Source organism: Glutamicibacter nicotianae (assembly GCF_016907615.1).
GTDB lineage: Bacteria > Actinomycetota > Actinomycetes > Actinomycetales > Micrococcaceae > Glutamicibacter > Glutamicibacter nicotianae.
Genome location: NZ_JAFBCH010000001.1, coordinates 1708685 through 1766355 on the forward strand (window position 1 = coordinate 1708685; position 57671 = coordinate 1766355).

General features: G+C 54.3%; 37 protein-coding genes, 2 tRNA genes and 7 pseudogenes (2 of these 46 running past the window's edge). 33 read left to right on the plus strand and 13 right to left on the minus strand.

Features of this window, described 5'->3' with window-relative positions; genetic code table 11:
- Together JOE62_RS08255 and JOE62_RS08260 are read right to left on the minus strand one after the other, a co-directional pair.
- Positions 1-1079: the 5' portion of a SpaH/EbpB family LPXTG-anchored major pilin gene (locus JOE62_RS08255; RefSeq protein ID WP_204721781.1), read on the minus strand. 313 nt of this gene lie to the left of the window's left edge; the window shows 1079 of its 1392 coding nt (coding positions 1-1079); it begins with the start codon at positions 1077-1079; the stop codon falls past the left edge of the window.
- Between the two features lie 91 nt (positions 1080-1170).
- Positions 1171-3558 carry a SpaA isopeptide-forming pilin-related protein gene (locus tag JOE62_RS08260; protein ID WP_204721783.1) on the minus strand — a complete coding sequence of 796 codons (2388 nt, stop codon included), beginning with the start codon at positions 3556-3558 and terminating at the stop codon, positions 1171-1173.
- 352 nt (positions 3559-3910) lie between these two features.
- Between JOE62_RS08260 and JOE62_RS08265 the strand changes: the two genes are divergently transcribed.
- The 3 genes from JOE62_RS08265 to JOE62_RS08270 all read left to right on the plus strand — a co-directional run bounded on the left by JOE62_RS08265 (position 3911) and on the right by JOE62_RS08270 (position 5225).
- Positions 3911-4108, plus strand: a complete 198-nt coding sequence (locus JOE62_RS08265) for a hypothetical protein (protein WP_121866651.1) — start codon at positions 3911-3913, stop codon at positions 4106-4108.
- Positions 4109-4519: 411 nt separating this feature from the next.
- Entirely contained in the window at positions 4520-4834 is a 315-nt protein-coding gene (locus JOE62_RS16640) for a methyltransferase domain-containing protein (protein ID WP_338085764.1), read from the plus strand.
- Positions 4788-5225: a class I SAM-dependent methyltransferase gene (locus tag JOE62_RS08270; RefSeq protein ID WP_338085765.1), complete on the plus strand. Its 438-nt coding sequence runs from the start codon at positions 4788-4790 to the stop codon at positions 5223-5225. Before JOE62_RS16640 ends, JOE62_RS08270 begins: the two co-directional genes overlap by 47 nt.
- Here JOE62_RS08270 and JOE62_RS16760 read toward each other — a convergent pair.
- A complete protein-coding gene (locus JOE62_RS16760; protein WP_204721785.1) occupies positions 5126-5536 on the minus strand; it encodes an FAD-dependent oxidoreductase in 411 nt (136 codons plus the stop codon). The genes JOE62_RS08270 and JOE62_RS16760 overlap by 100 nt on opposite strands.
- A gap of 804 nt (positions 5537-6340) precedes the next feature.
- Here JOE62_RS16760 and JOE62_RS08280 point away from each other — a divergent pair.
- The 11 genes from JOE62_RS08280 to JOE62_RS08330 all read left to right on the plus strand — a co-directional run bounded on the left by JOE62_RS08280 (position 6341) and on the right by JOE62_RS08330 (position 25411).
- Complete coding sequence (locus JOE62_RS08280) at positions 6341-9229, plus strand: heparinase II/III domain-containing protein (RefSeq protein WP_204721787.1); 2889 nt, start codon at positions 6341-6343, stop codon at positions 9227-9229.
- A 55-nt stretch (positions 9230-9284) separates the two neighbouring features.
- Entirely contained in the window at positions 9285-9641 is a 357-nt protein-coding gene (locus JOE62_RS08285; protein ID WP_204721789.1) for a hypothetical protein, read from the plus strand.
- A 3-nt stretch (positions 9642-9644) separates the two neighbouring features.
- Positions 9645-12329, plus strand: coding sequence for a glycosyltransferase (locus JOE62_RS08290; protein WP_204721791.1), 2685 nt, complete (start codon positions 9645-9647; stop codon positions 12327-12329).
- A gap of 6 nt (positions 12330-12335) precedes the next feature.
- Entirely contained in the window at positions 12336-14243 is a 1908-nt protein-coding gene (locus tag JOE62_RS08295) for a glycosyltransferase family protein (RefSeq protein ID WP_204721793.1), read from the plus strand.
- Entirely contained in the window at positions 14221-15411 is a 1191-nt protein-coding gene (locus JOE62_RS08300; protein WP_204721795.1) for a glycosyltransferase family 4 protein, read from the plus strand. Before JOE62_RS08295 ends, JOE62_RS08300 begins: the two co-directional genes overlap by 23 nt.
- Complete coding sequence (locus JOE62_RS08305; RefSeq protein WP_204721797.1) at positions 15408-17159, plus strand: glycosyltransferase family 4 protein; 1752 nt, start codon at positions 15408-15410, stop codon at positions 17157-17159. Before JOE62_RS08300 ends, JOE62_RS08305 begins: the two co-directional genes overlap by 4 nt.
- A gap of 151 nt (positions 17160-17310) precedes the next feature.
- The gene (gene wecC / locus JOE62_RS08310) at positions 17311-18594 is read left to right on the plus strand and encodes a UDP-N-acetyl-D-mannosamine dehydrogenase (RefSeq protein ID WP_204721799.1); all 1284 of its coding nucleotides are present in this window, start codon (positions 17311-17313) and stop codon (positions 18592-18594) included.
- On the plus strand, positions 18587-19786 hold the full coding sequence (wecB, locus tag JOE62_RS08315; RefSeq protein WP_204721801.1) for a non-hydrolyzing UDP-N-acetylglucosamine 2-epimerase: 1200 nt from the start codon (positions 18587-18589) through the stop codon (positions 19784-19786). The genes wecC and wecB overlap by 8 nt, the downstream gene beginning before the upstream one ends.
- 480 nt (positions 19787-20266) lie before the next feature.
- Positions 20267-21862: a phosphoglycerate dehydrogenase gene (gene serA, locus JOE62_RS08320; protein ID WP_204721803.1), complete on the plus strand. Its 1596-nt coding sequence runs from the start codon at positions 20267-20269 to the stop codon at positions 21860-21862.
- A gap of 238 nt (positions 21863-22100) precedes the next feature.
- Entirely contained in the window at positions 22101-23762 is a 1662-nt protein-coding gene (locus JOE62_RS08325) for a hypothetical protein (RefSeq protein ID WP_204721805.1), read from the plus strand.
- Between the two features lie 2 nt (positions 23763-23764).
- Complete coding sequence (locus tag JOE62_RS08330; protein ID WP_204721807.1) at positions 23765-25411, plus strand: stealth family protein; 1647 nt, start codon at positions 23765-23767, stop codon at positions 25409-25411.
- Between the two features lie 185 nt (positions 25412-25596).
- Here JOE62_RS08330 and JOE62_RS08335 read toward each other — a convergent pair.
- A pseudogene (locus tag JOE62_RS08335) lies at positions 25597-25854 on the minus strand (ATP-binding protein); the annotation flags it as partial.
- 161 nt (positions 25855-26015) lie between these two features.
- Between JOE62_RS08335 and JOE62_RS08340 the strand changes: the two are divergent.
- Positions 26016-26498, plus strand: a pseudogene (locus JOE62_RS08340) (IS21 family transposase); the annotation flags it as partial.
- 201 nt (positions 26499-26699) lie between these two features.
- Here JOE62_RS08340 and JOE62_RS08345 read toward each other — a convergent pair.
- Entirely contained in the window at positions 26700-27467 is a 768-nt protein-coding gene (locus JOE62_RS08345) for an ATP-binding protein (RefSeq protein WP_204721809.1), read from the minus strand.
- A 173-nt stretch (positions 27468-27640) separates the two neighbouring features.
- Positions 27641-29071, minus strand: a complete 1431-nt coding sequence (gene istA, locus JOE62_RS08350; RefSeq protein WP_204721811.1) for an IS21 family transposase — start codon at positions 29069-29071, stop codon at positions 27641-27643.
- A 587-nt stretch (positions 29072-29658) separates the two neighbouring features.
- On the opposite strand from istA, the gene JOE62_RS16255 reads away from it, so the two are divergent.
- Positions 29659-30129: a hypothetical protein gene (locus tag JOE62_RS16255; RefSeq protein ID WP_239543278.1), complete on the plus strand. Its 471-nt coding sequence runs from the start codon at positions 29659-29661 to the stop codon at positions 30127-30129.
- Between the two features lie 62 nt (positions 30130-30191).
- Here JOE62_RS16255 and JOE62_RS08360 read toward each other — a convergent pair whose 3' ends face one another.
- The 3 genes and pseudogenes from JOE62_RS08360 to JOE62_RS08370 all read right to left on the minus strand — a co-directional run bounded on the left by JOE62_RS08360 (position 30192) and on the right by JOE62_RS08370 (position 35327).
- Complete coding sequence (locus JOE62_RS08360; RefSeq protein WP_204721813.1) at positions 30192-32876, minus strand: stealth family protein; 2685 nt, start codon at positions 32874-32876, stop codon at positions 30192-30194.
- 14 nt (positions 32877-32890) lie between these two features.
- Positions 32891-33670 carry a hypothetical protein gene (locus JOE62_RS08365; RefSeq protein WP_204721815.1) on the minus strand — a complete coding sequence of 260 codons (780 nt, stop codon included), beginning with the start codon at positions 33668-33670 and terminating at the stop codon, positions 32891-32893.
- 189 nt (positions 33671-33859) lie between these two features.
- A pseudogene (locus JOE62_RS08370) lies at positions 33860-35327 on the minus strand (transposase).
- Between the two features lie 568 nt (positions 35328-35895).
- Here JOE62_RS08370 and JOE62_RS08375 point away from each other — a divergent pair.
- The 5 genes and pseudogenes from JOE62_RS08375 to JOE62_RS08395 all read left to right on the plus strand — a co-directional run bounded on the left by JOE62_RS08375 (position 35896) and on the right by JOE62_RS08395 (position 39099).
- Complete coding sequence (locus tag JOE62_RS08375; RefSeq protein WP_204721817.1) at positions 35896-36183, plus strand: transposase; 288 nt, start codon at positions 35896-35898, stop codon at positions 36181-36183.
- A 341-nt stretch (positions 36184-36524) separates the two neighbouring features.
- Positions 36525-36806, plus strand: a pseudogene (locus JOE62_RS16765) (DDE-type integrase/transposase/recombinase); the annotation flags it as partial.
- Positions 36807-36916: 110 nt separating this feature from the next.
- Positions 36917-38355, plus strand: a pseudogene (locus tag JOE62_RS08385) (IS30 family transposase).
- Positions 38356-38428: 73 nt separating this feature from the next.
- A pseudogene (locus JOE62_RS08390) lies at positions 38429-38698 on the plus strand (integrase core domain-containing protein); the annotation flags it as partial.
- Between the two features lie 113 nt (positions 38699-38811).
- Positions 38812-39099: an integrase core domain-containing protein gene (locus JOE62_RS08395; RefSeq protein ID WP_204721822.1), complete on the plus strand. Its 288-nt coding sequence runs from the start codon at positions 38812-38814 to the stop codon at positions 39097-39099.
- 295 nt (positions 39100-39394) lie between these two features.
- Here the strand turns inward: JOE62_RS08395 and JOE62_RS08400 are convergent, their stop codons facing one another.
- Together JOE62_RS08400 and JOE62_RS08405 are read right to left on the minus strand one after the other, a co-directional pair.
- Positions 39395-40630 carry an IS110 family RNA-guided transposase gene (locus tag JOE62_RS08400; protein ID WP_204721824.1) on the minus strand — a complete coding sequence of 412 codons (1236 nt, stop codon included), beginning with the start codon at positions 40628-40630 and terminating at the stop codon, positions 39395-39397.
- Between the two features lie 313 nt (positions 40631-40943).
- Complete coding sequence (locus JOE62_RS08405) at positions 40944-42011, minus strand: IS110 family RNA-guided transposase (protein ID WP_204721826.1); 1068 nt, start codon at positions 42009-42011, stop codon at positions 40944-40946.
- A gap of 379 nt (positions 42012-42390) precedes the next feature.
- On the opposite strand from JOE62_RS08405, the pseudogene JOE62_RS08410 reads away from it, so the two are divergent.
- The 3 genes and pseudogenes from JOE62_RS08410 (at position 42391) to metG (ending at position 46591) form a co-directional block, all read left to right on the plus strand.
- Positions 42391-43858 (plus strand): annotated as a pseudogene (locus tag JOE62_RS08410) (transposase).
- Between the two features lie 117 nt (positions 43859-43975).
- Positions 43976-44983: an NYN domain-containing protein gene (locus tag JOE62_RS08415; protein ID WP_204721827.1), complete on the plus strand. Its 1008-nt coding sequence runs from the start codon at positions 43976-43978 to the stop codon at positions 44981-44983.
- A gap of 57 nt (positions 44984-45040) precedes the next feature.
- Positions 45041-46591: a methionine--tRNA ligase gene (gene metG / locus JOE62_RS08420; RefSeq protein WP_204721829.1), complete on the plus strand. Its 1551-nt coding sequence runs from the start codon at positions 45041-45043 to the stop codon at positions 46589-46591.
- Positions 46592-46666: 75 nt separating this feature from the next.
- Here metG and JOE62_RS08425 read toward each other — a convergent pair whose 3' ends face one another.
- Complete coding sequence (locus JOE62_RS08425; RefSeq protein WP_204721831.1) at positions 46667-47359, minus strand: response regulator; 693 nt, start codon at positions 47357-47359, stop codon at positions 46667-46669.
- 7 nt (positions 47360-47366) lie between these two features.
- Positions 47367-48602: a sensor histidine kinase gene (locus tag JOE62_RS08430; protein WP_204721833.1), complete on the minus strand. Its 1236-nt coding sequence runs from the start codon at positions 48600-48602 to the stop codon at positions 47367-47369.
- A 183-nt stretch (positions 48603-48785) separates the two neighbouring features.
- Here JOE62_RS08430 and JOE62_RS08435 point away from each other — a divergent pair, with 183 nt between their 5' ends.
- From JOE62_RS08435 to JOE62_RS08475, 9 genes are all read left to right on the plus strand, one after another.
- Complete coding sequence (locus tag JOE62_RS08435; RefSeq protein ID WP_204721834.1) at positions 48786-49844, plus strand: 3-isopropylmalate dehydrogenase; 1059 nt, start codon at positions 48786-48788, stop codon at positions 49842-49844.
- Positions 49845-49958: 114 nt separating this feature from the next.
- Entirely contained in the window at positions 49959-51053 is a 1095-nt protein-coding gene (locus JOE62_RS08440; RefSeq protein WP_204721836.1) for a branched-chain amino acid aminotransferase, read from the plus strand.
- 94 nt (positions 51054-51147) lie between these two features.
- Positions 51148-51912 (plus strand): fumarylacetoacetate hydrolase family protein, encoded by a 765-nt coding sequence (locus JOE62_RS08445; protein ID WP_204721838.1) that lies wholly within the window; start codon positions 51148-51150, stop codon positions 51910-51912.
- A gap of 160 nt (positions 51913-52072) precedes the next feature.
- Entirely contained in the window at positions 52073-53578 is a 1506-nt protein-coding gene (gene gltX, locus JOE62_RS08450) for a glutamate--tRNA ligase (protein WP_204721840.1), read from the plus strand.
- 30 nt (positions 53579-53608) lie between these two features.
- The gene (locus tag JOE62_RS08455; protein ID WP_204721843.1) at positions 53609-54301 is read left to right on the plus strand and encodes an HAD-IA family hydrolase; all 693 of its coding nucleotides are present in this window, start codon (positions 53609-53611) and stop codon (positions 54299-54301) included.
- Between the two features lie 180 nt (positions 54302-54481).
- Positions 54482-54553 (plus strand) — tRNA-Gln (locus tag JOE62_RS08460).
- Positions 54554-54601: 48 nt separating this feature from the next.
- Positions 54602-54677, plus strand: a tRNA-Glu gene (locus JOE62_RS08465).
- 174 nt (positions 54678-54851) lie between these two features.
- On the plus strand, positions 54852-56543 hold the full coding sequence (locus tag JOE62_RS08470; RefSeq protein WP_338085767.1) for a dynamin family protein: 1692 nt from the start codon (positions 54852-54854) through the stop codon (positions 56541-56543).
- On the plus strand, positions 56543-57671 hold the 5' portion of the coding sequence (locus JOE62_RS08475) for a GTPase (RefSeq protein WP_204721846.1). Its footprint extends 515 nt past the window's final position; only the first 1129 of its 1644 coding nucleotides appear in the window; its start codon is at positions 56543-56545; its stop codon lies off the right edge, out of view. Before JOE62_RS08470 ends, JOE62_RS08475 begins: the two co-directional genes overlap by 1 nt.

The window sequence follows — 57671 nt, forward strand, 5'->3', positions numbered from 1 at the left end:
GATACGCCCGTGGCCAGTGGTTCGCCAGTTGGCTGGCCATCAACTGGAGCCTCTGCGTACAGCTCGAACTCGGCGCCCGGCAGGATCTTCTGGTCTTCATCCATCTTGATCAGCTTCAGGGTACCCAGGTTGGTGGTGGCCGGGTCGTTGTCGCTGGTACCGTTGATGGTCACAGTGGCATCGTTGGTGATCTTGCCATCCTCTGGAATGGCGGTGACCTTGGTTTTCAGCACTGCGGTTACGGTGGTGGCCCCGGCACCATCCAGCTTCAGCAAGCCGGCTGCGGTGAGGGTGATCTCCGTGTTGTCATCCGAGATGGTGTAGTCGCCAGCTACTAGTGGCGTACCACCGATGGAGACGGACTCCCATGCAATGAATTCGAGCCCGGTGGGCAGAACATCGGTCAGCTTGAAGGACTTGTACGGCAGCGGGGAAGCCGGAACTTCGGTTTCCAGGGTCCAGGTGACGGGAGCACCCATGAGCAGCGCTTCATCATCCACGGTCTTCACGATGTTGATCTCGTTCAGCGTGTTCTTCGGGTAGACATGCACGTCGTAGTTCCACGCGCCATTCTCTTGCGGATTAGGCACGGAAACATAGAACGGTGCGCTCTTGTCCTTGATCAGGTTGTTGCCCGAATCGGTCTCGGTGACCAGGTACAGGCCGAGCTTCAGACCCGACAGGGTGGCGACGCCGTTGACATTGGTGGTCACTGCCTGGCCAACGCCAAGATCGTAACCGTCGGCCAGCGGAAGGCTAGGGGTCGTCCCCAGCGCCTCGGCGAGCTTCCAGCCTTGGGCGGTGCTCAGATCCAGCTCGACCCCGTCATGCAAGACCGGCTGGATAGTGAAGGTGACACCCTCCAAGATCGGCTGAGGATCCTCCGGCAGCGCGGTGCCGTCGCCAGCCTCTCCTGGGGCAGCAGCGGACTTGTGGATGGTGATCGACCCCAGCTTGCTGCCGTCGATGTTTCCGGTTTCAGCGGCGTTTGCGGCGGTGGCCCCCAAGAATCCAACGCCTGCCAGCGCCAATGCGCTGGCTCCGGCAAGAAGCTTGCCGATTTTCTGTTCGGTGAACACGTTCTCTCCCTAGTGAAGTGTTTGCGAATGGTGCGCTGCCGGCCCCCCAAAATGAATCCGGCAGCGCGTGGTGATGTGGTGGTTCGAGGACCTAGCGAATCGTGCGATTACGCCGGGTAGTCCAGAACCGGGTCCCTAGCGCGCCAAGCCCCAGCGTGAGGAGCGTGCCGCCTAGAAGATATACGTGGTCCCGTCCGATGCCGCCGGTCAGCGGCAGGGCCGGTCCCTCCTGTTGCTCGTTGACGACTGCAGCAAGTTCAACCTGCAGTTCATCACCGGCCACAGTGAAATCGATGCTTGGATTTTCTCCGAGCTTGTAGCCCGGAGGTGCCAAGGTTTCGGTCAAGGTGTAGTTGCCCCACTTAAGGTCTTCCAGCATGAAGTGGCCAGCTCGTGGATCCAGATCCGGCCCGGCGCATCCCTCCTCGGTGCAGTCGGTGATGGCTACGGCTGTGCCGGCATCAGGTCCGGTCAGTTCCCATTCGGATCCTGCCAGGAACCCGGACTGCGCATCGGTCTTGGTCCAGGTGACTGCGCCCGGATTCGCGGTGTTCACGATGGTGCAGGTGGCTTCCTGGCCGAGTTCCAATTTGAGCTTGCCGTCCGCGTAGCTGCCGGTGCCCTCGCAAGTCCATGCGCCGGCCGCATAGCCTGCCGGACCGTTCTCCGACAAGGTGTAGTTTCCGACCGGCACCTCGGCCTTTGTCACCGCAGCATCGCCGGTCTTGCCGGTTGACACGGACTCGTGGTCGATGCCCGTTGCAGTCAGGGTCCAGTCGTCGCGAGTGCTGGTGCCTGCAAACTCCTCGTTGTCGACCTTCTTGATGAGGGTCAATTGCTGGACGCAGCCAACCGTGTTGACAACCTTGACGACGTTTGGATCGGGATCACCGGTCATGGCATGGGCAGCTGTCTTGCCCTCGACGCCGTCGATGGTGGTGCTGGTCAGCGTGCACAGTGCCGGCAGGTCTTCGACAGTTTCAGCGATCGCGACCTCATCGCCGATCACGTAGCCGGTGATGGTGTCGCCGAATGCGGCCTCCTCGCCGTCCACGGTGAGCTTGGCGGTACCAACAGGCTGCTCGCCGTCCGGGTATTCAACCTCGTTGACAATCCACGTCTTGGTGACAGTTAATGCCACCTCGGCGGTATTTGTCAGCGTGCAGGTGACCTTGTCGCCAGCTGCAATGCTTACCGTCTTCTCGTCCAGCGACACCGGGTGGTTCTCGCCGCAGCTGATGCTGGTCAGGCGGTAGCCCTCGATACCCGAAGTCTCGCCCAGAGTGTAGGTGCCTGGCTTGACGCCCGCATCGGTGACAGCAGTCGAGCCGGTGGCACCGCTGAGCGGGGTAGGGCCCGTCGCGGTGAGCGTCCAGCTGTCCGCGGAGGCGTCGCCAACGACCTTCTTGACCAGGGTCAACTCAGTACAGGTCACCTTGTTGGTGATGGTGAAGCTATTGTGTCCGGCACCAAGCGTGTGCGATCCGATATCTCCGGAAGCGACGTTGGTGCAGCCTGCGGGCAAGGTGCCGACGGTTTCATCGATGGTGACAGTCTGTCCCTGCTCGTAGCTGGAGCCGTTGCTCCGGGTGGCGTAGCTGGTGCCGAAGACCGCATCGTCTCGGCCACCGAGCTTCAGTGCGGCGGTGAATCCGGCTGGCTGCTGCCCGTGGCTGTAGCTCTGGCCGTCAATCTCCCATATCTTATCGACCTGGACGCTTGAGCAGGTGCTCGGAATGCTCAATGCAATCGGCTTCACCCAGTCCTTCAGGGAAGAGGTATCACCCGAAGCGCTGGAACGGACATTGAGAGTTCCGTAGTTGCCGCTGCAATCCGCATTGCCGAACAGGGCCGTCAGGTTGAGGCTCATCTCGGCGAAGGCACCCTTGACCAGATTTCCGGTACGGTCGAAGTTTCCGATGGCCTTGTCATTCGCGATGCCGGTGAAGCCGGCGGTGCTGGACAGCCGGGTCCACGAACCAGTAGTGGCACCGGTTGAGTTCCACTCGTCGGCCCGAGTCAGGGTCAAGGTGTTGTTTCCGCCCTGCTCGATGAGCAGGCGCAAATCGCCGGTGCTGCGATTCGGAGACGGGGAATTAGGCGAGGAGTTCGGTTCGGCATTCAGCTCAATGACGAATTGAGTAGTGCCGTTCGCCGTAGCACGCTCGAAGCCGAAGAAGGCGTAGACGTTTCCGTCGACAGAACGCTGCGTGGCGTAGATTTTGGTGATGTCGGATTTGTCACCGGCGGTGTTGACGCCCTCGATCTCTTGTCCGGTCCAAGGCCAGTTGGTTTCGGAAGCGCCCTCTGTGAACTGCGTGCTGTCGTTGCTGCCGCTGCCGTCATTTGCGACAGGACCATTCAGTATCGTGGTCCAGTCCTCTGCGCCATTGGAGCAGAGGTTGCCGTCGATTTCGACGCCAGCAATGACTTCGGTAAGGAACTGCGTGTCAGTGCAGGTCGTAGTGCTTGCATTCATGAGCTGGTTTTGCTCCTGAAGCTTCATGTCGGGGCTCGCTGAAGCGGATTCTTTCGGCTTGGTACCGGGGCTCGGCGAAGAATCAGTGTTCTTTGGAGCCTTCGTAGCTTCTGGAATCAAAATTGGCGAAGGAGCAAGAGGCGGGACTGGAGCTGGCGAAGCGGATTGGCTCGGAGCGCTGGATGACTTCGGGCTCGGTGAGCTCGTCGGTTCCGGGCTCGCAGGGCTTTGAGCGGTTGGAGCTGCCGCCGTTTCAGATGGCGATGGAAGCTCCGGTTCTTCGGTCTTCAGAACTTCCTCTGCACTGGCGGATGCCGATGCGCCGGCCGAGCTTTCGCCAGCCGGGCCGCTTGTGCGCGAAATCTTGGTTCCCGAGTCCTGGGTCGGTTCGACGGTAGCGGTTAACTCCGTGTCAGCCTGGGCTGCGGCGGCCGCGGTAAGGGTCTGCGGTACCGCAGGCAAGGCAACTGACGCTGATAGCGCCAAGGCCAAGGAGGCACCGGAAATCGTCTTGAACGAAGATGTTCGCCAGAAAAACGGCGTGGATTGATGGCGGCGGTTCAATTTCCGACGCGCAACTCTGTCCCCAACAGGATTGCCAAACAAAAGAATTCCCCAATATCCGAGGACACTGGGGGTGCTAGACCTGGAGAACGCAGACTGGTGCGTAGAATTTGGCGCTCGTTTCCCAAAACGAGTGCCAAAATTGCAACCACTTGATCCCCACGATCAACTGGCTTTCCCCAAGTTTTGCCGGACCCCCAACATCCGTGCGAGTGATATGGCGACAGCGTATCGGATGAAATTCAATTTCGTCAACAACGAAGATTAATAAAACGATGCGGACGCTAAAATTGTTGGCTGGCAAGGCCGGGAAAACGCGATTTTTCTTGAAAACGGATATTGTGGGTTCTTAAAGAATCTAAGAAGTAACAAAAATGAACTTGAGTGGAGCTGAGCTGTGGCTGCTGGAACCAACTACGATGACTTCGCCCAGGCCTATGCGGATGAGAACGAGTCGAGCTTGCTCAATGCCTTTTACGAGCGTCCGGCCATGCTGCAGATGGCCGGCGAGGTCGCCGGGCGCAGGATCCTCGATATCGGGTGCGGGTCGGGACCGCTCGCGCATGAGCTCATGGCGCGCGGCGCATTAGTGAGCGGGTTCGATGCGAGCCAAGGGATGATCGACTTGGCGCGTGCGCGGCTCGGGGAGGGGGCCGATCTTCAGGTTGCCAATCTGGGGGGAGCAGCTGCCCTACGGTGCGGACTCCTTTGATGATGCCATCGCCTCGCTGGTCCTGCACTACCTGGAGGACTGGACGCGGGCACTGGCAGAAATCAGGCGTGTGCTCAAGCCTGGCGGCAGGCTCTTGCTCTCGCTGAACCATCCGATCTTGTACCCGTGGAATCACCCGGGTGAAGACTATTTCCAGCGGGTCCAGTACACCGATGAACTGTCCTTCGCCGGCCAGGCCGCGTCGCTGACCTATTGGCATCGGCCGCTGCATGAGACCATGACCGCCTTCCTGGAAGCAGGTTTCAGCATCGAGAAAGTCTGGGAGCCGCCTTATTCCAAGGACGCGCCCGAGCAGATCGTGCCCGAGAGGATACGCGAGCGGGATGCTTTCCTGAGCTTCATCTTCTTCGAGTTGCGGTCGGCCAAGTAGGCTTTGCTCCTCTTGGCGCCGGCAGATTCCGTGCCAGGAGGTGGACATCTGCCGGACCGGATGCCCGGCAGACGATTGATGGATTGGCGGATGAGGGAACTGCTGGGGAGCTTAGGGCGCTGGGCCTTGAGCGAGCCAGGCTGGTAGTACAACCCAGCATGGACTACGCCGGAGTCGCGTCCGGTCTGGTGGCTGGCCAGGGTTGCTTCCTTTTCCAACACCGTGACGTGATGGCCCGCGGTGGTGGACAGGGTGCGGGCTTTGGCAATGCCGAGGATCCCGCCGCCAATGATCCCGATACGTGTTTCCATGGCTCCCCAAGAAGTAAGTCCGCAACTCCTGGTGTAGCGGAGGATTCAGATGCTCACTGATGGTATCCGGACTGCATGAACACATACACGGGTGTGCATATTCGATACTTCAGGTAACGGCAGATCGGTGAATCTGGGGCAGCATGAGTGATGGCGCGACCCGCGTATATTTACCTGCAAATCCTATTGCTCAACTACAAGTTTTGAGTACAAGGAAATTTTCGGAAATCCACGAACAAAGCAGTCAGTGAAATTCCAAAAATCTGAAATGGTGGGCTTAGCTGTTAGCACCTGTCCACGTTTCTGGAGTACTCTAACGCAACACGCATTGCACGAGGCAGGGATTCCTGAGCAGTCGTCTTGGTACGAGAGGAACACTTTAGCGGATTCGACGGGGCTTTCGACAAAATATCGACAATGAAAGCCGGCCGCGAACCCCTAGCGATTCGGGAATTTGGCTGCCTATTACTTTCGTTTGTTTCATGTGGAAGATGATGGCTAGCGCTTTTTGTCGGTTAACGTGATGATCGCGGGCAAGCGATGCCACTTGCTATTCGATGCGTGGATCCGTTCCTGCCGACTCCAGATGCGTGCTGACTTCGGCCAAGCCAAAAATTGCAACTTTGCAGCTGACTGACTTTAGTTCTGCCTTCCGGAATGGGCGTGCTCACGTCTCCAATTGGGGTCACATAACTTTCTGTCAACCAAGCCGATATGGCCAAGAGTGAACCGCGGGTGAACAACGTGAGAACATCCGGTTGACTAGCCTGTTTATGGGCATTTTGGCTAATTAAAGCAAATAGCATGGATCCAGAAAAGTGCGATGCGAGCGATGCTCGTTCAGCAATAACTGGAGGAAAATCCATGAATCTTGAGTGCGCAAAGCGCCAAAGCTTCGGTGCTCGTTACGAGCGGACTACTAAGGATAAAATCCTTGCCAAGCGAGTACTGGACGGCCGGCTAGCGATGTCGCCGCACCCAGAGTGGACGTTGCCTGAAGATCCATCGTGGCTCGAAAATCCCTTGAAGGATGATAACTGGCAGTTCCAGTACCACTCCTTGCGTTGGCTCGATCCCTTGCGCCGTGAAGCCGAGTCTGGTGATGACAAGTCACGCCAAGTTTGGGAGCGTTACGTTCAATCTTGGATTGCCACAAATCCTCCAGGGACCAGCCGGACTAAATGGGCGTGGATCGACATGGGTGATGCTTTGCGTACCTACGTCTTGTCCTTTGGCTTGAACATGTACGTCGACCCTCCGCAATGGCTTACTGACTCGCTGGAGCAGCACATGCACTGGCTAGCGGACGAGAACAATCTCGGGCACGGCAACCATGCATTGCACCAGCACCAGGCACTTTTCGTTGCCGCGAGCATTCTTGAAGAACGCACTTTGGTAGACCTTGCTATTCAACGCATGGGAGAACTTGTTTCCGGATCCTACGACGCCCAAGGCGTAAACGAAGAAGGCAGCATCTCTTACCAGGAAGCAAATTATCGTTGGTGGCATGAAGCGCTTCGCCGTCTGGACCTCGAAGGGATTGCTAGGCCATCATGGGCGTCAGTCCTCGATGCGGCACCTGAATCGCTTGCTCACGCCACGCAGCCCAACGGCAACTACGTCCGCATCGGCGACATGGACAGTGGTGGACCTTCGAAGGTCAAATCGCCATATACGCAGTACGTCAGCACGGGCGGATCAAAGGGGAGCGCGCCACGAGATCTGATCAAGGTCTACGAGGCTGGTTATGTGTATGGGAGAAGCGGCTGGGGAGAAACTGAACGGGACTTCGCGCAGGAAACGTTCTTTTCGCTTTGCTTCGGCCCACAGCGCAAAATTCACGGGCAGGCTGACGGCGGCTCCATTACCTTCTTCTCCAACGGATACCCATGGCTCATTGATACGGGAAAGTACTTGTATGGGCGCCATCCGATGCGAACTTACGTAGTCAACCGTCCCGGACATAATCTGCTTGTTGCTAATGGCCACACGTACGACCGCGCGACAAACGTAACCCTTTTCCGCACGGACGAAACGACACGACACTTCGAGGCCGTGACTCGGGATGCTGGCTACGAGGACATTTTGATGACCCGCCGTGTCATCTTCTCAAAGCATGGCGAGTACTTGCTGATCATCGATGCGGTATCAGCGAAGGAAGAAGTAGAAATTGAGCAACGGTGGCACGCTCATGAATCCGCTACTGCGACCTTGAAGAAAGCGTCCGCCGTTCTCAGTAACGGTAATGCCGAGTGCCTATTGCAGTGGGTAGGACGTAACGGGAGGCTTACCACTGCCAGGGGTGAAACAAAGCCATACAACGGGTGGACCAGCACTGGGTGGCGTAAGAACAAAGAAACTACGGTCATCAGCGCTGTGCAAAAGGGTACTCAATTAACTTTCCGCACAGTAATTGGCGCGAGCGCCGCAGCGGACGGTTCGTTGAGTACCATGCGCCGTATAGCTCCGGGATACCAAGAATTTACCGTTAATGGGCGAGTCGGCACTGAATACGTCCTTGTCGGGAAAAAAGGCGCCGTCATTTCTGATCATCCTTTTCGTGAAAAAAGGATTAATGACTACTTTTCGACTGCTGCTGAAACAGTGGCCAAATCCACGCTTTTCGCCGAAGACCTTTTCGACTCTCTGATTCCAGGCATCAGCACAGTGGCCGAACGCCAAACTGCGCTGAACTCTGCCTATGAAGAAATCAAACGTGTCGGCATCAAAGCTGGCTACCGGGCAGGGCTGGTCACGGGAGTCATTGATCTGGCCGGAACGGACTTGACGCTGCCTGAAGAACTTAATGATGCGGCCAAGTTGCGTGCCCCGCTGATTTCTTGGAACCAGAAGAAGCCGATTTCGAACAGAAACGGGAAGATCCGGAGCTATGCGTCGAGGAGCGCCGTTGCTCAAGATTCAGACTATCGGGGCATCCAAAGCTACCGTTATGGCCGGCTGACCTTGCCCATAGCCACCATCCCAGGCCAAGGGGAAACTTTGCACGTGTCATTCCACGGTGCGTTGGATCGCGGCAAATACTCTCTCCCTCGCTTTGAAAGGGGTCAAAGCTTATCGGGACTAGGAATCAACCAGATGGTATTTGCCGACCCAACTCTGGATCTTGACCCCAGCGTCAGCTTGGCATGGTTCCTCGGCACTGAAACGCAGGACCTGCATAGCGAGATGGCTTTGCTGATCAAGGAACGAATGAGGTCTCTCGGAATAGAACGAGTGGTGCTCTCTGGAAGCTCTGGCGGTGGTTTCGCTGCGCTCCAAGTCGCTGCCTTTCTTCCAGAAAGCAAGGTTATCGCGTTTAATCCTCAGACCTGCGTTACCGCCTACCATGCGCGATTGGCTCAAAAGGCTACGGATGTGGTCTTCCCGGACGGTGTTGTCAACGACCACGGAATTCGCCAGCGACTGGACGTTGCAGAACGGTACAAGGAACTTAAACCAAAAGTTGACGTGCTCTTCATCCGTAACGACGGAGATTCACATCATTCGAGCCAACATCGCCAGCCTTTCTTGGAGAAGGTTGAGGATCTTGCGGGCATTTCGGCACGGACGATCACTGAATCATGGGGAAGCGGACATCGAAGCCCGAATGCCGAAGTGTATCTGCGTCTATTGGGCGAAGCGGGCCTGCATCCGGTTGAAAAGAAACTAGCCCAAGGTGGCGCTGAGCATTGAGCACTCCATCAACCCTGGCCATGCGAAGTGAAGAACTTGAAGGGAAACTAACTAAATGATCCATCAGGATGCGGAAGATCTGAGAGCGCTGGGCGAACGCGCAAGTTTTCTCCCTTTGAAGTATCAAGCCGAGAACGCACAGCTCAAGCAGGAGCTCGTTGATCTCTATAAGCGAGAAATGAAGCTCCTCAAGATCATTGATAAACGCGACGAGCAGCTTGCACAGGTAACTTCCGGCAAGTCAATCAAGTTGCCCATCAAGAAGAAACAGGTGTCGCGTCCAGCGGATCGCAAGGAAATTGCCAGGCTCAATTCTGACCTGGAATACCTACAAAAACGTTATGAGGCCTTGAAAAATTCCAAACTCGGAAGGCTTCAACTTTGGTACTGGCGCAAGAAAGCAGGAAACTAAACCATGGATGCAGCAAGTCTGAAAAAGAGGCTCAATACCATTGAAGGACGCATAGAGACGCTCGAAGCGCCCCTTGGGTATCCTATGGGTTTCGATATTGCGAAGCACCTGGATTCAGCCTATTTCCGTGATTCTCTGCTGGGGGATCACCCATTTTTGGAACCCGCAAGAAACGCTGAAGACTATTTTAAACGCCGAGCCCACTTTGACTCTCGGCGCGCTGGACTCGCTGAGCAGTACAAGGGAATCATCAATCGAGAAGAATCCAACGGCCAGCGCTGGTACGTGCCCTTCAACACCAGAATTGGAATTATTGCCGATGAGTTCCTCTACAAATCTTTCGTATCGACTGCCAATTTCGTCCCGCTGACCCCAAAAAACTTCCGTGACTATGTCGGCCATTTGGATCTGGTCTTGGTTACCACGAGCTGGCGAGGACTTTCCGGCGAATGGGTTGGTGCGTCGCAGCAACGAAGCCGAATTCGGAAACTTATTGAAAATGAACTAATACCGCTGTACCAGGATGCAGGTACTCCAGTGGCCTTTTACTCGAAAGAAGACCCACCAAACTTCGAAGTGTTCCTTTCGACAGCCAAGAAGTGCGATTTCGTATTTACCAGCGCGGTGGAAAAGATCCCGGATTATGAAAAGGCATGTCCACGCGCCCAAGCAATTGATGTATTGTCTTTCAGCGTTGACTACCGACACCACAACCCCATCGGAAGCCGAAAGAATCGAATTGATGATGTTGTATTCGCCGGTTCGTGGCACAACCACAAATATCACGAGCGTCGACGCTCGGCTTTGCAGATCTTCGACGGGGTCATTGATTCAGGACGGAACCTCCGCATTATTGACCGGAACTGGTCTCTGGATAACGAAAAGTATCTGTTCCCGGAGCGCTACCTTCCGTACGTAGAGCCTGCGATCAGGCATGATGAACTGTTGCAGATTCATCGCACGAGCGATCTGGTAATTAACCTCAACTCCGTTGTTGGTAGCCCCACCATGTATGCGAATCGCGTCGTTGAGCTTCAGGCAATGGGCTGTACCGTACTTTCCAACTACAGTGCCGGTGTGAACGATCAATTTCCGAACGTTTTCATGCCAGACAGTGCACAGGAAACCCGGAGCATCATCGAATCGCTGATTCCCGAACATCAGTACCGTAATCAGATGGCTGGCCTGCGCAACGTGTTCACCAATCATGTGAACTTTGATCGAATTCGTCAGCTTCTAAGCGTATGCGGTCTGGCAGAAGCAGTCTCGCCGCAACCAAAACTGGCGGTGGTTGGAGCGCTCTCGACAGCTCAAGAATTCGTGGACGGCCAGTCGTACCAAGATGATCTACCAGTTTTTAACTCGGTAGAAGCAGCACGTGAAGCTGGCTTCGATTTGGCTTGCACGGTCGCAGGTGGATTCGATTATGGTCAGCACTATCTGCAGGACTTGTTGAATGCGACGAAGTACGTTGCCAGCGACGTCGTGTTCAAAGCGGGAGAAACCGACGATTACAAGTCGCACCACGCGTTCACCGAGGATGCTGAACCCAACCATGGGGCGTTGCGTTGGCTTACCCCAAGCAGTGCAGCCGTTGCGACTTACGGGCAAAGTTACCGTCTAGATGGTTTCGAAGTTGGGGAGCGCGGCCGGGAAACTCTTCGCGTTGTCCACGAGCCGGCAATGATCAGCGTCGTGATTCCGATCTATAACAATGGCGAACATCTGGAATTCAAGTGCTTCGAGTCCTTGCGAAGGAGCTCGTTATTCGCCCAGATGGAAATCTTGCTTATTGATGACGGATCGACTGATCCGAACACCATTCGAACAGTCAAGAACCTTGCTGAACGCTTCTCGAACGTAAGGACTCACTTCTTCGAAACTGGTGGTTCCGGAAGTGCTTCTCGTCCGCGCAATCATGGCCTGGCTATGGCGACGGCGGACTGGATTACCTACCTTGATCCAGACAATGAAGCCCTCAACGATGGTTACGCCAAGCTGCTGAAGCTGGCTCGGGATAATGGATCAGACTTTGCAATTGGCAACATGGCACGTAACGCCGTTGGCCGCAAGCTGGTTAACTATGTTCGTATCCTGCGCAAGCAGATCATCCAAGATGAAGTAGCAGAAGACACCTACAAGGTAGATGAATCGGTTTTGCGGAAGATTAATTTCACGCCGATGAGCATTCAGGCACTTGTCGCCAACACGCAGTGGTTGCGATCCTTGGGAATTGAACAGCCGGTCGGCGCGGTAGGCCAGGATTCCTACTTCTTCCAGCAAATGCTCTATTACGCTAAGCAGATTTCACTGCTGAATGAACCGATCCATATGTACTTCGCGGCAGTATCCAACTCCACGGTGAACAGCCTTGGTCCGAAGTTCTACCGAAAATACATTCCGTTGGAAAGCGCGCGTGCTGAATGGTTGGACAGCATCGGATTGCTTAGCGAATATCGCAAACGCCGCATGGAGAAGTTCACCAAGGGCTGGTATATCGACAAATTGAACCGTGTGGCACCTGAAGAACTGGAAGAATCCAAGCAATTGGTTGTCCAATTGGCTGAGTTCTATGGTGCCCACCAATGGGAAGATCCAGAACTCAAGGAGTTTTTCGCGGCAAACAAGGCGCCAGCAGGCGATATTTCGCGGTATGCAGACGAACGAGTCGGGCAAGAGAGAGTTTAGGAATAGATGGACATCGATTCACTGCGCAGAGGCATATGGCATCTGCGCAGGGGCGGGCTGCCGCAATTCAGGACGTGGCAGCGCCGCCAAGCATTGGGGCTCAATTCGCCTGCACTTCCGAAGAGCAAAAGGGGCCAGACCTATGTCGGCAGCGGACGTGCCGGTCAGGCTGCAAACAAGGGGCGTTCCCGGACGCCTATACGTGTAGCTGCAATTCTCGATGATTTCAGCCAGGCCGCGTGGGGAGCTGAATGGAACCTTTCCTTGGTTACTCCCGAGGACTGGCAACAAAAAAATCGAACTGAGAATTTCGAATTGTTGTTCGTGGAGTCGGCCTGGAATGGAAACAACGGAGCATGGCAATACCATCTCACTGGACCGTCAGCACCACGAGAAGCCTTGGCACAGATGATCCAGTCATTCAAGGACATGGGAATCCCAACAGTATTTTGGAATAAGGAAGACCCCCCGCACTATGCCGACTTCTTGGAGACTGCGAAGCTATTCGACTCGGTTCTGACTTCTGATTCGCAGAAGATTGAGAATTACCGTGACGATCTTGGACATGACCGTGTCGCAGTACTGCCCTTTGCCGCCCAGCCTGAGATCCACAACCCTGTTCGGGCACGGTCTGTAGACCCTAAAGGCTTTGCCTTCGCCGGGATGTACTTCGCCCACAAGTATCCAGAACGTCGTGAGCAATTGCACCTTCTGCTTGATGGTGCATGCGATGCCGCTCAACGCGGGGGAGAGCCAGTAGCCATTTTCTCCCGCCAGCTGGGCAAGGACCCGAACTACCAGTTCCCGGAGCCGTACAAGCAGCTCGTTATTGGCTCCTTGCCCTATGATCAGATGGTTCCCGCCTACCAGGATTTCGTTGCTTTCCTGAATGCCAACTCGGTCATTGATTCGCCAAGCATGTGTGCCCGGAGAATTTTCGAGATCTCGGCGTGCGGCACGCCAGTGGTATCTGCTCCAAGTGAAGCGTTGTCCTCATATTTTTCAGCTGACGAAGTCTTTGAGGTAGCCAGCGTGGAACAGGCTTCTCAAACCCTGAAGATGCTTGCGAGGAGCGGAGAACAACGTGACAGAAGCGTACACTTGGCCCAACGTCGAATATGGGCAAACCATACGTACGCCCACCGTAGCCAGAGCGTTCTAAAGCTTGCAGGCTTAGATGCCTCGTCCTCGAATGCATCGGCAAACAAATTCTCTATGGCAGCGAAACGAAATGTGAGCGTCATTGCAGCTACACGACGACCCGAACAGCTTGCCCATATGCTCTCAGCGATCGGTGGACAGGTTGGCGTGGAACTGCAATTGATACTCGTGTCCCACGGATTCGAGCCGTCTCGGAAAACGATTAGTGAAGCGCTGGAAAATGGAAGCTTTGAAGATATCGTAACAGTTAGCGCAGATAGCAATTTAAGCCTAGGCGAGTGCCTGAATTTAGGTATTGATCGCAGCACTGGCGACTTCGTTGCCAAAATGGATGATGATGACCTTTATGGTTGCCATTACCTGGCTGATCAAATCAATGCTTTGCGGTATAGCGGTGCAGACCTTGTGGGCAAACAAGCACACTATATGTACCTCGAAGGAAGCAACCGGACGCTTCTTCGTATGGCAGACCGGGAACATCGCTTTACAGATATTGTCATGGGGCCCACTTTATTAGGGACCCGTACTTTGTTTGAGGAGCATCGCTTTGCAAATCGGAGTCGAGGGGAAGACACCGATTTCCTTAACCGTGTAGGCCAAGCGGGCGCGCGGATCTACTCGGCGGATCGGTTCAATTTCGTGCAGATGCGCTCTGCAGGGGCCGGCCACACTTGGAAGGCGAATGATCTCGAGCTCGCTGCAAGCGGCACCGTCCAATGGTTTGGCAGAAATGATCATCATGTCTTCTTCTGATTCAAAGAGCTTAAAAGTTCTGCTCATTACCCATTCATTTTCCCCTGAACTTACACCCCCTCAACGGCGCTGGAAGGCCTTCACCGAGGTCTTTGTTAATCGGGGGAATTCGGTCAGCGTCGTTGCGCCCAACACCGGGGGAAAGCCTTTTCAAATTACAGATGCCGGCATCCGAATTGTTCGATATCCAACGTTTGGCAGGCCAAAGCGATTGGTGTTTAAAGCCCTGCGCAGCGCACTTCAGGCGCTGGCATCAATTCCTGCCTGCTTATTCGCAGGCCGGCCTGACGTCCTGATTGCAACTGTACCGGCGCTGAGCACATTGCTTAGCGGATACATCGTTAGCCGGCTATTTCGCTCCAAACTCGTCGTGGATCTCCGAGATTCTTGGCCTAACCTTCTCAGCGAGTCCAATATCCTGCGGTCAACCAAATTGGAACCTATCGCCACTAAGTTAATCCTTCGCGTCTTGAGCCGAGCCGATTTGGTCGTGACTGTAACCCCCGGTTTGGGCGAAGTCGCGCGACTGCAGGGTGCTCATCGAGTTTCCGTCGTTTCAAATGGAGTGGACCTATCGAATTACACGTCGTCTCTTCCACGAGTCAGTCATGACGACCCTCGCCTGCACGTTCTCTATTTGGGGAACCTGGGACTGAGCCAAGGCTTGGATCTGGTGATTCAGGCTGCGGCTAAGCTACGATCTGCTGTGCGGGTCCGTTTCGTTGGAGATGGAACGGAACGGGAGAGACTGCAACAGCTGGCGGCCAACCTCGACGCGCCTGTTGAATTCCTGCACCCCGTACGGGGCGAGAAGGTCCTGGAACAGTACGCATGGGCCGATACGTGCCTTGTCAGCCTGCGTTCGGACTGGCCGAGCTTTGAACACACGATTCCTTCGAAACTCTATGAACTTCTTTACTTCAATCGGCATATTACTGGTTTGGTCCGGGGCGAAGCAGCGAGAATTATCCAGGAATCGAATTCGGGCGACATCGTGCCGCAAAACGTGCAAAGCTTAGTCGATCATTTGAAGACCATGGGAGCATCCACGGCGTCACGAAATCGAAAAGGCATTGGGCCGCAATGGGTACTTGAAAACGCTTCGCTGGATCAACTTGGGGACAGATACTTGAGCGAGCTGACCGCCCTAGCGGAAGGCAAAAGATGAATCCAAAGATGGGGTATTTCACTGGAAACAAAGCACAGAATGTGCGCAACGTATTACGGCTCATCGGTGAGAACCTCTTTGATGATCCGCAGTATTTCTGTCTTCAAGCGGTGCGGAAATTCGCGAAAAGTCAGCAGTTGAAGTGTTTGGAAAAACTTAGAAGTGCACCTCTAATCTCAGGTAAATTTGACGGACTGGTTGCGCTCTTGAGTGAAGATCGAACAGCAGTGGCGCAATACTTAGCGTCGCAGAAGAAACAATGGAATCGGCCTTCTAAGGCGGCACGGTTGGCGGACACCGCTATCGCAGCGCAACTATGGGACTTGGCCGCGGAGATTCTCGATAGCTCACCGGTAACGAAAGCGACTGCCAAATCGAAGGCACGTCTAGAATTCTCCCTGGGCAACCTGGATGAAGCGATCAATCTACTCTCTAGCATGGGCAACTCCAAGTCGCGGCAACTGAAACACTACCGCAGTGAGTTCCGGGTACTTGAGTCCTGGAATCCAGTCGCTAATTCAAAGAAACGCGACTGGGAATTAAACGGAACGACGCGCGTTCTATATATAGCGACCAACTCTCTCCCGTTTACTGCAAGCGGTTATACCCAGCGAACCCATTCTCTGCTTCTGGCACTACAGGACGAAGATGTCGAAGTCCATGCAGTAACGCGAGTTGGATATCCCATGTCGATTGGTCACGCCTTGGCAGAAAGCACTTCAATCGTGGACGGAATTTCCTATCACCGTCTACTTCCGGCGCATTTGCAATTCGACACTGCGGGAAGAATCCAGCAGCAGACGCAGATGCTGTCAGCCTTGGTAGAGCAACTGAAGCCAACCGTTTTGCATACCACAACTGACTTCACTAATGCCCTTGCCGTCCGTGCTGTTGCGAGATCCTATAATCTTCCTTGGGTCTACGAGGTACGTGGGCAACTGGCCGATACCTGGGCATCGACTCGGCCAGCTGCTGCAAGCGGTTCACAGCGATATCGACTCTTCCAAGCGCGCGAAGCAGAACTGGCCGCGAGTGCGACCGAAGTACTAACTTTGGGCCAAGCAATGCGGGATAACCTAGAGCACTTCGGTGTCAGCCCGGAGAAGATAACGGTTATTCCCAACGGTGTCGGGCATCCATTTGTTGATGAACCATTATCCGCGGTGGATGCCAGAACTGCGTTGGGGCTGGACCCGCATGCAGAGTATTTCGGAACAGTCAGCTCGCTCGTTGCCTACGAAGGCTTGGATATGCTCGTCAGGGTGATGGCGATGCTGGCGAACCGTCGGCCAGATCTGTATTTAGTGATTGTGGGCGATGGCGTGGAGCGTGAAGTGCTGATGCGTTTGGCCCGCGAACTAGGTGTGGGTGAACGTTGTATTTTCACAGGACGCGTGTCGCGACAAAAGGCGGCAAAATACCATGCTGCTCTTGATGTATTCGCAGTTCCACGCAGGGATCTTTCAGTAACACGTGATGTCACACCGTTGAAACCGGTCGAGGCAATGGCCAGTGCCGTTCCTGTGATGGCCTCCAAATTACCAGCACTCGAAGAGCTGATCCGAGATGGCGTTGATGGGGTTCTTCTCCCGCCTGGAGATGACGTTGCGTGGAGCGAAACCCTGGAAAACCTGCTCGTTGATCCATCGTTCAGACAACAACTAGGCCAGTCAGGAAGGGAAAAAGTTCTATCTGATCGAACGTGGGCAGTCTGTTCACGCAAACTTAAGAGAATTTATTCTCAATAGTCAATCACGTGTTTACTTGCCATTAACTATCGCTCCATAAGTTTAAAGATGTGAAACGGAACAACGGGATTGTTCCTATTTTCAGGAAAATCAAACTGGAGCGGTTGGCGATCTGCAACTAGCTCCCTCTAATGAGTAGGAAGTCATCGACGTGACTGGCATTAAAGAAGTATCCGTTATCGGCTTGGGCTACATCGGACTGCCGACCGCTGCAATACTCGCCGCTAATGGAATTCGGGTTCATGGGGTTGATGTCAATGAACGCAACGTTGTCGCGATTAACAATGGTGAAGTGCCGTTTGTAGAACCAGAGCTCGGTGACTTCGTGGCACGTGGTGTGCATGCGGGCATGCTGTCCGCAAGTTTGCAGAACAAGGCTGCCGATGCATACATTCTGGCCGTGCCAACTCCCTTCAATGATGACTATTCGGCTGATCTCAGCTACATCGAAGCTGCAGCGGATGGCATCGCTCCGCTGCTGACCGGTGATGAACTGGTTATTCTCGAATCGACGTCACCTCCGGGTACCACAGAGCATCTGGCCCGTCACCTAGCGGCCGCCCGTCCAGATTTGGACATGGATCAGCTTCTGGTCGCCCACTGTCCTGAGCGTGTCTTGCCGGGGTATGTGATGAAGGAATTAGTGACCAACGACCGAATTGTTGGTGGCATGACTCCAAGGGCCGCGGAGCTAGCCAAGAAACTCTATGAGACGTTCTGCAAGGCGGAAATTCTTACTACAGATGCCATCACCGCTGAGATGTCGAAGCTCGTCGAGAACTCCTACCGCGACGTCAACATCGCCTTTGCAAATGAACTGTCAACCATCTCTGACAAGTTGGGTATCAATGTATGGGAACTCATCGAGTTGGCTAACCACCACCCACGAGTCAATATCTTGCAGCCTGGCCCCGGGGTTGGCGGACACTGCATCGCGGTCGACCCGTGGTTCATCGTTGCCGCAGCCCCCGACGAGGCGCAACTGATCCGCCAGGCACGTGTTACTAATGACGCAAAGCCGCACTGGGTGATCGCTAAGACTGAGGAGCTGATGCCCAAGGCTGACAATCCAGTCGTTGCGCTATTGGGACTTGCATTCAAGAAGAATATTGACGACCTTCGGGAGTCTCCGGCACTTCAGATTGCACTGGCCTTGGCGAATAAGAATCCTTCAACGCGTTTTGTCATCTCTGAACCTAATGTTGAGGTACTGCCGGCAACATTCGCGGCCTTGGAGAACGTCGAATTGGCAGATCCTGCTGATGCTATCGAGCAGGCCGGAACTGTAGTACTGCTGGTAGACCATGACGAGTACGACGACGTCCAGCCGGGGCAACTTGAAGGCAAGCAGGTTATCGATACACGAGGGCAGTGGCGTTTCTGCGATCAGGGAAACATCGAAGAGCATGAAGTAATGGAGAACAACCATGCCTAAGAAGATCATGCCGATTTATGGCACTCGCCCAGAAGCAATCAAAGTTGCGCCGATTGTCAGCGCCTTGAAGAATAGCGAGCAGTTTGACTGCGTAGTAACGGTAACCGGACAACACCGGGAAATGCTGGATCAGGTGAATGCCTTGTTCGATATTACCCCTGATTACGACTTGGACATCATTGAACCTCGCCAGACCCTGAACGGCGTATTGACCAAGACCATCAAGGGCCTGGACGATGTTCTTGAACGCGAAAAACCGGATGCGGTGATCGTGCAGGGGGACACTACGACGTCAACAGCCGGAGCGTTAGCCGCGTTCTACCGGGGCATCCCTGTCATTCATGCTGAAGCAGGTTTGCGAAGCCATGACCTGTACTCGCCGTTCCCGGAAGAGGCCAACCGCAAACTTACGAGTCAGCTGGCCGCATTGCATCTGGCGCCCACACGTGTCAGTCGCAACAATTTGGTTCGCGAAAATCTGAATCCGGAAGACATCGTGATCACCGGTAACACTGTGATTGACGCGTTGCTGACTGTAGTGGCGAAGCGTGTAGCTTTTGAAGATCAGAAACTAGAGGAGCTGGTGGCCAGCGGCAAGCGTATCGTGCTGGTGACCACGCACCGTCGCGAAAATCAGGGCGAGCCAATGCGGAGTATAGCCCGGGCGTTGGCTAGTCTCGCCCAGTCCGAGCCGACCGTGGAATTTGTCTTGCCACTACACCGGAACCCGGTAGTCCGCGAGGCGTTGCTTCCAAGCATCGATGGCATTCAGAACATTACGTTGACTGAACCACTGAGCTACGGTGAATTCACTCGAATGCTGGATGCCGCTAATGTCGTGCTCACGGACTCCGGCGGTGTCCAAGAAGAAGCGCCAAGCCTGGGCAAGCCGGTTCTGGTCATGCGGGAAAACACGGAACGGCCAGAAGCCGTGTCTGCGGGAACCGTGCGACTCATCGGCACGGACGAACAACGCATCGTGGATTCAGTAAGCCAGCTGCTCAATGACCCGAGTGTTTACGCAGAAATGGCCAACGCAGTCAACCCATATGGCGATGGTCTGGCCGCAGAGCGTACTGTTGCCGCGATTGCAGAACTTCTTGGAATTGGTGCGCGTATAGGTGAATTCGGAAGCGTCGATTACGATGAGGCCGAAGCTGAAAGTGCAACCAAGCGACGGTTGGTAGCTTAGATCTTGCAATAGCACTTAGCTTGAAGCTCCACAGAACACCGGCAAACCCCATCAAATGGGGCAGCCGGTGTTTTGCCTATTAAGCAACGAGACTGGCTGGTAAGCAACGAGACTGGCTGGCAAGATCTTAGCGGCAATTCAACAATCCCGGCAATCGAGGCGATGGCGTCCTGGGCCTAAAAGTGAAGAACGATCAATAGCGGCATAGGATTTAAACTAGGCCTCCGCATAGGCTCAACAAGCGTGAAGAATCTGCTAACGAAATGCCGAACGGGTGCAATAATTGACGCAGGCATCTGTGTGCTCGTCACAGTCTATCTAATAAGTGAAAGTTTTCACAAAGTCAGGTTTTGCTTGCGTAACATGCGTGAATTCAAGGGAAAACGGGGGATGCATAGCGCTACTCTGGAAATGAAAGCAACGATTAACAGCTGCTTTCATGCAAGCATCAGCCCAAGAAATCGCAAAGGTGCCACACCCGTGTCTGACAACAAGCCAATCGTACTTCTGGCCGAACAACTCTCCCCAGCAACCGTTGCTGCCCTCGGCCCCGACTTTGAAATTCGTCAGACCGACGGAGCGGACCGCTCCCAGCTGCTCGAAGCCATTGCCGACGTAGACGCAATTCTCGTGCGCTCCGCCACTCAGGTAGATGCTGAGGCAATCGCCGCCGCAAAGAACCTGAAGGTCATCGCCCGCGCCGGCGTGGGCCTGGACAACGTTGACATCAAGGCTGCCACCCAGGCTGGCGTCATGGTAGTCAACGCACCAACCTCCAACGTCATCTCCGCCGCCGAACTGACCGTTGGCCACATCGTGTCCCTGGCACGCCGCATTCCAGCAGCCAATGCATCGCTGAAGAGCGGCGCATGGAAGCGAAGGTCCTTCACTGGCGTTGAACTCTACGAGAAGAAGGCCGGCATCATCGGCCTGGGCCGCATCGGCGCACTCGTCGCAGCACGCCTGCAGGGCTTCGGCATGGAGATTGTCGCCTATGACCCATACGTCACCCCGGCACGTGCCGCGCAGCTGGGTGTCACGCTGCTGACCTTGGACGAGCTGCTGGCTGAAGCCGACTTCATCACCATCCACATGCCGAAGACCCCGGAAACCGTGGGAATGCTGGGCAAGGACGCCTTCACCAAGATGAAGAAGTCCGCCTATGTGGTCAACGTGGCACGTGGCGGCCTGGTGGACGAAGATGCGCTGTACGAAGCATTGAAGAATGAAGAGATTGCCGGCGCCGGCATTGACGTCTTCGTAAAGGAACCAAGCACCGATCTTCCATTCTTCGAATTCGACAATGTCACGGTGACCCCGCACCTTGGTGCATCGACCGACGAAGCGCAGGAGAAGGCAGGCGTTTCGGTTGCCAAGTCGGTCCGCCTGGCACTTGCCGGTGAACTGGTTCCAGATGCCGTGAACGTTGCAGGCGGAGTCATCGACGAGAACGTGCGCCCAGGCATCCCGCTGATTGAGAAGCTGGGCCGTATTTTCAACGCGTTGGCTTCCGGTTCGCTGACCAGCATTGATGTTGAGGTTGCTGGTGAAATCGCTGCACTCGATGTCAAGGCCCTGGAGCTTTCGGCCCTCAAGGGTGTCTTCATGGATGTCGTTTCTGACCAGGTCTCCTACGTTAACGCACCAGTCCTGGCGGAGCAGCGTGGCGTAGCTACCCGACTGATTACTACCCCAGACTCGCCTGAGTACCGCAACCAGCTGACCATCAAGGGATCTACGAATGAAGGGAACCAGCTTGCTGTTGCTGGCACGCTGACCGGTCCTAAGCAGATTGAAAAGCTGGTGGGCATCAACGGCCACGAGATCGAGATCCCGATTTCCGATCACATGATCGTAGTACGCTACGCGGATCGTCCTGGTGTCGTTGGCTCACTGGGCAACGTCCTGGGGGAGCAGAGCGTTAACATCGCCGGCATGCAGGTGTCGCGCGATGAAAAGAAGGCTGAAGCTTTGGCTGTTATCAATATTGATTCCGCGTTACCTCAGGGTGTGCTGGACGTGGTTGGCGCTGCGATCGGTGCAAGTGTGGCCCGCGAGATCAACCTCGCTGACTAGTCAAGTAGTGTCGCGGCCTGTACTCGGTAAACAAATTGCGAATCTACAGGCCGCGACGCAAGATCCACCATTAGCGATATGCTGCCATTGGGATTCGAACCGTTTTGGCGGTTAGAACGATTCGACTACTCGGACCTTTAAATGTAACATCCTATAGAGCTTTAATCCATGCTACCGAGTAATTCTCGTTACGTCTGGAAATATTCACGATAAAGTTTTATGTTGAGAAATAGAGGAAATGACAGCTATAAAAGAGAAGACATACTTTGGGCGAAAATATAAGATCAGTTATAAGTTCAGGCCATCACGTATCGATAAGCGCAAGCTATTAGTTGTCTTTTCTGGTGGCTTTGGGACTAAAAAGTATTACGATTTTGACGGTCCTTCTAGTGAATCTGTTAAATGCAATATTCTGTGGATTCGGGATATGTTTGATGGAAACTTTACTTATTACATCCGAGACAATTCGGGATTTGCAGTCGAGAATGACGTGCAGGACTTAATTTCATATTTTATTCGACACTTGGGTATCACAAAAAGGGACGTTATTCTCGCAGGATTCTCCAAGGGGGCAAGCGCAGCACTTTATCATGGAACAAAGCATGATTATAGAAACATTATTGCAACTGTTCCCAGAATCAAACTCGGTAGTGCCAATGTGAAACGACCCGAAATTTTTCGTGGACTCAGTGACGACGATTCTGCGCAAGCTATTTCGCATCTTGATTCCCTTATTCCAAATGCTATATCTCGTGACCAGATTCTCGACAAAAATATTTATCTTTATTCGTCACCACAGGATCCTCTTTTTGAAGGAGAGCTCAAGGAGCACCTGAATCTTTTTCGTAAGTACGAGAACTTCAACTTTGTACTGACAGAAAGTGACCTGGTCCGGAGGCACCGGGATGTAACTAGATACAACCTCCCAAATATTATCGCGATTATGAATCTTCTGATCGACGATATTATTCCAAAGTTTGGAATTACAAAGAATGGAAATAGGGACTATAGTGGCATCACTATGGATCCAGCGTCGCTTGGTGAGCACCTTCTCAAAACGGAGACCGTTAAGATTAAGGACGAAATGCTTCACCTGAGTGGCTATGCCTTTTTCCGGGGAGTTCAGCCGCGAGATGAAGTACTTAGAAATAATTTAGTGCTCCGCAATGAATCGGATGAAACATTCATTTATGGATTAGCGCATAAGACGGATCCGTATCTCTCTTATATACATTATCAGAGTAAATATATTGATTACGATCGTGGAGCTTTTACTACCCGAAAGAATTTAGGAATCAGTCTTTCTGATTTGCCGACTGGTCATTACAGGCTTGAAATCAATAGCTCCCAATTAAAGTATGAGAGCAATAAGAATATTGAAATGTCCAAGTTGAAAATTTCCTGGTCTGCGTCTGAAGAGTACTTGAATTGTTTGTATTTAGACGGAACGCAAGTCAAACTTCGAAGAGTTCTTATCAATGCAACTTCAGAGAATGACGCTCATCACCTTACAATTGCTACATCACGACTAGATAATGGTGTGTTAAACATACGTGGCCAGCTTGCATTTTGTGAAGCTGCATCGGGAGAACCTGGGAATTATTACCGTTATCGTATGGTTCTTTCGAATACCCAAAATGGCAGGTCAATCCTAGTTCCATTGAAGCGTCTGCCAGAAAACTTAACAGTTAATGAGATGGGCCAAGAAGTTATCTACCCCAATGCCTCATTCAGCATCAGCCGAATGGTTAAGGATTTCATAGTAGACAATGGAACTTACTCGATCAGCATAGGCCTTTTGGCCCAGAATAACTATCACGTGGCGCCAACTGATCTGCGTCTCGTCGTTCACGAGAATACTATTGACCTACTCAAGTTTCCAAGTAGACGAAAACGATAATCATGGAGTATTTAAAGCAATTAATTCCCTTAAAGATTAAGCGGAAACTTAAATTTCATTTAAATGAATTCTCGTACCGGGTGCAAACCAAATCCTTTAAATCTGTCATAATTAACCGCGGAATAATTAAGAATGGGCTGACAGTGTTGCGCTCAGGCCATAGGTCGCAGCTCTTCGCAGTAGAGGATTCTTTTAGTCTAAATGAAATTAGAGTGAGGAGCCATGAGAAGATTCAAGAAATAATTAAGAATACAGACTTAATTTCTTGGAATCTTCCTTCGCGAATGTCTGGCCCAAATATTATCAGTATTTTGGCGGCTGATCGTGATTCTTTATGGTCGATCTTGTCATCGCATGATCAACTAAATCACTGGTACGCAGCTGGAGTTGACAACCAAGGCCGAATGATGAGTGGTGCAAAATTGGTCGCAGACTTCCAGCTTACGTCAGATATGCATGCCGTCCGCCTATTCGAGCGTGTGGCTTTTCAAGGTAACCTTAGCTTCCGAGCTGGTGCATTACAAGGCGTCGAGATCAGATTTTGGGAGGAGGCTTACGATCCGCAAACTGAGAAGATGATATTGAGGTGCCCAGTCTGGCATGAATACGTTGCAGAGCTTCCAAGTTTCAATAATAGTCCGATTCAATTCATGAATGAAGTTTCGAAGTTATCTCGCGAGAATGTCAGTCAATTTCGAGGAAAGATTGATATAGTCTATACTTGGGTAGATGGTAGCGACCCAAGTTGGATTCGTCGAAAGACCAAAGTTGAAAATGAGACTTCCACTTCTCAACAATCTAACGAAGCTAACAATAGTGCACGTTTCAAAGACAACGATGAATTGCGATTTAGCCTTCGGTCGATTTATCAATATGCCCCATGGGTAAATAGTATTTTCATAGTTACGGACAGGCAACGACCTGATTGGCTTGTGACTGATGAAAGGGTCAAAATAGTCGATCACCAGGAAATTTGGCCTGATAAGTCAGGTCTGCCGACTTTTAACTCCCATGCTATCGAATCTTGCATTCACCGTATTCCTGGTTTGTCGGAGTATTTTCTTTACTTCAATGACGATGTAATGCTCACAAGGTCTATTGATCCGGAGCTGTTTTTCTATCCAAGCGGGATTAGCAAGGTTTTTTGGTCTAAGGCAAAAATTGATTCTCAATTGGCTAATCCTTTAGATAACGCTTCCACAATCGCAGCTAAGAACGCAAGGGAGGCCATTACTGCGCGAGGTCATCTCAGTTTTTCCAGGAAGTTTTATCATACTCCGGCAGCATTGCGTAAAAGCGTATGTGAAGAAATTGAAACTGAGTTTTCCACCTTATCGACTCAGACTAGACATGCTCAGTTCAGATCCGTGAATGATGTCGCATTGGCAGGTTCTTTTTACTTCAATTATGGATTAAGCACTGGAAATTGTGTCCCCGGGTCGATTAGATATGATTATATCGATCCGTCGACTGAAAACGGCCGACTACGCATGCAACGTTTATTGAGTCGTCGGAATCTTGACTGCATTGTGATAAACGATGGTGCGTCCATTGAACTGGACTACGACGAAGAAAGCTCGTCTGCGTTCATTAAAACTAATCTTCAATATTTGCTACCGATTCCTAGTCCTTGGGAGAGAGAAAGATAATGGTTGATTCTCGTTGCAACGAAATTTACCAAATTATTAATCGTCGTTCCGGCGTCTGCCGAGGTATATGCCCGATGGGTATATAGCAAAGGTATTTGGTAGCAATTGTGTGCGCATTGGACTTGTCGGCGGAAGTTTAAAACTCAACATTTTCTGAACCCGAAAAATGAACATTTAAGAGCAGTCTAAACCCGTTGTTGCTCCGCCGCTACCGACGGCAATGTCTCAAACGACTGCTCCTTCAACCGGTACGAACTACCTTTCAAAGCGATGACTTCCGCATGGTGAACAATCCGGTCGATCATCGTTGCAGCCACCACCTGATCCCCAAACACGGTGCCCCTTCCCGAGAACGGCAAATCACTGGTCAGGATCAACGAACATTGCTTATAGCGAGACGAGACCAACTGGAAGACCAAGTTCGCCGCTTCCTGCTCGAAGTGAATATTTGACTCTTTGAGAGCCACCAATATTGCCGTTCAGAGCCACCAGCTGTAAACATCGTTATTCCCGTTCAGAGCCACCGGATATTCTCCTTCAGAGCCACCCTGTATAAACTCCTCCCACCACGCAACCGACTGTGTGGTGGAAGGAGCCATTTTCAATGGCACGAAAGATCAAAGCGAAGCGAATCCTGCAGCTTCGCGCCGAGGGATTGTCAGGACGCGTCATCGCGTCCACCCAAGGCATCTCCCGCAATAGCGTCGCCGAAGTCCTCAACGCCGCCGACGCGACCTCCCGCAGCTGGGACGAACTCAAGGACCTCACCGAGGATAACGTCTACGAACTGCTGTTCCCCGGGCGCAGCGAGCACGAGAGCGTCTTCAGCCAACCAGACTGGTCCACCGTTCATAAGGAACTGGCCAAGGTCGGCACCAACCTGAAGCTATTGCACGGCGAATACGCCGACGGGGCCAAGGCCGCTGGCTCAGCATTCATGGGCTACGACCGGTTCTGCAAGTCCTACCAACGCTACGTGCTCGAGCACGGAGCCACCTCAAGAGTCCAGCACAAAGCCGGCGTCAGCGTCGAAGTGGACTGGTCAGGACCCACCATGGCCCTGCACCACCCTGTCACTGGCTGCCGAATAGGGCGATAAGGTACTCCTATTCCGGCGAGTAGGTACCGCCATTTCTGGCAACCGGGTACCGCTATTCCGGCTTGTTGGTACCGCCTTCAAAAGATAAACATCGTTCTAGGCCCCGATCGCCAGGACCCAGAACGATATCATTAAGCCGTCAGGCTCCGAGAATCCTCAAGGATCTAGGACTATTCAGGCCTTCGAAACCTACTCCCAGAAGTCCTTGGATATTCGGGCCTGATCACCAAGCTGCTTACGCATGTCCAACGCACCAAGCGGCAACCACCTCGTATTCGTCGCCAACCGATTAACAATCGGATCCCCAGCGATCCTGTCAGGAATCACCGTGACCCAATACTCCGGATCCGTCTGCGAAACAATAATCGTCGGCAACGTGTACTCACGATCCGAAAGAACCGCGAACAGCTCACTGGCCCCTTGCTGATCGATGCCAACGGTGAGGAAATCATCGATGATCAATACATCCACGGTACGCAACTCGACCAGCAACCGCTGATACTCGCGGTTGTCTTCCCTCGCTAACCTGAAGTCCCTGATCAAGTCACCCATACGACGGTAAAACACCGTGTGCTCGGTATGGCAGGCGGCAACGCCTATGGCGCAGGCCAAATAGGTCTTGCCGCCACCAGTGGGTGAAATAATGAGCAGATTCTTCGGATCCGCACGCCACTCATGCGTCAAGTATCTGCGCATCCTTGCCTCATCAATCTTCCGCCCGGGAAGATAATGGATCTGCGCTATTGACGCTGTAGGCAACTGGAACCCAGCCTGGGAAATCAATTTATCAATCCGCCGCCCACGGCGGGTATCAACGGCGTGGTCAACAGCCTGCATGAACACCTCTTCCGGCGTCAGCCGTTCATTGGCCTGTTCACCGGTCAGCTCGAAGAACTTTTCGGCGAACGCCGTCAATCGCAAGTTCTTGATCTTCGTCTGGTCTGCGTCGCTGAGCATTACTGGCCACCACCCATCGAATAATGGCCGGGAGCTCTGACGAACTGCTGCGTCCGCGCCGATTCCGCGGAGAGGTCCTTGACCGTTTCAGGAACCGGAACTGCAGTCCGCGCGGGGCTCTTTTCCTCTTGAGCCATCGCCGCGATGATCCGCTTCAATCCGCTGTAGGAAGACTAGCCTCCTCGATCCAGCAAATACTTGCATGCCGGCTCCAGCAGGCTGCGGTGCTTGGCGCCCAGCCCCTTGACGATGTTCCGGCATTCAACAAACGCCTGCGCTTCAACCGCTGCCCGGTCCAACACTGCAACGATCACTTCAACGGTGGCCGGGCCAAAGGACTGGGCATGGGCGATGAACCAGTCCCGGCTCCAAAGCCCGGAAACGTCCTTATGCTGGGCAGGGATATGGACCTGCAGCGTCGAATGCTGACCACGCCGACCTTCCAGCCACGCATGCTCAGCAACCACCGCCGAACCGTCGATCACCTTCACCCTTGTTTGCGTCAGCCTGACGCTCAACGTCCGGCCAACCAGCTGGTACGGAACAGAGTAATACTGATAATCACAGTTCACGTGATAATTCGGCCCCACCTTCAGCTGCTTGTATTCCACCTGTTCGAACCGGTGGGACGGCAACGGCTTGAGCAGCTCCGCCTCGGAACTGGCGAACAGTTCAGCCCGGCTCACCCCATTGGTGCGGTGCACCTTGGAATTCACATGCTCCAGCCTCTGGCTCACCGCTTCGTTGAGCTCCTCGAAACTCTCGAAGTCTGCCTCTGCCAAATACCCCAGAATCATCGTCTCAACGACCTGGACCATCCGCTCAACATGCGCCTTGTCGCGCGGCTTGCCCGGCCTGGCAGGAACAATCGCTGTTCCATAGTGATCGGCCAAGGCCGCGTAGGACTTCGTGACCACTACTTCCCTCGCTTCGCCTTGAGCGCTGTTTTTCCGGTTCTGCCGGTAATGCGTCGCGGTCTTCGCATTGTCCGGAACAATCATCTGAGGCACCCCGCCGAAGAACTCCAACGCGTCAACATGCGCCCTGTTCCATGCATCCTGCCTCATGTTCGGATACGCCTTGGCGAAGACCATGGAGGAATACGGTAGCGAGGCGACGCAGAAATACGCTTTGAACTGCTCACCGGTTACTGCATCAACCACCGCCAGCGTGGGGCCAGCCCAGTCAACGAACATGGCCTTGCCTGGTTCATGCTGCAGCGTGGCCACCAGATCATGGGTGCGCATATGCTGCTGGAACTTGGAGCAGAACCGTGAATAACTGTATTTCTTCTGCCCGTCATCGAGGTCGGTGTATTTCATCCAGGCTTGCTGCAACGTGAAGAACCGGTTGCGTTGCAGCTTCTCGGCTACGAGCTCGAAGTCCGGCTCGGAGTAGATGGCGCTGATGACTTTGCGTTTGTCGGGGAAGATTTCGGCCAGTCTCGCGTGCGAGATCTGGCCGATGTTCGCAGCGGTGATCTGGTGAGTGTCGATGGCTTTCTTAGCCGTGGAGATATCTCTTCTCGAACAGTTCAGGGATGCGGTGATTTCCGCATAGGTGTAACTGTTCAGGAGCATCTGGATGATGCGTAGGTAATCCATTTTTCGCGGATTCTCCTTGGGTCAAGGATATTCTCTGGAACCATGGGTGGTTCACGTGGGGGAATATCCGTGCCTAGAAAATCAGTGGAAGATGGCCATCAGTACCGTTTTGGCAGAACGGGGGTACCCGGTTGGAAGAACAGAAGTACCTTCAAACGCTATTCCGCAGTAGCGCATGTGTATCGAAAGTGAAGCATGCAAGCGCGATTCGGATAGCATCTGGAAATCTTCACCCCGAGGGGCCCAATAGCTGCACGGGGCACCGAAGATCCAATACACCTGATAACCGACCAGCGCTGATGACACCTCCTCGGGGCGCCCCAGTCCTCTCGAGTCATTCCGGGTATCTCGGCATGGAAGCGTCTGAGCGAGGTTTCGCCTGTCGACCCAATCGCTTTGGGCTTGACCGGCTGAGACCTGATCATCTCATGCCCTCGTTACGATGCTAGGCGTTACCCACCAGGAGCCGAGACATTGCCGCAACTTGCCCATGGTGGCAGCCATGAGCCCGGTTCGGAGGACTTTGCTCGCGCATCGTGTCCAATGGACTTCTCGTGCTTCGGGCCGGCTCTGCTCGGGTCGCATTGATGCGCTACCCGATCGTTACATCGGTGCTATCCGATGCGCGCACAGGTGCTTCCAAATACGTCTGCTGTACAGTTCTCGGCTACGAGGTCCACAGACTCGGCCGCAGTGCTCTGACCGGTGCTTTCGTGAAGGTGTATCCAGGTCCGCAGCGTATCGGTTTTGACGTCGAACTGCGCGGCGATTCTGGTAATGGCTCCGTAGGAGGTATCCGGGTTGCTTTGGGCCAGCAAGACGAGCTCTACTGCGCGTTTCTTGACGTCGTCGGTGTATTTCTTGGGAATGCTTCCATTCTCCTTGAATGGGTTTACATACCTCTACTAAACCCGGGGCAATTCATGACCTACTGGCGTGCGGTCTCCGATTCTTTCAACAGCAAGACCATTTCGGTGGGTGGCTGCCGGCCGGTGCGTCAGTGGGTGTCGCCCTTCGTCGTTCCCAAGAACGGGGAAACCCACCAGTGCATGGCTTAGGCCGTGCGTTGGTGGGTTTCCAGGTTGTTATGAAAAAATTGGGCTAAGGTAAATGAGTGTATTTACCAACGCTTTTCATCTTTCGACCTCATCGGGAACTTCACATCGAAGAAACTTTGCACGATCGCGTCCGCATCTTCGGAAGTCAGTTCCGGCTCATTTGACTCTCCAAGTGCTAAGACGTCAAATCGTTCTTCTAATGCCAATTCGCGAAATCTTTGTCTGGAAGTGGAGGAGCCTATAGCGCAATACGTGTACCGAATGCTGCCTGGCAAATATTTCCCGGTAAAGTACCCATAATACTGAGCGAATGACGAAAGCAAGGAGATGTCGGTAGACGCTCTAAATCGATTGCTTCTAACCGTCGCGAATATGTCCGAGAATTTTTGTTCAACTTCGCAGAGGACAGACTTTCGATGCGCATGCGGAGTATGAAGCATCGACTGAGTGATGTTCCTGCCAAACAATGAAGCTAAAATCCTTCTATTGTTGATGGCTGCCCACATATGCGGCTCAGTTTTATCTTCTAAGTCGGCAATTTTAACCGGTGATTGAAAGAACTTAGCTATTCCATTTGAGTGGAAGAAAGTCTCCGGATCTTGATATCGCATGAACATAACATCATCATTAAGATATAAGAAGTGCTCGGACAGCCCCGGAATTCGGTGTAGTACCGACTCGATGGCATGGGAATTAAACGTTGGAGTAGACTCAGAATCAGGAAATAATTCTCTGTGGTCAATTACTTCAATATCTGAATTATCAATTAACCAACTTGGCCTCTGAGCATCTGTGACAATGTAGATCTTGTTCACCCACGGAGCAAAAGTTCTCACGCTCCGAATCGAATACTTCAATTCATCGCGATTCCTGAAACGCACCTCGCTCGTTGCCAAAGGGTGCAGCCTTTCTTCAGCGGGGAGATGTTGATTCTTTCTTTCTTTCCATTCGGGGTCAGTGTCATCAACCCATGTGTAAACGACATCAATGGGGAAGTCGATACGGCTCCATAACATAGGGGACTTATTTGCCCCGTCGATTTTGAATTGGTCGCCAAGTATTTGATCCACTAATCGATTATGACGAGGAGCGCGATAGACTTTCGCGTCAATGTCGTACTCCCAAACTTCAATATCGGTAGACGCTACTGCACCTACGACTTTTGTGTTCAGCGAATCAGTGTAGTGGTTGAATACCCTAAATACATTGCCATCGGCAATTTGATAAGGGGCGGCGGATCGGCTTGGATACCAGTCAAGGTGGGTAAGCCGCGCGTTACCTTTCTCGCAACGAACGGCAATGTTCGGTGATGTGATTTCAGAAAAAGCTTCTAATAGTACGCTTTTATCTTCTTCGCGGATAGCAAGTGAATTCCGAAAGTAACCATAAGGCTCCAAGGCGAAGAACTCTAGATCTTTGGATTCCAGCAGTGCCCTCACAAACTGATAATTTTCAGTTTTTGCTAATTCGATATCAATCGATTCAACTTGGTAAAATTGAGCCTCTACCGGCGGATCGGAAGCAATGGAATCTTCAATCAGATCGGTCGGGTTATTGTCGATCGATTCTGATTCACTGTTCACTTCAGTTTCTAGCTCGCCGATAGAGAGAGAGGAGCTAGAAATGTCAGTTAGGAGGTCATTCCATAAGGTCGATATAGAAATCGGAAGGAACGGCACTGTCGATTCTTGAGCGTTATTACCTAGCTCTGATCTGAGGGAATCACTTCGCATCAACTCTGCTAATGCGGCGGAAAGCCCAGTGATGGAGTTGAGTTCGACTAGACGGCCGTTGACCCCATCATTTATAAGATTTCGAGGACCAGTTGGGCAATCATAGGCTACAGTTGGAACGCCGGAAGCAGCAGCTTCGAGAATTACTAGTGATTGTCCCTCACTTCTAGAAGCCATTGCATGAATACTAGCTTTCGCCCATTCAATATTTAGCGTCTCGACAGCTGGGAGTATCTGAATACGTGACGATAAATTACCTCTTGAAATGAGATTCCGAAGCTTAGTTCCGTCGGGACCTGAACCAAATATTCGTAAAGTCCAGTCCGGAAATTCGTCAGAAATTTGAGAGAACGCTCCAATTAGATGATCAAATTGTTTAGCTGCAGATAGACGACCGGCGGCTACGATAATTTTTGAATCAAGGAGGGATTTAGGTGCGAAGTCATTTGAAATTGAATTGGATATGACTCTAAAAATAATATTCTTGGAATCAAATCTCGACCGCACCCAATTGTTGTTTTCTTCATTCAAAGAGACTACTGCGGCAAGGGAATCTTGAGCCAACAGTAAGGGTGTGATTCCAACCCCGCGTTCGGATGTCGCACGGTGCTCTTGGGCGACAATCTTTACCGTGCTGTTAACAAATAGTGAAGCTAAGTAGGCAAGTGCCGGTGTTGTTGTCATGACCACAGCATTCGAAAGAGAAGATAAGTACTTTCGAATCGAATAGTCAGAGAGGGCATTGAATTGATTATCCCAAGCCGCGTCAATAAGGTTTGATGGTAGGTTTGCAAGCTCAACCGACCGGCCGAGTGTAAGCTCGTAGGCAAGGTCCGATTTATCGTCCTGATTGATTAAATATCGGATGCGAGTGCTTTGTGGAAAACGCTGCATTGCGCTTCCGTCCTGCCGGTAGATGCTGACAACCTCGATTTCATGAACTGAATCGTCAAGGTTTTCGATCTGAGCCTGTATTGCCCTTTCTGTCCCGGCATTGGCATCGGCCGTAGTCAAAAGATAGATTATTCTCATGCTCTTGCCTGCTTTGCTACTACTTTCAATGATAGGTACCCATCTGTCGTCCAGTATGGTCTTAAGGAAACGACAGAACTGCTTGTTGTGTATCTCATGGCCGAATAGGAATATAAGTCACGTGGTGAGCCGATTTCAGGGTTTTCGTGGCGCAGTCGCTTCCCTGTCTCTTTGTCCATAATGTTGAACAACATGGACTCGTCAAAAGCGGTGAAGTTAGCAAGCCAGGTTTTGCTAATTTCGATTTTTCCCGAAGAGTCGGAACTAATGGTTGAAGAGCTAGGCTTCCGAGAACGAGGAATTAGCTCAATGGTGCATTGAGAATGAGAAGATTGTTCGATGACAATGGAGTCATTGAATACCGAAACTTTCGAAACTGTCGGTATATCCTGCGACAACTTTCTTAGGGAAATCCGATCATGAGACAGTACTAGCTCACGTGGTTCACCAGCGATTGTCGCGGAGGTAATTCGCGTTCTTCTCGGGCGAAAATTCAAGTCGAGATGCACCTGATATGCGAGTAATTGACCATTATTATCCCGAATTTTTAAGTCGGAATCGATTTTGCTCTTACCGATGTGCGCCTGGAAGTGCCGCCCTTTGATGGAGCGCGGAAGTTCGTCGAAGAAGATATGTCTTTTGAAACTCTTTGCCTTTTCGAACATGGCTGACAATTCCTGCTCGCTTTGGATGAGTAGATCCACGGTAGTCGCTCCCACAGCATAGTCTAATATGACTACAGGCTCGATGACCGGTTCTGGTGTCAGGCTCGTCATAAGAAATCCTAGGTTCTCCATCGGGTAGCTCAGATCGTCTGGAAGCGGGTGTTATTTGTCATTGCAGACGATCTATACTATCGCAAGAGTAGCTATTAAATGAGTATTTCATTAGAGGATTCCCTCTCATCGGTCCCAATCGGAAATTTTCAAGTGAAGTGAGACCAACGGGTGCTAAATAGCGATCATTTATTCCCCTTCCTCCAGCTTCATTGGCTTGTTGATCCACGCCGCAACAGGCAACAGTAATTTCTTCGGCAACCTGCGCTGCCCGAACCGTTCGGGATGTGTGTCCCACGCTTTCTGCAACGCGGCCAGCCGTTGGTCCTCAACGTGCCCGGTCATCCCGAAATGCACATCCGCCGGGGTATGGAATCCGATCCCCGAATGCCGGTGATGCCCGTTGTACGCCTGGACAACCCTGTTCATGAAATCTCGGGCATCAGCCAGCGAACCGAACTGCTCAGGGAACACCGGAAGATACTTCAAGGTCTTGAACCAAGCCTCTGAGTAGGGATTATCACTGCTGACCTTCGGCCGCGAATGCGAACGCAGCACATCCAGGTCCGCCAGCAATGAGGCGACCGGCTTCGAAGTCATCGAGGACCCGCGGTCGGCGTGCACCACCTTTGGTACCTGGTCGTTGGCGAATACCTCGGCGATAAACTCACGCGCCAATTCCCCGGATTCGCGAGCGTGGACCTGGCAGCCGACAACATAGCGCGAATAGAAGTCGATCGTCACGTACGCGTCTAAGTAGGTGCCGTTGGCCGGCCCAGCGAATTTCGTAATGTCCCACGTGAATACCTCCCCAGGCTGGTACGCCACCAGCTCCGGGATTTTCCGGACCGGATGCCGGGCCTGCCGGTGGCGTTCGGCCACTTGCTTCTCACGGTGCAGCATCCGGTACATGGTGGAGACCGAGCACAAATACGTGCCTTCAGACAAGAGGACCGCGTAGATCTGCTCGGGTGCCTGATCGCTGAACCGCTCGCTGTTCAGAGTCTTTAGGACCGTAGCTTCTTCCTCGGTGGTGATCTTGTTCGCCGGCGCCGGGCGGGGAGCCGAGGGCGCTGGTTGCGGGGCTATCGCGGATTGCTGACGGCGGTGCATCGTGGCCCTACTAACCGCGGCCAGGGTGCTGGCCTGCCGGGTGGCACCCCGCCGTCGACCAGTTGCTGGTAGGTGCCGGCGAGCAGGCCGCGGACGTCTACTTGGAATCCGCGCTCTTCGAGATTTGTTCCAAGAGCGCGTGCGCTTTTCCCATGATGTCCAAGGCGGTCTGCGTGGTGGCGAGCTTCTGCTCGCTGGCCGCGAGCTGCTTTTTCAGTCGGGCGATTTCCGCTTGTTCCTTGGTCAGCTTGTTGCCGTTCTTGGTGCCGGTGCTGCTGGTGCTGGCGGGGTTGTTCCCGTCGAGAATTCCCGCGACGCGTAGTCTGCGCCGCTCGACGATCTGGGAGGAATGCAGTCCGTTGGCGCGGAGGTAGCCGCGGCCCTCGCCGCTTTGGATCGCGTGTTCGTAGCCTTGCAGGTAAGCGAGTTTCTGGGCCGGGGCGATGGTACGGCGTCGTGGCTGGTCCGGTCGGGGTTGGGTGGAATCCATGGTCCCATTCTCCGTCACGGTGCTGGTGGATGGGTGGATGGAGGCGATGCTCATGGTGGAGGTTAGTCCTGTTCTCGCCCTGTCTGGAGAGGGTAACTTGCTATGAATCGGTGGTCTCACTCAACCCTGTCAGACAGGGGTCGAGCAAGCTGCCGAATACTGAGAGCAAACTAATTGGACACTTCAACTCTTTCGGCAGCACGAAAGATTGCCTATGAAAGCCGCAAACTTTAGGTTCCCCTAAAAGGGAAAGGTGTGGAACCTCAGTGGTTATTTCTGGTTCAGTCAAATATCGGATAATTGTTTCACTGAGCGCAGTACCGTGGGCAAGTCATTTGAACAGTGACTTGATGGTCCTTCAGGATAATTGAATAAGATTGGTCTTTTCAAGGCCATGTGCGAACTCCAACATGCACCTTTGTGGTTCAGTCAAACTCTATAAATGGCAAAGTCGAGGAAGAAAATGGGGAAATTCAAATTTGCTCGAATAGATAGTTCTGTGAACCATCATAAATGTCCTGAGTTAATCGCCACGCACTTGCAACCAACAATCGAAGTATCTTGCGACTCGAATTGAATCGTCCCGGGTTTTATGCCGCTTTCTATTGAGAGAATGGACAGCATGCCCAAGCAGTACACCCCCGAAGTCAAAGCCCGCGCAGTGGACTACATCATGGAACGACTTGACCGCTATAAATCGGTCTACGCAGCCTGCAATGACATGGCTCCAAAGCTGAACGTCGGTAAAGAAACCCTGCGCCGCTGGGCGCTCCAAGCCCAGGTTGATTCTGGTGAACGAACTGGAGCGACCAGCGAAGAACTCGCCGAGATCAAAGCGTTGAAAGCCAAGGTCCGGGACCTTGAAGAAGCCAACGACATCTTGAAGGCATCAGCGATTTTCTTTAGCTAAGGGAGCTGGACCCTCGCCGGCACTAATCACCGAGTTCATCGACCAGCAACGGGAACACTGCTACGCAGTCTTGTCCGTTCTGTGAGGCCCTGAATACTCAGGGCCTGAAGCTTTCTGCCCGCACGTATCGCAGTTGGGAAGCAGCTGAACCAGCACCACGGGTCGTCACGGATGCACTCATTTTGAACGTTCTTCATCACCTGCAGAAACCTGATGAAAAGACGGGGAGGCCGAAGCCCGAGGTTCTTTATGTGCGGAGGAAAATGCTGGTCTGGTTGCAGCGCAACGGCTTCCCTGACATCTCAAAACACACCGTGGATCGGCTGATGCGTGTGGCTGGGATGAATGGTCTGGTGCGGGGCCGGAGAACGACTACAACGATCCGCGCTAAAAATAAGATCCGGGCGAAAGATCTATTGAATCGGAACTTCTATACTGATGCACCTAACAAGGTGTGGGTCACTGATTTCACTTATGTTCCGATTCGGGGCGGGTTCGCCTATGTGTCCTTCGTGATCGATTTGTTCTCACGCCGGATCTTGTCCTGGGCTTCGTCGACCTCGCATGACACCGAGTTTGTGCAGCAGGCTCTCCAACTGGCGCTATGGCAACGCCGGATTGAGCAAAAAGCGCATGTGAGACCGGCCTTTGGTACCATTCACCATTCAGATGCGGGCAGTGAAGGCGGATTCAATTGGTCGTCGCAACACCCTGACCCTGGAGGTGTTCAAGGATGGCGACGAAGGACTGGTGGGCGAAAACGAGCGACGCACCTGAGAGAGTGCGTCGGCAGTGGCGCGCCGATCGCGCATTGCGCCCTCCGATGCGGTCTCCCGGCAGACCGGAACCGTCACGGGCTGTGCAACGCGAGTTCTGGCGTCTGATCGCAACCGGTATCACTTCGGCCGAGGCTGCGCTGCAAGTGGGCGTGTCCGTGCCGGTCGGCACAAGATGGTTTCGGCATGCTGGGGGCATGACCCCAATCAGTTTGTCGGAGACCACCGGACGGTATCTGTCGTTTGAAGAACGTGAAGAGATCGGCCTTCTGCGCGCCAAGAACACCGGGGTGCGTGAGATTGCCCGCCAACTGGGTCGCGACCCGAGCACGATTTCACGTGAGTTACGACGCAACGCAGCCACCCGGGGCAGGAAACTAGAATATCGACCGCTGGTTGCGCAATGGAAAGCGCAACAGGCAGCAAAGCGTCCCAAAGCCTCGAAGCTCGTGCAGAACGATGCCTTGCGGGAATATGTGCAAGAACGCCTCTCCGGGGAGATTCGGTTCCCTGACGGTGTAGCGGTTGCGGGCCCGAGAGCCGCAGCGTGGAAAGGGCTGAATAAGCCGCATCGGCAGGATCGGAAATGGTTTCTCGGGTGGAGCCCTGAGCAGATCTCGCAGCGTCTGAAACTCGACTTCCCGGATGATAGTTCTATGCGTATCAGCCACGAAGCTATATATCAGTCGCTCTACGTTCAGGGGCGTGGCGCGCTCAAACGTGAACTCGTGCAAGCATTACGGACGGGGCGGCCGTTGCGGAAGCCTCGCGCGAGGTCGCAGAATAAGCCGCAGGGCCACGTCACCGCTGACGTGGTGATTTCTGAGCGCCCGGCCGAGGCTGCTGATCGTGCGGTGCCCGGGCACTGGGAAGGGGACCTAATTATTGGCGCGAATCGGTCCGCGATCGGCACGTTGGTAGAACGTAGCAGCCGTTCCATACTGCTGGTCCACCTCCCCAGGCTGGAAGGGTATGGGGAGCAGCCAGTCGTGAAGAACGGGCCGGCGCTTGGCGGGTATGGTGCCGCGGCGATGGTCGAAGCGCTCAAGATATCGATGAGCGAGTTGCCGCAGCAGTTACGTAAGACATTGACCTGGGATCGGGGGAAAGAGCTTTCCGATCATGCGAAGTTCACACTTGAAACTGGTACAAAGGTGTTCTTCGCGGATCCGCATTCCCCTTGGCAACGGCCAACAAATGAGAATACGAACGGGCTGTTACGTCAGTACTTTCCGAAGGGTACGGACGTTTCGAGGTGGAACGCGGAAGAACTGGCCGCGGTGGCATGCGAGTTGAACAATCGGCCGAGGAAAGTGCTCGGCTGGAGGACACCGGCCGAGGTGTTTGCGGAGCAGTTAGAGTTAGTTCAAACGTCGGTGTTGCATCGACCGGTTGAACTCACGGAATGTACCTCTCAGAGGTACACTCAGACGCTGGCGATGGAGGGACTGGTGCCGTCGATCGGAACGCTTGGGGACGCGTTCGACAACGCGGCCGCCGAGACGGTGATGGGGTTGTTCAAGAACGAGGCGGTTGCTACGGATTCACCGTTCCGCACTGGAGCCTTGGCTACCAAGGCGGACGTGGATGACGTGGTCGTGGAATGGGTGCACTGGTATAACAACGACCGCTTGCACTCGACCCTCGGATATCGGGCTCCGGTTGAATTTGAAGAACTCTATTATGATGAAATGAGTGGCTCGTTACCCGATGAAGCCGCCAGTAATCTGGCGGCGTAATTTCCGGGACGGTTCAAACAGCAAGTCAGGAAACCCATCGCCACGTCAAACGCATTCGATTGCGTCAAGCTTACCGAAGTCACGAGTGGCGATATCAAATGAAATAGGGACTGGTGCCGTCGATCGGAACGCTTGGGGACGCGTTCGACAACGCGGCCGCCGAGACGGTGATGGGGTTGTTCAAGAACGAGGCGGTTGCTACGGATTCACCGTTCCGCACTGGAGCCTTGGCTACCAAGGCGGACGTGGATGACGTGGTCGTGGAATGGGTGCACTGGTATAACAACGACCGCTTGCACTCGACCCTCGGATATCGGGCTCCGGTTGAATTTGAAGAACTCTATTATGATGAAATGAGTGGCTCGTTACCCGATGAAGCCGCCAGTAATCTGGCGGCGTAATTTCCGGGACGGTTCAAACAGCAAGTCAGGAAACCCATCGCCACGTCAAACGCATTCGATTGCGTCAAGCTTACCGAAGTCACGAGTGGCGATATCAAATGAAATCATGCTTCCGGGGACACTTAAGAGTCGATTCCCTGACCCTAGTACGTGAATACTGGAGCGTCCGCAACCAACGCTTCCACCGTCAAGGCACATACCATCGACCAAGCCTCTGGCAAGAGCCGAGGCTTGGCTGGGTTAGGAATGCTGATTTCGATTCCAAATTATCGAGCGTAGGTGATGATGTAAGCGTTCAGGCAGCCGAGTCCAAACGAACCGCGTAACCAAGCCGTTCAAGTTCCTTGACCGCCCGGGATTTCGCACGATCCTTGTTGTGCTGATCGTAGTAGTCTGGACCAAGTTCTTTGAACACCTCGCCGTTGGCCAGCAAATGCCAGATAGCAACGATGATGGTGTGTTCAATGGCAACCAGCGCGCGGCTTCCTCCACGGCGAAGATACAACCGCCGGTACCGGGCGGCCAGGAACGATTCCTTGTGCTTGATCGCCGCCAGCGCGGCGGTTCCCAGCGCCGCCCGCAAATACACGTTGCCACCTCGAGTATGCGAGGAGCGTTGCCGGCCTGCTGACTCGTTCTGTCCTGGGCAGACTCCGGCCCAGGAGGCCAGGTGCGCCGCATCAGGGAAAACAGTCATGTCCACGCCGACTTCAGCGATGATGACCTGCGCCGTCTGCTTGCCGATCCCGGGCACAGTTTCCAAGGCCTGGCATGCCTGATCGAATGGTGCCATCGCCTCGGTGATCATCTGATCCAGCACCCGAAGCTGTTCATCGAGCGTGTCGATGTGGTCTAAATGAAGTTTCACCATGGCGGCATGATGGTCGGTGAACCGTCCCTCAAGCGCTTCGACAAGTTCAGGGATCTTGCGCCGCATGGAACGGATCGACAGGTCGGCCAAGACTTGCGGGTCTCGTTCCCCGGCCACCAGAGCGTCAAGCATATGCCGCGAGGACACCCCGGTCAGGCTGGAGGCAACGCTGGAGAGCTTGATCCCGGACGATTCTAGGAACTTCTCCAACCTCTGGTAGACCTTGGTCCGGTCATGCACCACCGCCGAGCGTGCCCGGGTCAGATCGCGAAGATGCCGGATCGGCTCGGGAGGGATGAAGGAGGCGGCCAGCAGGTTATGGGCCGCCAGCTCAGCGAGCCAGGTCGCGTCGTTGACGTCGGATTTCCGACCCGGAATGTTCCTGGCGCGTTTGGCGTTGACGAGGATAACCGGCAGTTGTTCTTCCTCCATCAGGAAATAGAACGGCTTCCAGTAGTCGCTGGTCGCTTCCATGACGATGACACTGACCTTCTCGGCGTTCAGGTAGCCGATAAGTTCGCGGATCTGGGCGGTGTTGGCTCCGAAGGTCTTCACCTCGGTGCGGTAGGTTCCGCCGCGCTGCCCCGGTTTCCGCACGGCAACTTTGGCGTCCCGCTTGGAGATGTCGATTCCTGCGGCGCGCTCATGCACGATCTCCATCGTGCTTCACTTCCTTCCAACAAGTTCGTTGACTCCTGGCGTTGGTGGTGTCGTGGGATTAAGGAGTGAAACGTTGAAATCTAGTACTCGTGCTCGAAGCAACAATCCACGGTTCTCGTGAAAATCCGCGCAGGCCAAGCTTCTATCCGGGCTCAAGGCACCAGAGTCATACCAGCATGTCGACACCACCAACAACCTCAGAATGCGCTTGCCGCCGGTTCAGCACAAGGCTCCAGTTTGGGAACGCAAGCGGAGAGGTAATTCTCAATCATCCTCGGCGTTGGCGAAGCCCGCTGGGAAGCTTCTATATTTGTCAAGCCGGTAACACCTCCGGAATAGCGGCATTTCGGATCCGGTAGATCTTCCTCGCGAGGTAGCGTTTGATGCATCGGCGGATCTCCCGAAGGCTCTTGCCTTCCTGGGTGCGTTTCTCTACGTAAACGCGGGTTTCTTCGTCATAGGCCATCCGGACCAGTGCTGCGGTATGTAGCGCCTTATTGAGCTTCCGGTCCCCGCCACGGTTCAGCCGATGCCTGACCGTATTCCCTGAGGACGCGGGAATCGGGTTCACCCCGGCCAGAGACGCGTAGGCGGCCTCTGATCGCACCCGGCCCTGGTGCGACCATGCAGTCAGACACACGGCCGCGACCACCGGTCCAATGCCCTTCACGTCCAGCAGATCCTTAGCTTCGCTGAGCTTGACCAGCTCGGTGATCTTCTCGGCGTTGGCCTTCAGATGATCATCCAGCTCGGTCACCCGCACGGCGAGCCGGACGGCTTCAGACCGGGCGACCTGCAACTCCAGAGCCTCGTCACGGGTCCGCCACATCGACACCTCGCCGATCTGGGCGCCGCTCATCCGTTTGCGGCCGTCAATACCCAGCGGGTTCACCCGGAGCAGGGCGGTGAGCGCGTTGACGTGCCGGGTCCGCTCGGTGGTCAGCGCGTCCCGTGCGGTCACCAGCACCCGTAGCGCGGCCCGGGCGCCCTCGTTGAGCCGGGGGCCGCGTAACCTGTTGGTATCCGTCGGCAGGACGATGGAGGCGATCCGGTAGGCGTCCATCGGGTCGGATTTGCCGACCCCGTGCCGGGCCTTGGCATCCATCCGGGCGGCCTCGGCGACCGGGCCCCCGGCATCGGCGACGGTGTCTGCGAGGATAGCGCCGTAGGACGCGGCGCCCTCGATCACCCACAGGGTGCTCGCGTCCCCGCCGGTACGCCGTCCGACCCAAGTCAGGGCTCGTTTGATCCCCGTGTCTGAGGTCGGGAAGTCTCGGGTCTCGATCAGTTCACCGGCAGCGGTGAGGATGGCGTAGACGTGCTTCTTCGCGTGTGTGTCGACACCGACGACAAATGGGTGGGTTTGCGAGACGATAGACATGGTCGCTTGCTCTTCTCTTCATGGACGACAGGGCAATCGGCCGCGTGCAGCCGGTACCGGTCCGGGTAGAGGTCACCGTCGGAGCATTACTGTGATGAGCCACGCCACCAGCTGGTGGCGGGCAGCCTTCTGATCAGGCTACCGGGGTGGGCCGGGCAGGTGCCGGCCGACCACCCCAGGCTCGGACAAGTCAGGGCTACGGCACCCCGCGGGGCCAAGTCTGTCAAGAGTCACGAGACAAGGGTAGGCGGCTGGCTCCTACTCTGCCAGTTGGTCCCAGACCAACTAATTCAAGACTCACAGTCAGGCTTGAGTGAGACCACCGATTCATAGCAAGTTACCCTCTCCAGACAGGGCGAGAACAGGACTAACCTCCACCATGAGCATCGCCTCCATCCACCCATCCACCAGCACCGTGACGGAGAATGGGACCATGGATTCCACCCAACCCCGACCGGACCAGCCACGACGCCGTACCATCGCCCCGGCCCAGAAACTCGCTTACCTGCAAGGCTACGAACACGCGATCCAAAGCGGCGAGGGCCGCGGCTACCTCCGCGCCAACGGACTGCATTCCTCCCAGATCGTCGAGCGGCGCAGACTACGCGTCGCGGGAATTCTCGACGGGAACAACCCCGCCAGCACCAGCAGCACCGGCACCAAGAACGGCAACAAGCTGACCAAGGAACAAGCGGAAATCGCCCGACTGAAAAAGCAGCTCGCGGCCAGCGAGCAGAAGCTCGCCACCACGCAGACCGCCTTGGACATCATGGGAAAAGCGCACGCGCTCTTGGAACAAATCTCGAAGAGCGCGGATTCCAAGTAGACGTCCGCGGCCTGCTCGCCGGCACCTACCAGCAACTGGTCGACGGCGGGGTGCCACCCGGCAGGCCAGCACCCTGGCCGCGGTTAGTAGGGCCACGATGCACCGCCGTCAGCAATCCGCGATAGCCCCGCAACCAGCGCCCTCGGCTCCCCGCCCGGCGCCGGCGAACAAGATCACCACCGAGGAAGAAGCTACGGTCCTAAAGACTCTGAACAGCGAGCGGTTCAGCGATCAGGCACCCGAGCAGATCTACGCGGTCCTCTTGTCTGAAGGCACGTATTTGTGCTCGGTCTCCACCATGTACCGGATGCTGCACCGTGAGAAGCAAGTGGCCGAACGCCACCGGCAGGCCCGGCATCCGGTCCGGAAAATCCCGGAGCTGGTGGCGTACCAGCCTGGGGAGGTATTCACGTGGGACATTACGAAATTCGCTGGGCCGGCCAACGGCACCTACTTAGACGCGTACGTGACGATCGACTTCTATTCGCGCTATGTTGTCGGCTGCCAGGTCCACGCTCGCGAATCCGGGGAATTGGCGCGTGAGTTTATCGCCGAGGTATTCGCCAACGACCAGGTACCAAAGGTGGTGCACGCCGACCGCGGGTCCTCGATGACTTCGAAGCCGGTCGCCTCATTGCTGGCGGACCTGGATGTGCTGCGTTCGCATTCGCGGCCGAAGGTCAGCAGTGATAATCCCTACTCAGAGGCTTGGTTCAAGACCTTGAAGTATCTTCCGGTGTTCCCTGAGCAGTTCGGTTCGCTGGCTGATGCCCGAGATTTCATGAACAGGGTTGTCCAGGCGTACAACGGGCATCACCGGCATTCGGGGATCGGATTCCATACCCCGGCGGATGTGCATTTCGGGATGACCGGGCACGTTGAGGACCAACGGCTGGCCGCGTTGCAGAAAGCGTGGGACACACATCCCGAACGGTTCGGGCAGCGCAGGTTGCCGAAGAAATTACTGTTGCCTGTTGCGGCGTGGATCAACAAGCCAATGAAGCTGGAGGAAGGGGAATAAATGATCGCTATTTAGCACCCGTTGGTCTCACTTCACTTGAAAATTTCCGCTGCGCTTGACAATAGTTTGGACGTTTCGCGAGAACTGGTGCCCGGTGACACTAGGTACGATCGAAACATGATGAATCAAACTGCAATATTTATTGATGCCGGATTTCTACTCTCACTAGGCGGCCATCGTGCCGCCGGAACTACTTTACGTTCAGCCTTCACAACTCATTACGAGGCTTTGATACGCGGGATTGTGCAAACGGTCAAGAAGAATACGGGTCTGAATAACCTTCGCGTCTATTGGTATGATGCCTCGAAGGACGGCCTATTTACCGAACAGCATAAGCGTATTGGCTTGATACCAGGCGTTAAAGTCCGCCTAGGACGTATCTCTTATAACGGCGAGCAAAAAGGTGTGGACCTAAGGCTGGCGCTGGACTTGGTCGGAGTTGCGCGCAATGGCTCGGCTTCTGTTGCGTACTTGGTTTCTGGCGATGACGACCTGGCCGAAGCTGTTGAGGAAGCGCAGGACCTAGGCATGAAAGTCGTGCTACTCGGAGTAGCGAAATCCGATAGCCGACTTGGCGTCGCTTCCGTCGCTGAACACCTGGCATTAACCGCTGACTACATCGAAACCGTTCCTAATCAATTATTGGATAGCGCATTCACTAAGGTTCTCGAGTGGGACAAAAATCATTCTGAAAAAACCTCTCTCATTGCTAGTGCATCGACAGAAACAGAACCAAAGCCAGTCGCAAAGCCGGTAGTTCCAACACCTGCAGTCATGGCTCAGAAGCTTGTTGCCAAGTCAAAAATGGAACGGGACACCGAACCAGAGGTGGTCTACTCCAGTGGTGGAGATAGCTCTGGCTATCAGGGCTCTGCAGCTTACGAGCAAAAAGAACTGAAAGTTGCAGAAGAAATCGGCGCGAAAGTCGCTGAATCTTGGCTGGCCTTCACTACACAGCACGACGTAGTAGAACTGATTGACGACAAGCCTCAGTTGCCACCGGAGATTGATAGGACATTGCTCAAGGACTGCGCCCAGGTGCTTGGTGAATGGAAAACCGATCAACAGACCATTCGGCGCACCTTGCGTGGCGCCTTCTGGGAGTACTTGGACAGGATCATGTGACGAGTCAGCACTATCCGTAAATCCGCTTTCAGACGCAAGCTAAGGTAAATTTATATCGTGACTTCTCAGCAGAAACCTTTTTACATCACCACGGCTATTTCATACCCAAATGGTACCCCGCATATTGGGCACGCCTATGAGGTGGTGGCAACTGACGTGATGGCTCGATTCAAGCGGCTGGACGGTTTTGATGTCTTTTTCATGACCGGCACCGACGAGCATGGCCAGAAGATGATGCAGACCGCAGAGAACCTTGGCATCACGCCGGCTCAACTGGCACAGCGAAACTCGGATGCTTTCCAAGCCATGAACGATGAGCTGGGCACGAGCTACGATCGCTTCATCCGTACAACTGACGCGGACCATCATGCGGCTGCACAGGAACTGTGGCGCCGCATGGAAGCCAATGATGACATTTACCTGGATAAGTACGCTGGTTGGTACTCGGTACGCGATGAAGCCTTCTACACCGAGGAACAGACGGAAGTTCGTGAAGATGGCATCCGCTATGCCATTGAAACTGACACCGAGGTTACCTGGACAGAAGAAGAGTCATACTTCTTCCGACTGTCCAAGTACCAGGACAAGTTGCTGGAGTACTACCAAAACAACCCTGAATTCGGCGCGCCACGTTCCCGCTTCAATGAAGTAGTGCGATTCGTCGAGGGCGGGCTGACCGACCTTTCAATTTCCCGTACAACCTTTGACTGGGGCATCCCGGTGCCGGGCAATGAGAAGCATGTCATGTACGTGTGGGTTGACGCACTCACCAACTACCTGACTGGAGTTGGATTCCCAGACGTCGATTCCGCTTCCTTCCGCAAATACTGGCCGGCAGATGTCCACGTCATCGGCAAGGACATCTCGCGATTCCATGCGATTTACTGGCCTGCATTCTTGATGTCTGCCAAATTGCCGTTGCCGAAGCGCGTCATGATCCACGGGTTCCTACACAACAATGGCGTGAAGATGTCCAAGTCCTTGGGCAACACCGTGTCTCCAGACGATTTTGTGAACCGTTACGGTCTGGATCAGGTACGCTACTTCTTCCTGCGTGAAGTCCCCTTTGGCGCCGACGGCAGTTACAACCATGAAACGATCGTTGCCCGAATTAACGGAGACTTGGCAAACAACTTCGGCAACCTTGCACAGCGTTCACTGTCGATGGTCGCGAAGAACTGCGGGGGAGTTGTCCCGACGCCCGGTGAATTGTTGGAAGCCGATCAGCAAATACTGGATGCCGCCGGCAAGCTGCTGGAAATCAACCGCGACGCCTTCTCCCGTCAAGAATTCAGCAAGGCGCTTGAAGTGGTATGGCACGTTCTGGGCGACACCAACGCTTACTTTGCCGAGCAGGAGCCCTGGAAGCTGAAGAAGACTGATCCAGAGCGTATGGCGACGGTTTTGTACGTGACCATTGAGATTGTCCGCAAGGTCGCTTTGCTGCTTCAGCCAGTCTTGCCCCAGGCAATGACTTCGATGCTCAACGCGTTGGCAGTTGGTGAAGGTTCTGCGCGAACCTTCGAGTCCTTCGATAGTGCATTGGTTCCAGGAACTGAACTACCGGCTCCTTCGCCAGTGTTCCCACGCTACGAAGAAGAGAAATAAGACGCTTCTGAAAGAAAATTGAGGTGTTCTGCTCAATATTGAATTTGAGCAGAACACTTCAAATTTTGCATCCAGTCATGGTGTGACAACGCCAGTTTGGTAAGCAATGACAACAGCCTGAACCCGGTCTCGAGCTTCCAATTTTGCCAAGATGTGGCCCACGTGGGTTTTGACAGTCGCTTCAGACAAGAATAGTTTGTCGGCAATCTCAGGGTTGGAAAAGCCTTCTGCAATCAATCCGAAAACTTCACGTTCGCGAGGCGTCAGCGATTCTACAGCGGCAACAAGGTGAGCATTGTGCTGTGACGAAATCTTCTTGAGCATTGGCGCCATGTGATCCAACAATCGCCGAGTGGTCGACGGGGCTATTACGGCATCGCCTCTATTGACGGTGCGCACGGATTCCAAGAGTTCTTCTGGGGGAGCGTCCTTGAGGAGAAATCCGCTGGCGCCGGCTTGAATCGCTCTCAGCGCGTACTCATCCATGTCGAAGGTCGTCAGCACGATGATCTTTGGGCCATCCGCGGCCTTTTTATCCGGATCCAGCAGCCGCTCGGTAGCTTCGATTCCATCCATTTCCGGCATACGCACGTCCATCAAGATGACGTCCGCCTGGGACATTACCGGTGCAGCTAGCGCTTCGCGACCATTGCCGGCCTCGACAATGACTTCCATATCGTCTTGGGAATTAATAAGCATTCTGAAACCACTGCGAACCAGCAGTTGATCATCGACCAAGGCAACCTTGATGGCATCGGGTTTAGGCATTTGAATATTAGTCCTCGGTGTATGGGATGTAAACATTAACAGCGAAACCGCCCCCAGCCTGGGGGAGCGCAGTACAGGTACCTTCATATAAGGCTACGCGCTCTTTCATCCCCTGCAGGCCATGGCCTGTGCCTTCAAGGACAATGGACCCGGCACCTCGCCCGTCGTCACTGACGGTCAAATTCAAGCCCCGGGAATTCCACTCGATATGGACTTTGGTCTGAGTGTCCGGGCCAGCATGCTTAATGACATTCGTGAGCGATTCTTGAATGCATCGATATATAGTGAGCTCCGCACCTGCAGGCAGTTCTTTCCGTGGAGTTCCCGAAGTTTCCAGCTGGACATTCAGTCCAGACACGGCAACGCTTTCTACAAGTTCAGGTATGTTTGCCAGCGACGGAAGAGGACGATTCTCCAGCTCCTCATCCTTTCGCAGAACGCCTAGGAGCCGGCGCATCTCTTTCAATGATGCGCGACCAGTATCCGAAACTGTCTTTAGAGTCTCGATGGCGATCTCCGGGTCTTTCGCTGCGGCATATCGTGCCCCGTTTGCCTGCGTGATGATGACGGACAGTGAATGCGCGACGATGTCATGCATCTCCCGGGCAATGTGGTTTCGCTCGTCTGATGCAGCCAGAGCACGCTCTATAAGTCGCTCCTTCTCCAGGCGATCGGCATGCTCACGCAATGATTTCATGGCCAGCCGTCTGGTGCGGGCCAGGTCACCGAAGGTCCACGACAAGGTGACAACCAATGCAAGGCCCACGAAGGAAATCATCATGTCGAAAGTGAAGACGGCCGTTGGATCAGGTGAATTCCTTGACGCCTCGAACATGCTGAACGTCGCCAGCAACGCGCCAAGCAAACCAAGGCCCAGCGTACTGAAAGATTGCCAGCGTTTCCCATAGACAGCCATTGTGTAGACAAGGATCGGCACCGAGACCTGCGAGAACAGAATGAGCCCATCAAACGCAAGCTGCATAAGGTGGCCGGCGGCTACGACGAGGGTGACGGGCCATGGATATCGACGCCGCAACATCAGCGGTGCGGATTGAAGGATCGACAGCGTCAGCACGGCTGCGAAGGACGCAGGAGTCGACATTGATGATGCCAAGCCGAGAGCTGTCGGCATGCAAAGTAGCGTGTACAGCAGACCGGTGATGAAATCGACTCGTCCGGGATTCTCGCGGATCCAACCGTCGATACGACGGTGGGGATTGGCAAAGATCAAGTTTTCCTGCAATTCAACGTGTTAGTAACAGCCGATCCTGTTAGCGAAGCCATGGACCTTTGTATCCAAGGTTATCGGTAGCGAAGGCTGCGCGACCTCATGCCCAGGGAGGAAATATGTAGTTTCAAATCGAAGCAATCTCATTATATGAGATGAACTCTCAAATAGCGGACGCTAGTCGATAGAATCTTTGCCATGGGAAATGTAATTGATATTGCGGTCATTCCGGGTGACGGTATTGGCCCAGAAGTTGTTGCTGAAGCCGTCAAGGTTCTGAAATTCGTCACTAACGGAGGCAAGACCGAGGTCAAGCTGACTGACTACAAGCTTGGTGCGGAGCATTGGTTGGAGACCGGGGAAACTCTGCCGGAAGAGACCTTGGAAGCTATCAAGAAGCATGATGCAATTCTCTTCGGTGCTGTTGGCGCAGCTCCCGGGGATACCCGAATTCCGTCCGGCATCATCGAGCGCGAGATGCTATTGAAGCTCCGCTTCTCGCTGGACCATTTCGTGAACCTGCGTCCGGCGAAGCTGTATCCAGGAATTGAAAGCCCTCTGGCTAATCCGGGTGAAATCGACTTCGTAGTAGTTCGTGAAGGCACCGAAGGACCGTATGTTGGCAATGGTGGCTCGGTTCGCACGGGCACCGCGCATGAAATCGCCACCGAAGTATCCGTGAATACAGCCTACGGCGTAGAACGTGTTGTCCGGGACGCATTCCGCCGCGCAGCAGAGCGTGAACGCAAGCACGTAACGCTGGTCCATAAGCACAACGTGCTGGTGCATGCTGGACATCTGTGGAAGCGAACGGTCGAAATGGTTGCGCAGGAGTTCCCAGAGGTTACCCATGACTACCTGCACGTGGATGCGGCAACCATTTTCTTGACTACGGACCCTTCGCGCTTCGACGTGATTGTCACCGATAACCTCTTCGGCGACATCCTCACGGACCAAGCCGGCGCCATCACCGGTGGTATCGGCTTGGCTGCCAGTGGCAACATTAACATGGACCGCACCTACCCTTCGATGTTTGAACCAGTTCATGGTTCTGCACCGGATATTGCGGGTCAGCAGAAGGCGGACCCAACTGCGGCAATCTTGTCGGTGGCACTGATGCTTGACCATCTCGGTTTGGTTGATGAAGCACGGACAGTTGAGCAAGCTGTTGAAAAAGAGATCACTTCACGCCAAGAATTGACCGATAATCGCACCACCAGTGAAATTGGCGATGCAATTGTCGCGTTACTGGCATAAGCTGAAAGTGACGTTTCTGGTTAGCCGCTAACCAGTAGCAAATCCACGAACGGATGTTCCGCAGAGGCGTGGAGCATCCGTTCTTTGTTTATTGAACTAGGAAGTCCAGGGTAGATGGAATTCACCGAAAATCTCTCAACGAATCGCAAGAGTGAGCAGGAGCGGGCTGACGTCTTGGCAAATCCTGGGTTCGGAGACTTCTTCACTGATCACACCGCAGTTATCGACTGGTCGGCAGACGATAGCGGACGTAACGGTGAATGGCATGACGCTCGAATAGAGCCGTATGGCCCAATCGCCATGGATCCAGCCGCTTCCGTACTGCATTACGGCCAGGAAATTTTCGAAGGACTCAAGGCTTACCGCCACGCAGACGGTTCAGTGTGGACCTTCCGTCCACACGCCAATGCTGCTCGCTTGAACAAGTCCGCACAGCGCCTTGCGCTCCCGCAGCTGGATGAAGAAGTTTTCGTCGAGTCGCTACGCAAGCTGGTGGCGACTGATATCGATTGGGTTCCGACCGGTGACGGGGAAGCCCTGTATCTGCGTCCGTTCATGATTGCTACCGAAGCATTCCTCGGGGTGCGCGCAGCGCGTGAGGTTTCCTACCGCGTCATCGCATCGCCAGCAGGCAACTACTTCGGTGGCGAGCTCAAGCCAGTTGCCATCTGGGTCTCGAAGAACTATGCGCGAGCAGGTCGAGGCGGTACCGGTTCAGCCAAGTGCGGCGGCAACTATGCCGCTTCGCTCGTGGCCCAGCTGGAAGCCGAAGAAAACGGCTGCAAGCAGGTCCTGTTCCTCGACTCCTTCAATGACAATGCTGTCGAAGAACTCGGCGGCATGAATGTCTTCTTCGTCACCAGGGACAACAAGTTGGTGACTCCGGCGTTGACCGGAACCATTCTGGAAGGAGTGACCCGTTCATCGGTCATCCAGCTCGCGAAGGACCGCGGCATGGAAGTTGAAGAACGCAAGATCACCCTGGATGAATGGCGTGAAGGGATCGCCTCGGGCGATATCGCAGAAGTTTTCGCTTGCGGTACTGCAGCTGTGATCACCCCAATCGGTGCGCTGAAGAACGGCGAAGAGCTTATCGGCGATGAGAACGCTGCCGCCGGCGAGGTGACCATGTCCATCCGCGAAGAACTGCTGGGAATCCAGCTTGGCACCGTGGAAGACCGTCATGGTTGGCTGGAGCGTTTGGCTTAATTTACACGAGCGTTTTCGGGGAGCTGTCGTGGATCACGACAGCTCCCCGTTTTTATCATCTTCGATGGCGCCTGATATGCAATAGGCTATCCATATGCGCATTGCACGATTTGTAGTAGATAGCGACCCGCTTTATGGAGTCGTAGACGGTAATGATATTCATGTTCTGGCCGGAGACCCATTTTTCCAGGGGATCAAGACGACTGGTGCTACCCACTCATTGGATGATGTTCGGCTGTTAGCCCCGATCATCCCTCGATCGAAGGTCGTTGGATTCGGTCGCACCTACCGCGAGCACGCCAAAGAACTGGGCAATGAAGTTCCAGCCGAACCATTGATGTTCTTGAAGCCGAACACTTCGGTAGTGGGCCATGGAGACCCCGTCACCTTGCCGGAGTTCTCAAAGGAAGTTTCCTTCGAAGGCGAACTGGCAGTGGTCATTGGCCGTATCTGTAAGGACGTTCCGGCCGACAAGGCCCAGGACGTGATCTTCGGCTACACGGTAGCAAACGACCTGACCGCACGCGATGCCCAGCGCACTGATCCGCAGTGGGCTCGCGCCAAGGGCTTCGATGGTTCTTGCCCGCTTGGACCTTGGATCGAAACGGAAATCGAAGACGCTGATGACCTGAGTATCGTCAGCCGAGTCAATGGCGAGGTTCGCCAAGACGGAACTACCAATGACATGATCTGGCCGGTGAATGAACTGGTTGCTCGAGCTTCCGAAGCTTTTACCTTGCTGCCAGGCGACGTCATCATGACCGGCACGCCAGCGGGTGTCGGCCTGGTCAATGCCGGCGACGTTGTTGAAGTGGAAGTAGAAGGTATTGGAACGCTGCGAACAGTTTTCCGTCGCTAGATGCAGTACGTGAACTCGGTTCATAGGTAGAGTTGATGTTGTCACCAACTTGCCATCATCAATTTGGTGAAACCGCACTGGCTCTCGATCGTTAGTGTGATCGGGAGCCTTGCGCTTTAAAATGCCGGTTTCCGTCTTGAAGGCATAGAATAAAAACATCATGACTGATCTATCGTTGATTCCCATTGTTACCGAAGACACCCCGGTACGCGTTCGCTTTTGCCCTTCACCAACTGGTACTCCTCACGTAGGTTTGATCCGTACTGCCCTGTTCAACTGGGCTTATGCGCGTCACACCGGCGGCAAGATGATCTTCCGCATTGAAGACACCGATGCCAAACGCGACTCCGAGGAAAGCTACAACCAGCTTCTGGATGCCTTGGCTTGGTTGGGCATTGATTGGGACGAGGGCGTCAACGCGGGCGGTCCTCATGAGCCATACCGCCAGTCGCAGCGTGGTGACATCTACCAGGATGTCATTGAGAAGCTTCGTGCAGCTGGCCATCTTTACGAGTCCTACTCGACCCCCGAGGAAGTCGAAGCTCGCCACAAGGCGGCTGGACGCGATCCGAAGCTTGGCTACGACAACTTCGACCGCGAGTTGACCGAAGAGCAGAAAGCCGCGTTCAAGGCCGAAGGCCGCGAACCGGTATTGCGTGTTCGCATGCCGGATCACGACATCACCTTCAATGACTTGGTGCGTGGCGAGATCACCTTCAAGGCGGGATCTGTTCCCGACTACGTGGTGGTGCGCGCCAATGGCAAGCCGCTGTACACCCTGGTCAACCCAATCGATGATGCGCTGATGGGAATTACCCATGTGCTTCGTGGCGAGGATCTGTTGTCCTCGACTCCGCGCCAGGTCGTCTTGTACGCATTGCTGCATGACATCGGCGTTGCCCAGTACATGCCACGCTTCGGCCACTTGCCGTACGTCATGGGCCAGGGCAACAAGAAGCTTTCCAAGCGTGATCCGGAATCCAGCTTGTTCCTCCACCGCGACAATGGCTTCATCCCGGAAGGCCTGCTGAACTATCTGGCCCTGCTGGGTTGGTCGCTGAGCGCTGATGAAGATATCTTCTCGCGTGAACAGCTGGTTGAAGCCTTCGACGTAAAGGACGTGCTGTCCAACCCTGCCCGCTTCGATGTGAAGAAGGCAGAAGCAATCAACGGCACTCACGTGCGCATGCTGGAGCCACAGGACTTCCGCGATCGTTTGGTCCCTTACCTGCAGGCCGCGGGCCTAGTGGGCGAAGTGCTTACAGAACGCGAAAACGAGATATTGGATCAGGCGTCGCCATTGGTCCAGGAACGTATCGCGCTGTTGGGAGAAGCAACCGACATGCTTGAGTTCCTCTTCAAGGCTGATGACGAAATTGCCATCGAAGAAAAAGCACTCAAGGGCATGCCTGCAAACCTGGTTGAAGTGATCGACGCTAGCATCCAGGGCCTGGAAGGCCTTGCCGAATGGAACGCTGAAACCATTCAGGCAGCCCTGCGCACGAAACTTGTAGACGAACTGGAACTGAAGCCTCGCCAGGCCTTCGGTCCGGCCCGCGTTGCAATCTCCGGAAAGCGCGTTTCGCCACCGCTCTTCGAGTCCATGGAAATTCTTGGACGCGAGTCGAGCCTGAAACGACTTCGTGCGTTCGGCGACTCCCGGTAGAGATTCTCCGATAAATCGGTGAGAAGCACTGTGAACGCCTCGGATGGAACCAATCCTGCAACTGTTCCTATCCGGGGCGTTCTCTTCGATATCGATGAGACCCTCGTGGATTTGCGCTCCGCCGCTATCCAAGGCTTCTCATCCTTGTCGGCGTCGGCGTCGGCGCTGGCGCACCTGAATCCTGAACAAGTAACTGAGATCGCGGCAGACTTCGCCGATGATGGTGCGCAGGCCTATGACAGGTACATGGCAGGCGAGTTGACTTTCCTTGGCCAGAGAGAAGTGCGGCTGCAGCGCGCGTACAGGTTGGCAGGGGCCACTACCCCCAGTGGCCAAGCATATGCACGTTGGGCTCATGAATATGAGACGAAAGTTCGCGAGTCGTGGAAGCCCTTTGGCCACGTGCCGGCATTCTTGGACCAGCTGGAGTCTCTGGGGATCCCGTATGGCGCGGTTAGCAACAATGTCGAGTCATACCAGCGTGACAGGCTGCAGACCGCCGGGCTTGCCGGATTCCAATGCGTCATTGGTTCCGATACTGCTGGGGCACCGAAACCGCACTCGGCCCCATTCCTGGCCGGGTGCGCTGCGCTAAAGAGTCTGCCGGCCCACACACTGTACATAGGGGACAACCCGATTAATGATTATCAAGGGGCCGGTGACGCTGGACTCCAGCCAGTGCTCTTGGATCGTGCTTCAGTTCACAAGAATTTTCTTGGATGACGGGTGAAGGATTTGGGCTCGCTCACGACGGTTCTGTCCTGATTTTCCGCGGAATGCCGGTGGAAAACTGGCCGCGATGCTCGATTTGTGCGCTGGTCATTTGGCCGGTATAGTTGTATCTCGTGCTACGGCAGTGGCCGGAATGATAATTAGCTGAATTCCTGAAACGCCAAGTCACAGTGGGATATGGTGTAATTGGCAACACAACGGTTTCTGGTTCCGTCATTCTAGGTTCGAGTCCTGGTATCCCAGCGCTTCATCAAAGAAATTTGATGGGTTGAAGGTAGCTCTTCAGCATACGGCCCCATCGTATAGCGGCCTAGTACTCTGCCCTCTCACGGCAGCAACACGGGTTCGAATCCCGTTGGGGTCACCAATGGAAAACCGCGGAGAAATCCGCGGTTTTCGTGTTTCCCGGACAAAATCTGTACTGGGCTAGAGAAATTACCTGTTGGCATGAGGCAAGATAGTTCTCATGGAGTCGAATTCAGATCTGGATAAGAGCTCAGGGCAGGAAACCGCTTCGCCAGCCGGAACCGGCAGCGAAGCCGTGAAGCAATTGAACGAGCTTCAGGATGTGCTCAGTGAGCTGTCCTTTGTTAACCCTCAACCACGAGTTGCATCCGGATTCGAAGTACTGCGCAACAAGGTATCGCTCCAAATTTCGGACTACCTGATACCTCGAATTTCGAACCTGGGCGCACCGCTATTGGTGGTTGTCGGCGGATCCACGGGCTCAGGAAAATCGACTCTTGTAAATTCCCTGCTAGGAGAACAGGTAAGCCTTTCCGGTGCGGTACGCCCGACGACGCGAACTCCGGTTTTGGCGTTCAACCCGGTTGACCAACACTTCTTTGAATCTGACCGGATTCTTCCCGAACTTAAACGTGTAGCTGGTGGTGGATTCAATGCGCAGGGCGGAGCATCCACCAACCAAGCACTATTGATGACACCCCGCCAACAAGTACCGCAAGGGTTGGCAATACTTGATGCCCCGGATATCGACTCGGTTTCCGATGAAAACAGGGAATTAGCTGGCCAGCTTCTAAATGCAGCGGACCTCTGGATTTTCGTCACGACGGCCAATAGGTACGCTGACGCTCTTCCCTGGGATCTGCTCACCGAGGCTGGTGCACGCAAAATAACCGTCTGCGTCGTGTTGAACAGGGTTCCTCCTGGAGCCGAAAACGACATCGTTCCGGACCTGAAGCGCCTATTAAGTGACAAGGACCTGGACCCCACACTGCTGCATGTTCTCAACGAGACGCAACTCGGTGAAGAAAAACTGATTCCCAGTGAGCATGTGGAGCCGTTGCTTGCGTGGCTGAACTCACTGGCAGCGGATTCCGCTCAACGTCAGCGAATCGCGGCCCAAACCCTTGATGGAGCGTTGCGCCGCACCGCCGCCGATGTCAGTGAACTAATCGCTGAACTGCAAGAGCAGGAAAACCAGCTCGGTGAACTATGCACGTTGACCGAAGAACGCTTCGCACAAGCCTTGGCCAGGATCAACGATTCTCTCAATGACGGCTCGCTGCTGCGTGGCGAAATCCTGGCACGTTGGCAGGACTTCGTCGGAGCCGGCGAGCTGCTGCGCGGAATCGAAGGTGCCATCGGACGGGTGAGAGATCGTGTGGGCGCGTTCCTCACGGGGAAGCCTCCAGCGACCCACAGGGTTGAACAAGCCATTGAATCAGGTTTGCATACAGTCTTCATTGCAGAAGTCACCAAGGCCTGCCATGACATCGACAGGTCGTGGCAGAACACGCCTTTCGGCCAGGCTCTACGGGCTAATCTGCCCATGCCGCGTCCGCCGAAGGATCTCCCTGAGCAAGCTTCAGAAAGCATCCGGCTCTGGCAAAAAGATGTCCTGGACATGATCCGCCAAGAGGGCGCCGGGAAGCGCAAAACCGCCCGGATGGCCGCATTCGGCGTCAACGGGGTGGCCGTGATCTTGATGGTTGTGGTCTTTGCATCAACGGCAGGTCTCACTGGATTGGAAATCGGAATTGCCGGGGGCTCAGCATTGGTGGGGCAGAAACTGCTGGAAGCAATATTCGGAGAGGACGCGGTACGCCGCATGGCCACCAAGGCACGAAAGATGCTCGATTCCAGAGCACGTGATCTCTTGGCGAAGAGCTCATCAATCTATCTGAATGAGCTCTCAGCCACTTCGCAGCCGGAGCTTGCTGATCGGCTGGGCAAGATTACCGCAGGCTTGAGCGGCAAGGGGGCCCACTGATGTCCGAACGCAAGATCCTGCGGGCCGTCAGCGGCCTCAACTCGCAAATCAATAGCATCGTGGAAGCGATGCAGCTTGCAGAGCCACACTTGGAACCAGAAACCATCGATTTGGCCGCAGACGTCATCGCCCGCGCTGAATCTCGACGCCAGCTTTCCGCGGAGCATGTCGTGGTGGGACTTTTCGGTGCCACCGGCAGCGGAAAGTCAACGATGTTCAACGCGCTGGTGGGCCAGGAACTTGCCACCACAGGTGTCATCCGCCCGACGACTACCGACACTGTCGCTGCCATTTGGGAACCGGAAGGCGCTGGCGAACTGCTGGACTGGCTGGAAGTGACTACTCGCCACGTCATCGAGGATCGGGACGGCCAAGCGGACTCTGCAAAGAAAAGAACCTTCGATTCCGGGCTCCTGCTGTTGGACCTGCCCGACATGGACTCGACAGCAGTTGATCACCACAAGATCGCTTCCCGATTGGTGGGCCAGGTGGACTATCTGGTGTGGGTGCTTGATCCCCAGAAATACGCAGACGCGTCCATCCACCACGGATATCTCAATTCCTTGCGCAGCCAGCAAGGCAACCTGCTGATCGTCTTGAACCAGATTGACAAGATCGCCGTGCAAGAACGCAAGCAAGTAGTCGATTCCTTGCGTGGCATTTTGGCCACCTCTGGGTTGGAGAATCTGCCCATCGTCTGTGCCTCTGCCGCTACGGGTGAAGGAGTCGCGGAGGTGCAGGCCAAGATCGCGGCCGCGGCCAAGAACAAGGCACTTTCCACGCGTCGACTCCGCGCAGATGTTGATCAGGTCATCCATCACTTGAGCGAGGAACTCCAAGTAGAGAAAGTGCGCTTGCCCAGCCAGCTGCACCAAGCCGAGCTGGAGCGCGTGATCGCCAAAGCGCACGGTGCCCATTACATTGCTGATGCAGTGGAAACCTCTTACTTGCTTCGTGGCGCTTCGCGCACGGGATGGCCGTTGACCACCTGGCTGGTCAAGCTGCGCAACGATCCGCTCAAGAGGATGAATCTTGGACGGCAGCATGAAGACCCAGAATTGTCATTGACTTCTCGTCCAGAGCTGTCCATCGCAGAAACTGCGGCTATAGAACATGGCATCAATCAGT

Bases quoted from the DNA above. Each gene is read 5' to 3' on its own strand.
- JOE62_RS08295 (WP_204721793.1), top strand. From the start codon at position 12,336: ATGGACATCGATTCACTGCGCAGAGGCATATGGCATCTGCGCAGGGGC.
- JOE62_RS08400 (WP_204721824.1), bottom strand. From the start codon at position 40,630: ATGGAGATCGTGCATGAGCGCGCCGCAGGAATCGACATCTCCAAGCGG.
- JOE62_RS08300 (WP_204721795.1), top strand. From the start codon at position 14,221: ATGATCATCATGTCTTCTTCTGATTCAAAGAGCTTAAAAGTTCTGCTC.
- JOE62_RS08445 (WP_204721838.1), top strand. From the start codon at position 51,148: ATGCGCATTGCACGATTTGTAGTAGATAGCGACCCGCTTTATGGAGTC.
- JOE62_RS08365 (WP_204721815.1), bottom strand. From the start codon at position 33,670: ATGACGAGCCTGACACCAGAACCGGTCATCGAGCCTGTAGTCATATTA.
- JOE62_RS08260 (WP_204721783.1), bottom strand. From the start codon at position 3,558: ATGAATGCAAGCACTACGACCTGCACTGACACGCAGTTCCTTACCGAA.
- JOE62_RS08425 (WP_204721831.1), bottom strand. From the start codon at position 47,359: ATGCCTAAACCCGATGCCATCAAGGTTGCCTTGGTCGATGATCAACTG.
- JOE62_RS08405 (WP_204721826.1), bottom strand. From the start codon at position 42,011: ATGTCTATCGTCTCGCAAACCCACCCATTTGTCGTCGGTGTCGACACA.
- JOE62_RS08415 (WP_204721827.1), top strand. From the start codon at position 43,976: ATGATGAATCAAACTGCAATATTTATTGATGCCGGATTTCTACTCTCA.
- JOE62_RS08280 (WP_204721787.1), top strand. From the start codon at position 6,341: ATGGATCCAGAAAAGTGCGATGCGAGCGATGCTCGTTCAGCAATAACT.
- wecB (WP_204721801.1), top strand. From the start codon at position 18,587: ATGCCTAAGAAGATCATGCCGATTTATGGCACTCGCCCAGAAGCAATC.
- istA (WP_204721811.1), bottom strand. From the start codon at position 29,071: ATGGATTACCTACGCATCATCCAGATGCTCCTGAACAGTTACACCTAT.
- JOE62_RS16255 (WP_239543278.1), top strand. From the start codon at position 29,659: ATGCGCTACCCGATCGTTACATCGGTGCTATCCGATGCGCGCACAGGT.
- JOE62_RS08325 (WP_204721805.1), top strand. From the start codon at position 22,101: ATGACAGCTATAAAAGAGAAGACATACTTTGGGCGAAAATATAAGATC.
- gltX (WP_204721840.1), top strand. From the start codon at position 52,073: ATGACTGATCTATCGTTGATTCCCATTGTTACCGAAGACACCCCGGTA.
- JOE62_RS08285 (WP_204721789.1), top strand. From the start codon at position 9,285: ATGATCCATCAGGATGCGGAAGATCTGAGAGCGCTGGGCGAACGCGCA.
- JOE62_RS08290 (WP_204721791.1), top strand. From the start codon at position 9,645: ATGGATGCAGCAAGTCTGAAAAAGAGGCTCAATACCATTGAAGGACGC.
- JOE62_RS08305 (WP_204721797.1), top strand. From the start codon at position 15,408: ATGAATCCAAAGATGGGGTATTTCACTGGAAACAAAGCACAGAATGTG.
- JOE62_RS08440 (WP_204721836.1), top strand. From the start codon at position 49,959: ATGGAATTCACCGAAAATCTCTCAACGAATCGCAAGAGTGAGCAGGAG.
- JOE62_RS08330 (WP_204721807.1), top strand. From the start codon at position 23,765: ATGGAGTATTTAAAGCAATTAATTCCCTTAAAGATTAAGCGGAAACTT.
- JOE62_RS08345 (WP_204721809.1), bottom strand. From the start codon at position 27,467: ATGCTCAGCGACGCAGACCAGACGAAGATCAAGAACTTGCGATTGACG.
- JOE62_RS08435 (WP_204721834.1), top strand. From the start codon at position 48,786: ATGGGAAATGTAATTGATATTGCGGTCATTCCGGGTGACGGTATTGGC.
- JOE62_RS08375 (WP_204721817.1), top strand. From the start codon at position 35,896: ATGCCCAAGCAGTACACCCCCGAAGTCAAAGCCCGCGCAGTGGACTAC.
- JOE62_RS16760 (WP_204721785.1), bottom strand. From the start codon at position 5,536: ATGGAAACACGTATCGGGATCATTGGCGGCGGGATCCTCGGCATTGCC.